The organism is Pseudomonas sp. GD03903 (assembly GCF_029840045.1).
Lineage (GTDB): Bacteria > Pseudomonadota > Gammaproteobacteria > Pseudomonadales > Pseudomonadaceae > Pseudomonas > Pseudomonas pseudonitroreducens.
Genome location: NZ_JAOCBT010000019.1, coordinates 57,672 through 114,920, shown reverse-complemented (window position 1 = coordinate 114,920; position 57,249 = coordinate 57,672). Strand labels below are relative to the sequence as shown.

The 57,249-nt window shown below is 65.3% G+C and carries 49 protein-coding genes (2 of these 49 running past the window's edge); 30 read left to right on the top strand and 19 right to left on the bottom strand.

The window, feature by feature from the left end; genetic code table 11:
• Together N5C91_RS24510 and N5C91_RS24505 are read right to left on the bottom strand one after the other, a co-directional pair.
• Window positions 1-643: the 5' portion of an AraC family transcriptional regulator gene (locus tag N5C91_RS24510; RefSeq protein WP_279832624.1), read on the bottom strand. It extends 392 nt beyond the left edge of the window; the window shows 643 of its 1,035 coding nt (coding positions 1-643); it begins with the start codon at window positions 641-643; its stop codon lies beyond the left edge, outside the window.
• Between the two features lie 97 nt (window positions 644-740).
• On the bottom strand, window positions 741-1,676 hold the full coding sequence (locus tag N5C91_RS24505) for a LysR family transcriptional regulator (RefSeq protein ID WP_279832623.1): 936 nt from the start codon (window positions 1,674-1,676) through the stop codon (window positions 741-743).
• Window positions 1,677-1,773: 97 nt separating this feature from the next.
• Between N5C91_RS24505 and N5C91_RS24500 the strand changes: the two genes are divergently transcribed.
• The 5 genes from N5C91_RS24500 to N5C91_RS24480 all read left to right on the top strand — a co-directional run bounded on the left by N5C91_RS24500 (window position 1,774) and on the right by N5C91_RS24480 (window position 8,861).
• Window positions 1,774-2,619, top strand: coding sequence for an AraC family transcriptional regulator (locus tag N5C91_RS24500; RefSeq protein ID WP_236173507.1), 846 nt, complete (start codon window positions 1,774-1,776; stop codon window positions 2,617-2,619).
• 84 nt (window positions 2,620-2,703) lie between these two features.
• On the top strand, window positions 2,704-4,533 hold the full coding sequence (locus N5C91_RS24495) for a DUF1302 domain-containing protein (protein ID WP_279832622.1): 1,830 nt from the start codon (window positions 2,704-2,706) through the stop codon (window positions 4,531-4,533).
• Between the two features lie 11 nt (window positions 4,534-4,544).
• The gene (locus tag N5C91_RS24490) at window positions 4,545-5,882 is read left to right on the top strand and encodes a DUF1329 domain-containing protein (protein WP_279832621.1); all 1,338 of its coding nucleotides are present in this window, start codon (window positions 4,545-4,547) and stop codon (window positions 5,880-5,882) included.
• Between the two features lie 225 nt (window positions 5,883-6,107).
• Entirely contained in the window at window positions 6,108-7,451 is a 1,344-nt protein-coding gene (locus N5C91_RS24485; protein WP_236173504.1) for a DUF1254 domain-containing protein, read from the top strand.
• 3 nt (window positions 7,452-7,454) lie between these two features.
• Entirely contained in the window at window positions 7,455-8,861 is a 1,407-nt protein-coding gene (locus N5C91_RS24480; RefSeq protein WP_279832619.1) for a DUF1254 domain-containing protein, read from the top strand.
• A 37-nt stretch (window positions 8,862-8,898) separates the two neighbouring features.
• On the opposite strand, the gene N5C91_RS24475 is transcribed toward N5C91_RS24480, so the two are convergent.
• The 3 genes from N5C91_RS24475 to N5C91_RS24465 form a co-directional block, all read right to left on the bottom strand.
• Window positions 8,899-9,441 (bottom strand): GNAT family N-acetyltransferase, encoded by a 543-nt coding sequence (locus tag N5C91_RS24475; RefSeq protein WP_279832617.1) that lies wholly within the window; start codon window positions 9,439-9,441, stop codon window positions 8,899-8,901.
• 93 nt (window positions 9,442-9,534) lie between these two features.
• On the bottom strand, window positions 9,535-10,821 hold the full coding sequence (locus tag N5C91_RS24470; RefSeq protein WP_279832616.1) for a glycosyltransferase: 1,287 nt from the start codon (window positions 10,819-10,821) through the stop codon (window positions 9,535-9,537).
• Between the two features lie 86 nt (window positions 10,822-10,907).
• Window positions 10,908-11,840 (bottom strand): GntR family transcriptional regulator, encoded by a 933-nt coding sequence (locus N5C91_RS24465; protein ID WP_236173500.1) that lies wholly within the window; start codon window positions 11,838-11,840, stop codon window positions 10,908-10,910.
• 212 nt (window positions 11,841-12,052) lie between these two features.
• Between N5C91_RS24465 and N5C91_RS24460 the strand changes: the two genes are divergently transcribed.
• From N5C91_RS24460 to N5C91_RS24420, 9 genes are all read left to right on the top strand, one after another.
• Window positions 12,053-13,102, top strand: a complete 1,050-nt coding sequence (locus N5C91_RS24460) for a spermidine/putrescine ABC transporter substrate-binding protein (RefSeq protein ID WP_279832614.1) — start codon at window positions 12,053-12,055, stop codon at window positions 13,100-13,102.
• A gap of 109 nt (window positions 13,103-13,211) precedes the next feature.
• Window positions 13,212-14,084: an ABC transporter permease gene (locus N5C91_RS24455; RefSeq protein WP_279832612.1), complete on the top strand. Its 873-nt coding sequence runs from the start codon at window positions 13,212-13,214 to the stop codon at window positions 14,082-14,084.
• Window positions 14,077-14,880: an ABC transporter permease gene (locus N5C91_RS24450; protein ID WP_279832611.1), complete on the top strand. Its 804-nt coding sequence runs from the start codon at window positions 14,077-14,079 to the stop codon at window positions 14,878-14,880. The genes N5C91_RS24455 and N5C91_RS24450 overlap by 8 nt, the downstream gene beginning before the upstream one ends.
• A complete protein-coding gene (locus N5C91_RS24445) occupies window positions 14,873-15,952 on the top strand; it encodes an ABC transporter ATP-binding protein (protein ID WP_279832609.1) in 1,080 nt (359 codons plus the stop codon). The genes N5C91_RS24450 and N5C91_RS24445 overlap by 8 nt, the downstream gene beginning before the upstream one ends.
• A 32-nt stretch (window positions 15,953-15,984) precedes the next feature.
• Window positions 15,985-17,289: a glycosyltransferase gene (locus N5C91_RS24440; RefSeq protein ID WP_279832607.1), complete on the top strand. Its 1,305-nt coding sequence runs from the start codon at window positions 15,985-15,987 to the stop codon at window positions 17,287-17,289.
• Window positions 17,282-17,662, top strand: a complete 381-nt coding sequence (locus tag N5C91_RS24435; RefSeq protein ID WP_279832605.1) for a cupin domain-containing protein — start codon at window positions 17,282-17,284, stop codon at window positions 17,660-17,662. The genes N5C91_RS24440 and N5C91_RS24435 overlap by 8 nt, the downstream gene beginning before the upstream one ends.
• 265 nt (window positions 17,663-17,927) lie before the next feature.
• Window positions 17,928-18,272, top strand: coding sequence for a cupin domain-containing protein (locus tag N5C91_RS24430; protein ID WP_017519228.1), 345 nt, complete (start codon window positions 17,928-17,930; stop codon window positions 18,270-18,272).
• A 4-nt stretch (window positions 18,273-18,276) separates the two neighbouring features.
• Window positions 18,277-19,329 (top strand): phosphotransferase, encoded by a 1,053-nt coding sequence (locus N5C91_RS24425; RefSeq protein ID WP_279832603.1) that lies wholly within the window; start codon window positions 18,277-18,279, stop codon window positions 19,327-19,329.
• Window positions 19,326-20,828: an aldehyde dehydrogenase family protein gene (locus tag N5C91_RS24420; protein ID WP_279832602.1), complete on the top strand. Its 1,503-nt coding sequence runs from the start codon at window positions 19,326-19,328 to the stop codon at window positions 20,826-20,828. Before N5C91_RS24425 ends, N5C91_RS24420 begins: the two co-directional genes overlap by 4 nt.
• A 4-nt stretch (window positions 20,829-20,832) precedes the next feature.
• Here the strand turns inward: N5C91_RS24420 and N5C91_RS24415 are convergent, their stop codons facing one another.
• Both N5C91_RS24415 and N5C91_RS24410 read right to left on the bottom strand, forming a co-directional pair.
• A complete protein-coding gene (locus tag N5C91_RS24415; RefSeq protein ID WP_279832600.1) occupies window positions 20,833-21,429 on the bottom strand; it encodes a GNAT family protein in 597 nt (198 codons plus the stop codon).
• A gap of 435 nt (window positions 21,430-21,864) precedes the next feature.
• Complete coding sequence (locus N5C91_RS24410) at window positions 21,865-23,187, bottom strand: CapA family protein (protein WP_279832598.1); 1,323 nt, start codon at window positions 23,185-23,187, stop codon at window positions 21,865-21,867.
• Between the two features lie 283 nt (window positions 23,188-23,470).
• Here N5C91_RS24410 and N5C91_RS24405 point away from each other — a divergent pair, with 283 nt between their 5' ends.
• From N5C91_RS24405 to N5C91_RS24380, 6 genes are all read left to right on the top strand, one after another.
• Window positions 23,471-25,324 carry a DUF1302 domain-containing protein gene (locus tag N5C91_RS24405; RefSeq protein ID WP_279832595.1) on the top strand — a complete coding sequence of 618 codons (1,854 nt, stop codon included), beginning with the start codon at window positions 23,471-23,473 and terminating at the stop codon, window positions 25,322-25,324.
• A 40-nt stretch (window positions 25,325-25,364) separates the two neighbouring features.
• Window positions 25,365-26,723 (top strand): DUF1329 domain-containing protein, encoded by a 1,359-nt coding sequence (locus N5C91_RS24400; protein ID WP_236200153.1) that lies wholly within the window; start codon window positions 25,365-25,367, stop codon window positions 26,721-26,723.
• Window positions 26,724-27,125: 402 nt separating this feature from the next.
• Complete coding sequence (locus N5C91_RS24395) at window positions 27,126-28,031, top strand: LysR substrate-binding domain-containing protein (RefSeq protein ID WP_236173488.1); 906 nt, start codon at window positions 27,126-27,128, stop codon at window positions 28,029-28,031.
• 106 nt (window positions 28,032-28,137) lie between these two features.
• A complete protein-coding gene (locus N5C91_RS24390; protein WP_279832592.1) occupies window positions 28,138-29,343 on the top strand; it encodes a M20 family metallopeptidase in 1,206 nt (401 codons plus the stop codon).
• Window positions 29,340-30,614 carry an MFS transporter gene (locus tag N5C91_RS24385; RefSeq protein WP_279832590.1) on the top strand — a complete coding sequence of 425 codons (1,275 nt, stop codon included), beginning with the start codon at window positions 29,340-29,342 and terminating at the stop codon, window positions 30,612-30,614. The genes N5C91_RS24390 and N5C91_RS24385 overlap by 4 nt, the downstream gene beginning before the upstream one ends.
• Window positions 30,615-30,681: 67 nt before the next feature.
• Window positions 30,682-31,791, top strand: a complete 1,110-nt coding sequence (locus N5C91_RS24380; protein WP_279832589.1) for a M14 family metallopeptidase — start codon at window positions 30,682-30,684, stop codon at window positions 31,789-31,791.
• Here N5C91_RS24380 and N5C91_RS24375 read toward each other — a convergent pair.
• From N5C91_RS24375 to N5C91_RS24355, 5 genes are all read right to left on the bottom strand, one after another.
• The gene (locus N5C91_RS24375; RefSeq protein ID WP_279832588.1) at window positions 31,761-32,276 is read right to left on the bottom strand and encodes a GNAT family N-acetyltransferase; all 516 of its coding nucleotides are present in this window, start codon (window positions 32,274-32,276) and stop codon (window positions 31,761-31,763) included. The two genes, N5C91_RS24380 and N5C91_RS24375, sit on opposite strands and share 31 nt — an antisense overlap.
• Window positions 32,277-32,383: 107 nt before the next feature.
• Window positions 32,384-32,563: a hypothetical protein gene (locus N5C91_RS24370; RefSeq protein ID WP_024762799.1), complete on the bottom strand. Its 180-nt coding sequence runs from the start codon at window positions 32,561-32,563 to the stop codon at window positions 32,384-32,386.
• A 165-nt stretch (window positions 32,564-32,728) separates the two neighbouring features.
• The gene (locus N5C91_RS24365; protein ID WP_236173483.1) at window positions 32,729-33,175 is read right to left on the bottom strand and encodes a hypothetical protein; all 447 of its coding nucleotides are present in this window, start codon (window positions 33,173-33,175) and stop codon (window positions 32,729-32,731) included.
• A 367-nt stretch (window positions 33,176-33,542) separates the two neighbouring features.
• Window positions 33,543-34,892: an OmpA family protein gene (locus N5C91_RS24360; protein WP_279832584.1), complete on the bottom strand. Its 1,350-nt coding sequence runs from the start codon at window positions 34,890-34,892 to the stop codon at window positions 33,543-33,545.
• A 203-nt stretch (window positions 34,893-35,095) separates the two neighbouring features.
• On the bottom strand, window positions 35,096-35,440 hold the full coding sequence (locus N5C91_RS24355) for a hypothetical protein (protein WP_236173481.1): 345 nt from the start codon (window positions 35,438-35,440) through the stop codon (window positions 35,096-35,098).
• A 120-nt stretch (window positions 35,441-35,560) separates the two neighbouring features.
• On the opposite strand from N5C91_RS24355, the gene N5C91_RS24350 reads away from it, so the two are divergent.
• Window positions 35,561-36,334: an ATP-binding cassette domain-containing protein gene (locus N5C91_RS24350; RefSeq protein WP_279832581.1), complete on the top strand. Its 774-nt coding sequence runs from the start codon at window positions 35,561-35,563 to the stop codon at window positions 36,332-36,334.
• 331 nt (window positions 36,335-36,665) lie between these two features.
• Here N5C91_RS24350 and N5C91_RS24345 read toward each other — a convergent pair whose 3' ends face one another.
• From N5C91_RS24345 to N5C91_RS24315, 7 genes are all read right to left on the bottom strand, one after another.
• Complete coding sequence (locus N5C91_RS24345) at window positions 36,666-38,291, bottom strand: hypothetical protein (RefSeq protein ID WP_279832579.1); 1,626 nt, start codon at window positions 38,289-38,291, stop codon at window positions 36,666-36,668.
• Window positions 38,288-39,484 (bottom strand): MFS transporter, encoded by a 1,197-nt coding sequence (locus N5C91_RS24340; protein ID WP_279832577.1) that lies wholly within the window; start codon window positions 39,482-39,484, stop codon window positions 38,288-38,290. Before N5C91_RS24340 ends, N5C91_RS24345 begins: the two co-directional genes overlap by 4 nt.
• Before the next feature lies 1 nt (window position 39,485).
• The gene (locus N5C91_RS24335; RefSeq protein WP_054909294.1) at window positions 39,486-39,677 is read right to left on the bottom strand and encodes a hypothetical protein; all 192 of its coding nucleotides are present in this window, start codon (window positions 39,675-39,677) and stop codon (window positions 39,486-39,488) included.
• Entirely contained in the window at window positions 39,674-40,825 is a 1,152-nt protein-coding gene (locus N5C91_RS24330; RefSeq protein ID WP_279832574.1) for a PepSY domain-containing protein, read from the bottom strand. Before N5C91_RS24330 ends, N5C91_RS24335 begins: the two co-directional genes overlap by 4 nt.
• 18 nt (window positions 40,826-40,843) lie before the next feature.
• On the bottom strand, window positions 40,844-43,252 hold the full coding sequence (locus N5C91_RS24325; RefSeq protein ID WP_279832573.1) for a TonB-dependent receptor: 2,409 nt from the start codon (window positions 43,250-43,252) through the stop codon (window positions 40,844-40,846).
• A 124-nt stretch (window positions 43,253-43,376) separates the two neighbouring features.
• Window positions 43,377-44,315 carry a FecR family protein gene (locus tag N5C91_RS24320; protein WP_279832572.1) on the bottom strand — a complete coding sequence of 313 codons (939 nt, stop codon included), beginning with the start codon at window positions 44,313-44,315 and terminating at the stop codon, window positions 43,377-43,379.
• A complete protein-coding gene (locus N5C91_RS24315; protein ID WP_236173474.1) occupies window positions 44,312-44,818 on the bottom strand; it encodes a sigma-70 family RNA polymerase sigma factor in 507 nt (168 codons plus the stop codon). Before N5C91_RS24315 ends, N5C91_RS24320 begins: the two co-directional genes overlap by 4 nt.
• 473 nt (window positions 44,819-45,291) lie before the next feature.
• On the opposite strand from N5C91_RS24315, the gene tssB reads away from it, so the two are divergent.
• The 9 genes from tssB to N5C91_RS24270 all read left to right on the top strand — a co-directional run.
• Window positions 45,292-45,792, top strand: a complete 501-nt coding sequence (gene tssB / locus N5C91_RS24310) for a type VI secretion system contractile sheath small subunit (RefSeq protein WP_236173473.1) — start codon at window positions 45,292-45,294, stop codon at window positions 45,790-45,792.
• Window positions 45,793-45,813: 21 nt separating this feature from the next.
• Window positions 45,814-47,358 (top strand): type VI secretion system contractile sheath large subunit, encoded by a 1,545-nt coding sequence (tssC, locus tag N5C91_RS24305; protein ID WP_236173472.1) that lies wholly within the window; start codon window positions 45,814-45,816, stop codon window positions 47,356-47,358.
• A 21-nt stretch (window positions 47,359-47,379) separates the two neighbouring features.
• Window positions 47,380-48,735, top strand: coding sequence for a type VI secretion system baseplate subunit TssK (gene tssK / locus N5C91_RS24300; protein WP_279832570.1), 1,356 nt, complete (start codon window positions 47,380-47,382; stop codon window positions 48,733-48,735).
• The gene (gene tssL, locus N5C91_RS24295) at window positions 48,732-49,403 is read left to right on the top strand and encodes a type VI secretion system protein TssL, short form (protein WP_279832568.1); all 672 of its coding nucleotides are present in this window, start codon (window positions 48,732-48,734) and stop codon (window positions 49,401-49,403) included. The genes tssK and tssL overlap by 4 nt, the downstream gene beginning before the upstream one ends.
• Before the next feature lie 2 nt (window positions 49,404-49,405).
• Entirely contained in the window at window positions 49,406-51,157 is a 1,752-nt protein-coding gene (locus N5C91_RS24290; RefSeq protein WP_279832567.1) for an OmpA family protein, read from the top strand.
• 12 nt (window positions 51,158-51,169) lie between these two features.
• The gene (locus tag N5C91_RS24285; RefSeq protein WP_152227532.1) at window positions 51,170-51,661 is read left to right on the top strand and encodes an Hcp family type VI secretion system effector; all 492 of its coding nucleotides are present in this window, start codon (window positions 51,170-51,172) and stop codon (window positions 51,659-51,661) included.
• A gap of 115 nt (window positions 51,662-51,776) precedes the next feature.
• Window positions 51,777-54,410 carry a type VI secretion system ATPase TssH gene (gene tssH / locus N5C91_RS24280; protein WP_279832562.1) on the top strand — a complete coding sequence of 878 codons (2,634 nt, stop codon included), beginning with the start codon at window positions 51,777-51,779 and terminating at the stop codon, window positions 54,408-54,410.
• Between the two features lie 2 nt (window positions 54,411-54,412).
• The gene (gene vgrG, locus N5C91_RS24275; RefSeq protein ID WP_279832561.1) at window positions 54,413-57,145 is read left to right on the top strand and encodes a type VI secretion system tip protein VgrG; all 2,733 of its coding nucleotides are present in this window, start codon (window positions 54,413-54,415) and stop codon (window positions 57,143-57,145) included.
• Window positions 57,096-57,249 carry the 5' portion of a hypothetical protein gene (locus tag N5C91_RS24270; protein WP_279832559.1) on the top strand. 503 nt of this gene lie beyond the right edge of the window, so only the first 154 of its 657 coding nucleotides appear in the window; it begins with the start codon at window positions 57,096-57,098; the stop codon falls past the right edge of the window. Before vgrG ends, N5C91_RS24270 begins: the two co-directional genes overlap by 50 nt.

Below are 57,249 nucleotides of genomic sequence, written 5' to 3'. Positions count from 1 at the left end.
GCTGGCGAAACAGCGCCGGTTGCAGGTGCAGCACGACCTCGGTGGTATCGCTGCGCCAGTGCAGGGGCGCGCGCAGGGCCTGTGCGTAGAGCTCGGCGTGTGCTGGCGCGTGGCCGGGCAACTGGATGCCGAGCAGCGCGTCCTGGGCAACGCCGCTGGCCAGCAGCTTGCGCCGCAGCAGGCTGCAGATGCCGACCACGGTGTACTCGCGGCTCTGCCGACCGGACAGCAGGGCACCGCACTCGGAGAGAACCAGGGCAACCTGCTCACCCTGGGCGCGCAGTTCGACGCGCAGTGATCCGTTGAAGTAGGGAAAGTACTCGGCGAAGTAGGTGCAGGCGGCTTCCAGGGTCGGTGCCACGTCGAACAGGTAGGTCAGGCCGTTGGTCAGGGTCGACACGAAGCGCTTGCCCGCCAGCAGGCCGATGGCGGTTTCGCCGCTGGCTCGCTCGGCGAGGTCCCAGAAGCGCCGGGAGAGGAACAGCGGCACGCGCACCAGCGGCGTGCGCAACTCCAGCAGGGGCCGGCGCATGCAGGCTTCCAGCTCCGCGGCGGCAATACCGCGCGCCAGCAGCTCTTCCACGGCCGGCAGTAGCGTCGGGGCGTAGAAGGCGTTGGACGGAGGGGCGGCAGCTGGGCTCATTGCGGACCATGACTCGGCGGGGCTGGCGGACGACCATACGCATTGCGCCTGGCAGCGACAAGGGAGGCGCGGCGAGTGTGCTCACGTACGCAGGTTGCTAGGGCGCAATGGCCCGTCCGAGCACGCGCGGCAGGCGCTCATCCGCCGCGAAGATGGCCTCGATCATGGCTTGCGCCGCTGGCGACAGGCCGAAGCCGGCACGGCTGACGATACCGTAGTGCAGGCGCAGCTCGGTGCGGTCCTGGGGAATGTCGGCGATCTGCAGCAAGGCGACTTCGCCGCGCTGCACCGGCGCGTGCAGCGCCTCCACCGCCGCGAGGCCGACCGCGTCGGAACGCGCGACGATATGCAGGATCGCCGCGAACTGTGCGCATTCGATGTTCATGTGGAAGTCGCGCTCGCCGATCACTTCGGCCAGCACCTTGCGCAGCGGTGGCGGAATGCGCGTACCCACGCGCGGGTAGTCGAGCAGGTCGGCCAGTTGCAGATGCTCAGCGGCCGCCAGCGGATGGCCGGAGCGGCAGAAGAAGCGCCCGGGGCGGAATTCCATCCAGCGCACCTGGTAATCAGGGTCGCCGGCGAATTCGCGGGCGTCGCCGACGAAGAATTCCACCTGTTCTTCCTTGAGCAACTGCGCCATCTGTTCCCAGTCGCCCATCAGGAAGCCGACATGGACAGCCGGGTGGGCGCGGATGAAGTCAGCCATGGCTTCGGGCACCAGCAGTTGCGCCGGATAAGGCCCGCAGCCAAAACGCAGCTCGCCGGCATCCAGGCCGTTGTACTGCTGCAGTTCGTTGCGCAGCGAACGGGTACCGGCGAGCAGGCGCCGCGCATGCTGCAGCACCAGTTCGCCCTGGCCGGTCAGGCGGAAGTCGCGGCTCTGGCGGTCCACCAGCAGGCAGTCGAGGTCGCGCTCCAGGGACTGGATGCTGCGGCTCAGCGCCGACTGGCTGAGACCTATGGCGTCGGCGGCGCGCTGGTAGTTCTGGAAGTCCGCGAGGGCGGCCAGGTGGCGGAGCTGTCTGAGTTCCATGATGCGTCCTACGCATAGAAGTGTTGAGTCGAATGAATTTGATGGATAGCAGAGGTGGCTGGTCTAGTAAACAGCCCGTCGAGCCGGAACCCGCACCATGTCGCCCTTGCTTTTCGCTTCCAGCGCCTTCGCCAGTACCATCCTCCTGCACGCCGCCCGCGTCGGGCTGTGCGCCGCAGAATTGCGCCTGCGCGCTGGCATTGCCGAAGCGCAACTGGCGGACCATCGGGCGCGCATCCCGGCGGAACAGGTGGAGCGCCTGTGGAGCGAGTGCGAGCGCGCCAGCGGCAATCCGCTGTTCGGCTGCGAGCTGCTCAACAGCATGGCGACCCATTGCCTGCAGGGCTTGAACATCCTGCTGGACTCCGCCCCGGACCTGGGCACCAGCCTGGCTGCGTTCTGCCAATACCTGCCGACGGTGACCAACTGCGTGCAAGCGCGCCTGGAGGAAGAGGGCGACGTCACACGCCTGACCCTGCAACTGGTCCGCGATGACCTGCATCACTTCGGCCTGGATGCCGCGGTGCTGACCCTGATCCGCAATATTGCCCGGCGCGTCGGGCTGCCGGCGGCGCTGGTGTGCCAGGAAGTCGGCATCGCTGCGCAACAACGCTGCACGACGACGCTGGGCGAGTGGGGCGTGCCCTGGCGGGTGGCGCCTTCGCCCTTCCTGCTGCTGCCCACGGCACTGCTGGCGACGCCGTTGGCGGGAGCCAACGAGTTCCTCTACCAGAGCCTGCGGCGCCAATGGGGTGATGCGGCGCAGACCGGCAATGGCGACGGCCTGAACCTGGCGCGCATCTGGCTGCGCTCTTCCGACCAGCCGATCGAACGCATCGCCGAGCGTATCGGCTACCGGCAGAGCGGCAACTTCATCCGCGCCTTCCGCAAGCGTTTTGGGGTCACGCCCAAGCAGTTCCGTCTCGGCCAATACTCGACATGATCGAAAATTGTCGGCCCCGGCTTGTGGTCGCCGTGCTCGTCCCCCTCATGGTTGAGCGGCGGTACCACCCATCCGGAGCCAATAATGACAAGAATCCATCTGGCCCCCGCTCCCCATACATACATGGGGCGGCGCCAGCACTGCATCGCCAGACCTCTCCTGCTTGCCCTCGCGGTCGCTGGCGCGTTCGACGCGCAGGCCACCACCTTTGAGCTGAACGACGACTGGAACCTGTCGACCAAGACCACCCTCAGCCTGGGGGCGAGCTGGTCGGCGCAGGACCCCGATCGCCATCTGATGACCCACGCCAACGCCCTCCAGGCGCAGCACATCGGCAATGCCGATGGCACCAGCGTGAGCGCCGACGACAACCGCCTGAACTTCAAGAAGGGCGATCCGATCTCGCAGATGTTCAAGGGCCTTACCGATTTCAGCCTGGAGGGCGACGGGCAGGGCGCCTTCGTTCGCTTCAAGTACTGGTACGACCACGCCTACGAGACCGGCGATGGCCGCTTCAAGGACTTCGACGACGACGGCTGGCCGACCCTGGCGCGCTTCCATGGCTTCGACACGCTCGATGCCTATGTGTGGAAGGACTTCGACGTCGCCGAACACCCGCTGAACCTGAAACTCGGCAAGCAGGTGATGTCCTGGGGCGAGGCGGTGCTGATCCAGAACGGCATCAACGTGATCAACCCGCTGGACTACAGCGCCTTCAACAAGCCCGGCGTGGACATCAAGGAAGGCCAGTTGCCGGTCGAAATGCTCTCGTTCAACCTCGGCCTGACCGACAAGGTGAACCTGGAGGGCTTCTACCAGTACAACTGGCGGCCCAGCGTGCTCGACGGCTGCGGCACCTTCTTCGCCACCAGCGACGCCATCCAGCCCGGTTGCGGCCCGCTGTACCTGAGCCAGGTGCAGACCGACGCGCAGATGCAGGCCAGCGGCCTGTATGCGTCCCACGGCGACGACCAGGACCCGTCCGACCAGGGCCAGTGGGGCGTTGCCCTGCGTACGCTGATCAGCTCGCTGAACGATGCCGAGGCGGCGTTCTACTACGTCAATTACCACGCGCGCCTGCCTTACCTGCAGCTCACCGCGCGCGACGCCAGCAAGCCCGGCAGCTTCCCCATCGGCCGCGTACAGGGGCCGGTTTACGCCGCTGCCTTCCCGGAGAACATCCACCTCTACGGCATGAGCATCAACGGTGCGCTGCCCGGCTGGGGCACCTCGCTGGCAGCGGAGCTGAGCTACCGGCCGAACATGCCGGTGGCCTACAACGGCCCCGACATGAACGTGGCGATGATCACCGGACCATCCGGCAGTTCGGCCATCGAGGGGATTCCGGCCAGCGCCACCACCACCGGCCAGACCCTGGACGGTTGGGTGCGCAAGCCGGTCTGGCAGATGACCGCCTCCGCCACCCAGATCGTCGACAACGTCCTCGGTGCCACCCGCCTGACCCTGCTCGGCGAGGCGGGCGTGGTGCACGTGGGCGATGTCGGCGACGAGCGCCTGGGGCGCAACTCCGCCTTCGGCCGCAGCGCGCCGCTCAACGGCACGCAGTGCAACACCGTGGCCAGCGGCGTGACCAACCGCTACTGCACCGATGACGGATTCACCACGCCCTGGTCCTGGGGCTATCGCCTGCGCGCCGGCCTGGAGTACAGCGATGTGCTGCCGGGTGTGAACATGCTGCCCAGCCTGAACTTCCGCCACGACGTCGAGGGTTACTCCTACGATCCGGGCGGCCCGTTCCAGGAGGGGCAGATGGCGGCCGGCCTGTCGCTGGCCTTCAACTACCTCAACGATTACAGCCTGGAGTTCGGCTACAACAGCTTCTTCGGCTCCAACAAGTACAGCACGCTCGACGACCGCGACTTCTACAGCGTCAGCGCCAAGGTCGACTTCTGAGGAACCGCACCATGCATTTCGTGAAATTTTCTGCCCTGGCGCTGGCCATGGGCCTGGCGTTCTGCGCCCATGCCACCACCCCGGCCGACCTCGGCAACAGCCTGACGCCGGTCGGTGCCGAGAAGGCCGGCAACGCCGACGGCAGCATTCCGGCCTGGACCGGCGGCCTCAAGCCCGACGCCGGGCAGGTTGACGCCAAGGGCGGTTATGCCGACCCCTACGCCGCCGAAAAGCCGTTGTTCACCGTCACTCCGGCCAACGCCGCGCAGTACAGCCAGTGGCTCAGCCCCGGTGAGCAGGCGATGCTCAAGCGCTATCCCAACACCTACAAGATCAACGTCTACCCAAGCCACCGCAGCGCCCGGCTGCCCGACGAGATCAACGCCGAGACCCGCAAAAACGTCGAGCAGAGCAAGCTCGCCGACGGCGGCAACGGCGTGCTGAATTACCATCGTGGCGTGCCATTCCCGCTGCCCAAGGCGGGCGTCGAGGCGATCTGGAACCACATCACGCGCTACCGTGGCGGCAGCCTGGAGCGCACGTTCAGTTCGGCCAACGTGAAGGAGAATGGCGTCTACAGCCTGGTCCGCTCGCAGACCGAGATGAACTACGCGGAGACCGTCGACGACCTGCCGAAGGACGCCAACCTGCTCTTCATGTTCAAGACCCGTGTGCTGGAGCCGGCCCGGCTTTCCGGCGAAGCGGTGCTGACCCACGAGCCGATGGACCAGGTTGCCGAGCCGCGCGCGGCCTGGCAGTACATCCCTGGCCAGCGCCGGGTACGCCGGGCGCCGCTGATTGCCTATGACAACAGTGCGCGCTACAGCGATGGCATGGTCACCGCCGACAGCCTCGATGGTTTCAATGGCGCACCGGACCGTTACGACTGGAAACTGGTGGGCAAGCAGGAGCTGCTCGTCCCCTACAACAGTTTCCGCCTCTACGATCGTTCGGTGAAATATGCCGACATCCTCAAGACCGGCCACCTCAATCCGGACCTGATGCGCTTCGAGAAGCATCGCGTCTGGGTCGTCGAGGCAACCCTCAAGCCCGGCGCGCGGCATGTCTACAGCAAGCGCCGCTACTACCTTGACGAGGACAGCTGGAACATCCTGCTCGGTGAGCTCTACGACAGCCGTGGCGAGCTTTGGCGCAACTACCAGTCCCACGCCATGCCCTACTACGACAAGCAGTTCACCTACGAGGCGCTGGCAGCGGCCTACGACCTGATCAGCGGGCGTTACTTCGTCAATGGCCTGATGAACGAAGAGAACAGCGCCCTGAAGACCGGGCAGCGCGCCAAGATGAGCGACTACACTCCATCCGACCTGCGTCGCTGGGCCAAGTAACCTTGCGCTCACCCCCCGGCCACTGTGGCCGGGGCTACAGCGCCATCCCGGCAAGGCCGGGGTGGCGTTGTCGTTTCTGCGCTGGCCGCCAGGCTCGGGGGCGCCCTGATCGCTTTTTGTCCGCTGGCGCTAACCAGCGCCAGCCGGAGATGTCGCACTCTGCTCCAGCACCCGCTGTCGGCGCCGCATGGCCGGGCGGTCCAACAAGAAGAACGAGGAACTCCCATGCGTCATTGGCTGCCTGCACTCGCCATCCTGCCGCTGTTCGCCGGTCATGCCTGGGCCGCCGCGCCCACTGCGCAAGACGCCCGCGAGCTGGCCGAGCAGGCCTACCTGTTTGCCTTCGCCACGGCCGAGCACGGCAAGACCCTGCAAGCCATCGCCGCCAAGCTGCCGGTCAATTACCTCTACAACAAGACCACGCTGCTCGGCCCGGAAGACCGCACCGTGGTCTCGCCGAACAACGACACGCTTTACTCCTACGCGCTGCTCGATCTGCGCGAGCACCCGGTGGTTCTCGACGTACCGGCGGTGCCGCAGCGTTACTACAGCTTCCAGCTGATCGACATGCGTACCAACAACCTCGACTACATCGGCACCCGCGCCACCGGGCGGGCGGCCGGCAGCTTCCTGATCGCCGGCCCCGACTGGGATGGCCAGGCGCCTGAGGGTTTCCACGGCAAGGTGATTCGCTCGCCCAGCCGTATCGTCTTCCTGCTCGGCCGCACCGCGGTTGACGGCGAAGCCGACCTCGACGCCGCCAAGGCCGTGATGGACGGCTACAAGCTGCGCAGCACCAAGCCCACGCTGCTGCCGCACAAGATCGAGGTGCCGGCGTATCTGCCAACCAAGGAAGGCCCGGCGGAGAACGCATTCATCGACTTCAACGGCCTCTCCGCCTGGCATGCCTGGAGTGCCGAGGAGCAGGAGCGCCTGAAACAGTTCGCGCAGATCGGCGTGGGCACCGGCAAGCCGTTCGATGCTCGGCAATTGCCGGCGGATATCGCCCAGGCGGTGGAGCAGGGCGCCGAGGCCGGGCGAGAGAAGATTCGCGCCGCCACCGAGCGTTTCGCTGCACCGGTCAATGGCTGGCAGAACTCGCCGATCAACATCGGCCACTACGGCAACGACGACCTGACGCGGGCGGCGGTCGCCTGGAAGTACATCTACGCCAACGATCCGGCGGAGGCGATGTACCCGCTCACGCGCGTCGATGCCAGCGGCCAGGCGCTCGATGGCAGCCGGTCCTACACCCTGCATTTCGCGCCCGGCGAGTTGCCGCCCGTGGATGCCTTCTGGTCGGTCACGCTCTACGACGGCAAGACCCAGATGCTTTCTGCCAATGAGCTGAACCGCTACGCCATCAACAGCGCGAGCAACCTGAAGAAGGATGCCGATGGTGGCCTGACCCTGAACATCCAGCATGCCCGGCCGAGCAGCAGCGACAACTGGCTGCCGGCGCCGCAGGGAGCGTTCAACCTGATCCTGCGCATGTACCTGCCGCAGGCAAAGGCCCTCAAGGGCGACTACCAGCCGCCGGCCGTTCAGCCCGTTTCCAGCCAGGAGTAAGCCATGTCCGCGACTCTCACCCGCCGCCGTTTCCTCGGCGCCAGCGGTGCGCTCGGCTTCGGCCTGGGCTGCGTGCCGAGCTGGTTGCTGGCCGCCCCCGTCGCGCTGGAAAGTGACCCCGTGGCGTTCCAGGATATCGTTCGCCAGGCATGGATCTATGCCTACCCGATGCTGATGCACTACCAGACGATGCAGAAGCAGGCGCTCGATTCCGCCTCGCCCGAGTACGTCGGCGGCTTCGGCGTATTCCGTCACTACAGCGAACTCTTCACCCCGAAGAACCGCGACGTGGTGACGCCCAACAACGACACGCCGTACTCCTGGGCCTGGCTCGACCTGCGCGCCGAGCCCTGGGTACTCAGCGTACCGGCGGTGGCCGAGGATCGTTACTACGTGCACCAGTTGGTGGACCAGTACACCTTCAACTTCGGCTATGTCGGCGTGCTCAGCACCGGCCGCGAGGCGGGCGACTACCTGATTGCCGGGCCCGACTGGAACGGCGCGACGCCCGCCGGCATCCGCCAGGTGCTGCGCAGTGAAACGCAGATCGCCATGCTCCTGGGCCGCACCGGACTGCGCAGCGCCGCCGACCTGCCGGCGGTGCGCGAACTCCAGCAACAGTACCGTCTGCGCCCGCTGCATGAGTTCGCTGGCGGCTCGGCGCCGGCTGCCGCGCCAGCGGTGCAATGGTTGCCCTGGGAGCTGCCGCGCGATCTCGGCGCGGGATTCATTGCGCACCTGAACCAGATCCTCGCGTTCTGCCCGACGGACCCGAGCGAGGTGGAGCTGCGCCAGCGTTTCGCTGGCGCCGGTATCGGTGCTGGGCTCATGTTCAACCCCGAGGCGCTGAGCCCGGCCCAGCGCCAGGCGCTGGCCGCCGGCATCCAGCAGGGCGTCGAGGAGCTGAAGGCCAAGGGCGCCACGCTGCGCTCATCCGCCGGCCTGTTCGGCACCCGCGCCGCGATGCACAACGACTACCTGAGCCGCGCCGCGGCGGCGGCCAGCGGCATCTATGGCAATAGCGTGGAAGAGGCGATCTACCTGGGCAGCCGCAAGGACAGCAGGCAACAGCCGTTGCAGGGCGGGCAGCGCTATCGCCTGCGTTTCGCTCCCGGCCAGTTGCCGCCAGCCAGGGAATTCTGGTCGCTGACCCTGTACGACCTGCCTGACCGACAACTGGTCGACAATCCGATCCAGCGTTACTGCCTGAGCAGCCGTGACCCGCTGGTGCGCGATGCCGACGGCGGGGTGACGCTGTACATCCAGGCCGATGCTCCGGCGACGGCAGAGCAGCCGAACTGGCTGCCGTCGACGCGGCAGGGGCCGTTCAACGTCATCCTGCGGATCTACGGGCCGGAGCAGCCGGTGGTGGCCGGGCAGTGGACGCTGCCGTCCATCGAGCGGGTCTGACCTCGGCCAACTGGGCGAGCCGGCTCCGCTGGCTCGCCTAGCTGGCCGCGACGCTTGCCCAGCGCTCGCGCGGCAGTGCGTAGCACAGCCATTGCGCGGGCGTGCCGGAGAGGTCCAGCGTGGCCTCGTAGGCCAGTACTGCCCCCAGCTTCGCAGTACCTTTCTGCGAGCGGATATTGCTCGGCGCGATGTGGAACCAGACGCGCTCGAAGTGCCCGAAGGCGTGGCCGAGCATCAGTGTCTTCAGCTCGCGGTTGGTCGCGCCGCCCCAGTAGCGGTGGTTGATGAAGGTGAAGCCGATGCCGATGTCGTCCGGCTGGTCCGGCACCGGGTAATAGCGCGAGCAGCCAATGGCCTTGCCGCTTGCCCGGTCGAGGATCAGCAGGCAGCCGCCAGCCTGCACCAGGAACTGGAAGTAGGGCTCGAAGACTTCGCGGCGATAGCGGTCCTTCGCAGGGTGGCCGGCCCAGGTTTCCGGCGAGCCGGCGGCGGCGAACAGTGCCTCGAAATCATCGGCGCGCAGTGGGCGCAATTGCAGGTTTTCGCCGAGCAGGCTCGGCTGGTCATCGAAGGCGGTCATGCCGGGCTCCAGGTTGCTGCAGCCCAGCTTACGGACGCGGCGGTGCCTTGCAGAGAGCCAATGCGCGGCGCTTCGAAGGTGCCATTGCCACCCTCAGTCGGCACAGACTGCCAGGATCGCCCGTGCGGCTGTCTCGGTGCCACGCGATGCCTGCATCTGTTCGCGCACGGCGGCCAGGCGTTGCTGCATGGCTGTGTCCGCAAGCAGTTCGGCGAGGGCAGTGGGCAGCGCCGCCAGCGGGTTCTCGAAGCGTGGCAGGTAGCGCGCCACGCCGACTTCCTCGGCACGCCGGGCGTTGTCGTGGCCGTCCCAGCAGTAGGGGATGATCACCGATGGCAAGCCGAAGTACAGCGCTTCGCAGAAGCTGTTGTTGCCGCCGTGGTGGATGAACAACTGGCACTCGCGGAGCACCGCCGGCTGTGGGTACCAGCTGTCGAGGTAGACGTTGTCCGGCACCGTGTCGTAATGCTCGCGGTAGGCGCCGACGTTGATCAGGAAGCGGTAGGGCAGTTGCGCCACGGCGTCGATCAAGCGGCGCATCATCGCCACGTCGGCAGCGCCCAGGCTGCCGAAGCTCACATAGATCAGCGGTGCGTCGTCATGCCGGGGGAACTGCGGCGCAATGTACGGTGCCTCGCTGCGTACGCAGCCATCGAGGTACAGGTAGCGCTCGGCCGGCAGGGGGGTCTTGCGCTCGTAGCGCACCGGCGTCGGCGACAGCAGCAGGTTCAGCCAGGGCGAGTCCTCGAGGAACTGGCCGGCGGGCAGGGCCGGGTGGCCGCATTCGGCGAGGAAGCGGGCAAAGCGCTCATGGGCTGGTCTGGTTGCCTGCAGGTAGTGTTCGCGGAAGCTCGTGCAGGCCTGCGCATCGCTGCTGCTGGCGCCGGACAGGTAGGGCGGCACGGCGGCGTCGGGCAGTTCGGTTTCCGCACAGGAGACCATGCGCACCCAGGGGCAGCCGGCGGCGGTGATAGCGGGGAAGGTGACCACGTTGTCCAGCACGATGGCGTCCGGCTTGAGCCGGGCAAGCAGCTGCTGCAGCGGCTTTTCCGACTCGATGGCGGTGTCGATGATGGCTTCCCAGGCCGGCGCCACGTAGCTGTCGATCTGCGCCAGGGGCGGTTGGTCGAAGTAGGGCACGTTGCGCTCGATGAAGCGCTCCCAGTAGTGCTGGTGATCGGCGGCGGAGAGTGGCGAGTCCAGTTGTAGCGGGTACTCGGCGAACCCGTACTCGGCAAAGATGCCCTGGAAGTGCGCATGGCAGATGAACACCGGGCGTGCGCCGAGTTCGCGCAGGGCCTGGGCGATGCCGATGCAGTTCAGCGCGGCGCCGAAGCTGGCCTCGGGGAAGAAGGCGATGGTTCTTGTTCTTTGCGTCATGGGCACATCCGGGTGTTGCTCACGGGCACTGGGTGAAACTGATACTGCATTTTTTCGTTAAAAAAAACACCGTGAGTGAAAAATACTTAGCGGCGCGTCCCGCCGAATGACTGTGGAATCCCGCGGTTGGCGGTCTGCGGACGCTGCGCGAAGGACAGCCGCAGGTGCAGGCGCATCAGGTCGGCGGCGACTTCCAGCTGGCCGCGCTCGATCTGCTCGATGATCCGCAGGTGCTCGCGCAGCGCTTCCTGCAGGCGGTGCACGCTGACCATCGGCAGCAGGTTGGGCAGGCGGCGCAGGCGCTGGTGCTGCAGCAGGGCATCAGCGACGAAGCGATTACTGCAGGCCTGGGCGATCAGCTCGTGGAAGCCGATGTCCAGTTCGCGGAACTGCGCCACGTCGAAGCGTTCGATGGGTGCGCCCAGCAGTTCCTCCATGGCGCCGCGCAGCAGGGCAAGGCGCGCCAGGTCCGGGTCGAAGCCTGGGGCCAGGAGGGCTTCGGGCTCGAGAATGAGGCGATAGCGCAGGCTGTCTTCCAGCGCCGCGAGGTTGTTCAGCAACGGGCGGAACGACCAGCTCTGCCCGGCGCCGCGCTCCAGTACCTGATCCTCGCTGAGCTGCGCGAGCACCTTCTGCGCAGCGGCGCGGCCGATGTCGTAGCGACGCATCAGCTCGCTGGCGCTGAGGCTGTTGCCGAGCCTTCCGGCCATGCGGTCACGCAGCACCGAGGCGGCCAGCGCCTGTTCCTCGGCCTGGGGCAGGGCGGGGCCAAGCACCTGGGCGGCGGGGTCGGCGGCGAGACGGTAGCCCTTGCCCGGCTCGTGGGCGACCAGTTGCTGCTCCAGCAACAGGTCCAGGCCGGCGCGGATCAGTGTGCGCGAGACGCCGAAGGTGCGCGCCAGTTGCTGCTCGGACAGCCCGTCGCCATCCCCGAGGCCGCTGTCCTGGGCGTGCTCGATGATCCGCCGGGCCAGCTCCAGGTGGTTGGTGCGGGGTTTTTTCTCGGTGTCCTTGTTCAAGCGGCTTCTCTCCGGCAGGCCCCGGCGGGCTGGTGGTCGCGGGGCGAACCCTTATGCCACAGCGAGGGTGGTCCAACAAGAATGTGGGAAATGGTTGTAGGAAATTGTTGACTTCGCCAGCGGTTCGGTTTTTATTTTGAAAAAAAGACATGTAGTACGCTTTTCGTTCCGCTGCCGTCGACACAACAACAACCAATCGTCAGGTGCGCAAGATGAAGCTGAAGACCATGCTCTACGCAGGGGCGACCCTCGCGCTCACGCTGTCCGCGACCACGGCCAGCGCCAAGGATCTGGTGATCTCCATCTGGGACGGCTACATGGCCCCGGATAACCTGGAGAAGTTCCAGAAGGCGACTGGCCTCGAAGCCGACAAGTCGCTCCACGCCACCAACGAAGAGATCATGGGCAAGCTCATGGCCTCCGGCGGCGAAGGCTACGACGTGGTGTTCGTCTCTTCTCCCTTCGCCGAGATCCTGCACAAGCAGGGCCTGCTCGCCGACATCGATCCGGCCAAGGTGCCGAACCTGAAGAATCTCTACCCCGAGGCGCAGAAGCTCGAATACGACCCGGGCAACCACTTCTCCGTGCCCTACACCTGGGGTACCACCGGTATCTGCTACCGCTCGGACAAGGTCAGCCCGGCGCCCTCCAGCTGGAGCGACCTGCTCAAGCCTTCCGACGCCCTCAAGGGCAAGACCACCATGCTCGCCACCGACCGCTGGCTGCTCGGCGCCGGCTTCCTGGCCAACGGCTGGTCGGTCAACGACGGCAACCCGGACCAGATCAACGCGGTGCGCGACCAGCTGATCGCCACCAAGAAGCGCCTGCTGTCCTTCGATGACACCACCTTCTACTCCAAGCTGGCTTCGGGCGAGGCGCTGATGGCCCACGCCTGGGACGGCTGGTGCAACTACGGTACCCAGGCCAACGACGCGATCAAGTTCGTCGTGCCCAAGGAAGGTTCCGACCTCTGGGTGGACACCATGGTCGTGCTGAAGAGCTCGAAGAACCCCGACGCCGCCTACCGCTTCATCAACTACATGCTGGAGCCGGCGAACCACGCCTGGGTTGCCGAGAACATCCTCTACAAGGTGCCCAACCAGGCGGCGATGGCGACCCTGAAGCCGGACCTGCTGGCCAAGTATCCCAACCTCACCACCACACCGGCCGAGCTGGTGAAGCAACAGCAGCTGCGTGACGTAGGCGGTTCGACGCAGAAGGCCTATACCCGCGCGGTAACGGAAATCATGGCTGCGCAATAAGTCGCGCCAACGGGGCGCTGCGATGGCGCCCCGGTGATTCAGCGAAGAATCGCACCGAAGACAACCACCCTGAAGCACCCCGCCTGGCGTGGGGTTGGGGGAACTACGCATGACCGCTTTATCCGCCGACCGCAAATTGTCGGCCTGGCTGCTCGCGCCCGGTCTGGGCTGGCTGGCCCTGTTCCTGTTGCTGCCGTGCCTGCTGGTGCTGGTCTACAGCTTCCTCGAGCGCGGTGCCTATGGTGGCATCGACTATGTGTTTACCTGGGAAAACTACCGCCGCGCGGTGGACCCGCTGTACCTCGATATCCTCCTGCGCTCGGCGAAGATCGCCGGCCTGGCCATGCTCTTCGCGGTGCTCATCGGTTACCCGGCGGCTTACGCCATTACCCGCACCACGCCGCGCCGGCAGGCGGTGTACCTGTTCCTGGTGATGCTGCCGTTCTGGAGCAACTACCTGATCCGCACCTATGCCTGGATCGTCCTGCTCAACCGCGAAGGCCTGCTCAATCGGCTGTTCAACCTGCTGGGCTACAGCGGTGAGCCGATCAACCTGTTGTACACCGACGCCACCGTGGTGCTCGGGCTGGTCTACAACTACATCCCCTTCGTCATCCTCGCCATCTACAGCTCGCTGTCGCGCATCGACAACGAACTCTGGGAGGCCTCGCGTGATCTCGGCGCCTCCGGCTGGACCACCTTCCGCCGGGTGATCCTGCCGCTGTCGGTGCCCGGCGTGGCCGCCGGCGCGGTGTTCGTCTTCGTCCTGTCGATCGGCAACTTCATCACCGCCGACCTGCTGGGCGGCAAGCAGGTGCAGATGGTCGGCAACCTGATCTACGCGCAGTTCCTCACCGCGCGGGACTGGCCGTTCGGCGCGGCGCTGAGCTTCTTCCTGATCGGCATCATGCTGCTGCTGTTATTCATCCAGGCCATGGTCTCGCGCCGGGCCCAGGGCGCGGAGGGCGAACGCCATGCGTAATCCGTCCGGCATCGCCCTCGGCACGCACCTGTGGCTGGTGTACGCCTTCCTCTATGTACCGATCCTGGTGCTGATCCTGCTGTCGTTCAACGCCAGCGGCCTGCCCACCGCGTGGGGCGGCGCATCGCTGAAGTGGTACGCCAAGCTGCTGGCCAACGCGTCGATCCAGCACGCGGCGCTGAACACCCTGATCGTCGCACTGACCTCCACCTTCATCGCCTGCGTGCTTGGCACCTTGCTCGCGCTGGGCGTGGAAATGCGCGCGCGCAGCGGCGGCAAGAAAGGCAGCAACATCGCCGACACCCTGCTGATGGCGCCAATGATCATCCCCGACATCGTCCTGGCTATTGCGCTGTTGAGCTTCTTCAACCTGCTGAAGATGAGCCTGGGGCTGCACTCGATCATCCTCAGCCATGTGGTGTTCAACATCGCCTTCGTCTGCGCGGTGGTGCGCACGCGCCTCAAGCACTTCGACTATTCGATCCTCGAAGCGTCCATCGACCTCGGTGCCGGCTGGTTCACCACCGCGCGCCGGGTGCTGCTGCCGGCGATCTTCCCCGGCGTGCTGGCCGGTGGATTGCTGGCGTTCACCCTGTCGGTGGACGAATTCATCATCGCCTTCTTCAACTCCGGCTCCGGCAGCGCCTCCACCACGCTGCCGATGCAGATCTACTCGATGATCCGCTTCGGCGTGACCCCGGAAATCAACGCCCTTGCCACCCTGGTGATGCTGGTCAGCTTCACCGCGCTGTTCGCCTCCCAACGTCTGAACAAGGTGCCCAAAGCCCATGACTAAGTCTTCCGACCTGCTGGTGCTGGACCAGGTCAGCAAATCCTATGGCGAGGGCCTGACGGCGGTGGACCAGGTATCCCTGGCGATCCGCGAGAATGAGTTCTTCGCGCTGCTCGGCCCCTCCGGTTGCGGCAAGACCACGCTGATGCGGATGATCGCCGGCTTCGAGACGCCCAGCTCCGGCGCCATCTACCTGGGCGGCCAGGACATCTCGCCGCTACCGCCGAACAAGCGCCCGCTGAACCTGATGTTCCAGTCCTACGCGCTATTCCCCAACATGACCGTGCGCAGCAACATCGCCTACGGCCTGGAGATGGAGAAGTTGCCCGCCGGCGAGATCCGCCAGCGCGTCGATGCAGTGCTGGAAACTGCGCAGCTCGGCGCACTGGCCAACCGTCGCCCGGACCAGCTTTCCGGCGGCCAGCGCCAGCGTGTCGCCCTGGCCCGCGCGCTGGTCAAGCGCCCGCGCGTGCTGCTGCTGGACGAACCGCTCGGCGCGCTGGACAAGAAGCTGCGCGAGAAGATGCAGCTGGAACTCAAGCGCCTGCAGCACGAGAGCGGCATCACTTTCATCATGGTCACCCACGACCAGGAAGAAGCCCTGGTGATGTCCGACCGCATGGCCGTGCTGCGTGACGGCAAGGTCTGCCAGTGCGGCAGCCCCAGCGAACTCTACGAGAACCCGGGCAGCCGTTTCGTCGCCGATTTCATTGGCGTCAGCAACCTGATCGAGGGTCGTCGCCTGGGCACCAATCGCCTGCAGGCGGGCGACCAGGTGCTGAACATCGAGACTACTGCCGAGTCCAGCCCCGAGAGCGTGACCCTGGCGCTGCGCCCGGAACGCCTGCGCGTGCTCACCGACGCCACGCCGGCCACCGACAACCAGATCCATGGCGAGGTGGCGGAGGTCGCCTACCACGGCCTGGACACCAACCTGCACGTGAACACGGCGCTGTCCAGCAAGCCGCTGATCGTCCGCGTGCCGTCCTCGGACTACGACTTCTTGCGCCTGGCCGCCGGCATGCCGGTGCGCCTGGGCTGGGATGCGCGGCATGGCCGCGTGCTGACTCACTGAACGGCTAAGAACAAGACTGACAGGAGAGCACCATGAGTAGTGAACGCAAGGTCATCGCCTTCTTCCCCGAGGCCGCCTACGGCCCGGCCCTGAACTCCGTGGGTATTGCCCAGGCCTGCGAGGCGCTGGGGCACAAGGCGGTGTTCCTCACCGATCCGGGGATGACCGGGGTGTACTCGGCCTACGGCTTCGAGGAGCACTACGTGAACATGTCCGAGCCGATGCCGGCGGAGGAGATGGCGCGCTACTGGACCGATTTCATCAACGGCCACATCCCGAACTTCCGCAAGGCGCCGATCGACCAGCTCGACAACTACGTGAAGGAGTGCTGGGAGGCCATCGTCTCCACCTCCAAGTGGGCGCAGAAGGAGCTGCCGGCGATCCTCGACAAGATCAAGCCGGACCTGATCTGCGTGGACAACGTGATCCTCTTCCCGGCCATCAAGCATTACGGCAAGCCGTGGGTGCGGATCATCTCCTGTTCGGAGAACGAAGTGCACGACCCGGACATCCCGCCGTACCTGTCGGGCATGAGCGTGGAAGACAAGGAGGGCCACGCGCGCTTCCAGAAACGCTTCGAGGAAGTGATCGCGCCGATTCACGCCGACTTCAACGACTTCCTCGCCGAGTGCGGCGAGCGGCCTTACCCGCTGGGCACCTTCTTCGAGGAGTCGCCCTACATGAACCTGCTGCTCTATCCGGACCCGGTGAAGTTCCAGCGCCGCCATGCGCTGCCGGCGCGGCAGTTCCACTACCTGCAGGGCTGCGTGCGCAGCGACAAGCCCTACGAGATTCCGCAGTTCAAGGCGCACAACGACAAGCCGCTGCTCTACGTCAGCTTCGGCAGCCTGGGCTCGGGCGACGTCGACCTGCTCAAGCGCCTGGTCACCACCATCGGCAAGTTGCCGTACCGCGCGCTGTTCAATGTCGGCGAGCACGTGGAGAAGTACACCGACCTGCCGGACAACGTGATCGTTTCCAACTGGTACCCGCAGCCCTCGGTGATCGCTCAGGTCGACGGGGTGATCCACCACGGCGGCAACAACAGCTTCACCGAGTGCCTGTTCTTCGGCAAACCGGCGATCGTCATGCCCTACGTCTGGGACGGCCACGACAATGCCATGCGTGCCCAGGAAAGTGGTCATGGCCTGCGCATGGACCGCTACGACTGGAGCGAGGAAGACCTGGCGCGCAACATCGCTCAACTGTTGGGCGACGAGTTGATGCAGGGGCGACTGGCGCGTACCAGCGACTACATGCGCTCGCGCAAGGGGCCGGAAGATGCCGCACGGATTCTCGACCAGCTCGTCCAGGGCAAGGCGGTGAACCATGCCTGAGTTCAAGGGCCCCTTCTTCAATGGTGCGGCCAGTGCGCCGCACATCCGCGGCGCACGTGACTACGACGACCTGGTGGACTGGGGCGTGCAGTCCGACGCCCTCGAAGGTGTCTCGCACTCCAGCGGCCGCCTGCTGTTCAAGGGTCCGAACAACAGCCCCGAGACCGGCCTGTGGGTCTGCACCCCCGGCCGCTGGCGGCTGTCGATCCCGCGCGACGAGCTCTGCCACTTCGTTGCTGGGCGCGCCACCTACCGCTCGGACGAAGGCGAGGTGATCGAGGTCGAGCCCGACACCCTGGTGCTGTTCCCCGCCGGCTGGACTGGCGAGTGCACCGTGCACACCACGCTTCGCAACCTCTACATGCTGGCCTGAACCCGTAGGGCGCATAACGCCCCAAGCGTTATCTGCCCTCGAGATTTGCGCCGAACCCATCGGCGGATAACCGCAAGCGGCTATTCGCCCTACGCCATAGCCGGCCGCCTGTGCAGGCGGCCACCGCAGTTCGTAGGGCGCATAACGCCTCAAGCGTTATCCGCCATCGACCTTGCGCCGAACCTGTCGGCGGATAACCGCAAACGGTTATTCGCCCTACGCCTTAACCGGCCGCCCGAGAGGGTGGCCATTGTTGGAGAAAGACATGAAGACCCCCGTTATCCATCGCCCACTGCAAGTCACCGAACTCAAGGACTGGGGCGTGATCCCGACCATGCTCGAGGGCGAGTCCCACGTCAGTGGCGTGGTCCTGCACAAGGGCCCCGAAGGCCAGTCCGAATGCGGCATCTGGCACTGCACGCCGGGCAAGTGGTTCTGCCATGTGACCAGCGACGAGTTCTGCCACTTCCTCGAAGGCCGCTGCACCTACGTGCACGAGTCCGGCGAGGTAATCGAGATCGAGCCGGACACCGCGGCCTTCTTCCCCAAGGACTGGAAGGGCGTGTGCACCGTGCACGAGACCATCAAGAAGGTCTACATGATCCGGTGATGCCATGAACCTGCCTTGCGAAACCACCCGCGCCGCCGCCCGCGAGACCTTCCTCGCCGGTAGCGGCCTGGCCGCCGCGCCAATCACGGCGCTGCCGGCGGATGCCTCGGCGCGACGCTATTTCCGCGTCGACGGCAAGGGCCTGCTGCTGATGGATTCGCCGCCCGGCGCCGAGCCGCTGGCGCCGTACCTGCGGGTGGCGCAGTTGCTGCGCGACTGCGGGCTTTCGGCGCCGAATGTGCTGGCTGCCGACCGCGAGCTGGGTCTGGCGCTGATCGAGGACTTCGGCGACGCCACCTACACCCGGTTGTTGGCCGCCGGCCACGACGAGGTAGCGCTGTATCGCCTCGCCGTGGAAGCCCTGGTGCGCCTGCACCGCGCCGGCCCCCAGGGCGCGGAAGGCGTGCCGGCGTATGACGGGCAGAAGCTGGCGGACGAGGCCGCCCTGTTCATCGACTGGTATGCACCGCTGCTGGTGGGCGAGACGTCCGCTGCGCAGATACGCGAGCGTTATCTGGCGGAATTCGCCGCACTCTGGCGCGCTGTGTCCCTGCGCCGGGAGGTGCTGGTTCTGCGCGACTACCACGTCGACAACCTGATGCTGCTGGAGGGCAGGGCGGGTGTCGCGGCATGTGGACTGCTGGATTTCCAGGACGCCCTGTTCGGTGCACCGGCCTACGACCTCATGTCCCTGCTCGAAGACGCGCGCCGCGACATTCCCGAAACACTGCGCGTGACTCTGCTCAGTCATTACCTCAGCCAGCGCCCGGAAGTGGACGGCCGGCGCTTCATGGCTGATTTCCAGGTGCTCGCCGCGCAGCGCCACGCCAAGGTGCTGGGCATTTTCGTGCGCCTGGCGAAGCGTGATGGCAAGCACGGCTACCTCAAGCACCTGCCACGCGTCCTGCGGCTGTTCCAGCGCGCGCTCGACAGCGAGCAATTGCGCCCGCTGGCAGCGCTGCTCGACGCCCATCTGCCGAATTGGCGCCAGCCGCTGGAGAGCGACGTGATCGCCCAGCGCTTGGCTTCTTCCGAATCCCTGCGGAGCATTCCATGACCGACTTCCACAGCGACGTGCCCCTGCGTTTCATCGGCCCTCACTACCAAAGCGTGACCACGCAGCGCCGACGCGACATCTTCAACCCCGCCGACCTCACGCCCGTGGGCCAGATTGCCCTGTGCGATGCGGAGGACGTGGACGCCGCCATCGATGCCGCCAACGCCGCCCAGCGCGAGTGGAAGCGCGTCGACGCGAAATCCCGCGCGGCGATCCTGCACCAGTTGGCCAATGCCATCGAGACCGACCAGGCGACCCAGCGCGAAGTGGCGCGGCTGATGACGCTGGAGATGGGCAAGCCGTTCCCCGAGGCCATGGGCGAGCTGGCCAACTGCGCGCCGATCTTCCGCTACTACGCCGAGATGGCCCGCGATGAAGCGGGCAAGGTGGCCGGCACCACCCAGCTCGGCTCGTTCCAGCATGTGCGCTACGAGCCCTATGGCGTCAGCGTGCACATCATGCCGTTCAACTTCCCGATCCTGCTGATGTGCTGGACGCTGGCCGCTTCGCTGGCCGCCGGCAACGCCTGCATCGTCAAGCCGGCGGAAAGCACCACGCTGTGCACGCTGAAATTCATGGAGCACTTCAAGGTGCTGCCAGCCGGGATGGTCAGTTGCGTACCGGGTGATGCCGGCACCGCACAACGCCTGGTGCAGTCCGAACGCACCCACGCCGTGGCCTTTACCGGTAGCGTCGCCGCCGGCAAGGCCGTGGCCGTGGCCTGCGCCGAACGGATGAAACCGGCGGTGATCGAGGCAGGCGGCAGCGACCCGATGATCATCTCCCGCCATGCGCCACTGGAAGTCGCGGCGGCCGGCGCAGTGACCGCAGCCTTCCACCTGAGCGGGCAGATCTGCACCTCGGCCGAGCGCTTCTATGTGGTCGACGAAGTGCATGATGAGTTCGTCGCGCGTTTCGCCGAACGCACCCGTGCGCTGCGTATAGGCCATGGCCTGGAGCGCTCCGAGATCGGCCCGATGGTCAGCGAGGCGGCGCGCGCCAAGGTCATCCGCCTGGTGGACGACGCCATCGCCAAGGGTGCCACGCTGGTCTGCGGCGGGCGCATCCCGGCGCAATTCCCGGTGGGCTGGTACTACGAGCCGACCATCCTCACCGACGTCACTCCGGCCATGGCGATCTTCCATGAGGAATGCTTCGGCCCGGTGGCGGCGATCTGCAAGGTGAAGGACTTTGACGAGGCCGTGCGCCTGGCCAACGACTCGCCCTTCGGCCTGGGCGCCTCGCTGTTCTCCACTGACCTGGCGGAAGCCATGGAGGCGGCGGACCGCCTGGAAGCGGGCATGGTCTGGGTGAATAACCCGCTGATCGACAACGATGCGCTGCCGTTCGGCGGCTGGAAAATGTCCGGCATGGGCCGCGAGCTGGGCCGCCAGGGGCTGGATGCGTTCCGCCGCTCGAAGATGGTGATCATCGACCACCAGCCGCAGATTCATTCCTGGTGGTACCCCTACAGCGACGAGGTGTTCTACCAGGGCTGATCCTTCAAGCCGAGGCGCGGCCCAGCCTGTGCAGCAGCCGCGCCTTCACCTCGGGCCACTCGCTGTCGATGATGCTGAAGCGCACCGAGTTGCGCTTGCGGCCGTCGGGCATGATGCGTTCGTGGCGGACGATGCCTTCCTGCACGGCGCCCAGGCGCAGGATGGCGGCGCGGGACTTCTCGTTCAGCTCGTCGGTGGTGAACTGCACGCGCACGCAGTCGAGTTGCTCGAAGGCGTAGCTGAGCAGCAGGAGCTTGGCCTCGGTGTTGATCGGCGTGCGCTGCGCCGACAGGGCGAGCCAGGTGTGGCCGATTTCCAGCTTGCGGTTGGCGCGGTCGACCTTCCAGAAACGGGTGCTGCCGACGATCTGGTCGGTGCGCCGGTCGAGGATGGCGAAGGGCAGGACGGTGCCTTCCTCCAGGCCCTTTTCGGCCTTGGCGAGGTAACTGTCCACGGTGTCCGGGCCGGGCACGACCGTGACCTTGAGGTTCCACAGTTCGCCGTCGGTGGCTGCATTGAGCAGTGCGTCGCGGTGTTCCGCGCGCAGGGGAATGAGTTCGACGTGCTGGCCGATGAGGTGGGGGCAGGTGAGGGCGGGCATTTTCCTGGGCTCTGCGTGGAACGAGCCCAAAGCGTACCGGATGCGGGAGGCTTTTCGTAGGAGCGAAGTTTCGCCGCGAAGCTTTTGGGTTTTCGTGTTTCTGCGCCGCTTCGGTGCGTGCGGATGTATTGGGTTTCGCCCCCTCGGGCGAGTCACTTCTTCCAAACGCCGAAGAAGTAACCAAGAAGGCTTGCCCCTCCATCCGGCTTTTCGCTAAGGCGAAAAATTCCCTCGTTGAAAGGGGCGGTCCGGAGCGTGCGGACGTTTCTCTGGAAGTCCAAATAGCCAGAGCCAGAGCCGGGATTGCGATGGAGAACGTCGTAGCTATTGCTGGAGTAGGAGCGAGCTTGCTCGCGAACCGCACGGCAGAGACTCATCGGCGAAGAGCTGTTCGCGAGCAAGCTCGCTCCTACAAGTGGAAGTGCGCGACGGCGATCAGAGCGCCACGCGAGCGACGTTCCCCTCCAGCACCAGGCGCGTACCGTAGGGCTCCGACAGCGCGGCGAAGCGCTGCAGGATCGCCTGGGCGTGCTCGCCTTCGGCCAGGCGCGGGCGGCCACGGCGGTGGACCGCTTCGCCCAGGCCCAGGCTCACCGGATGCAGCTCGATGCCGGTGAGACGGCGGCCATCGAACTGGCAGACCGGCACCAGGCTTTCCCAGAAACGCGCATCGGAGGGGAAGCTGCGGGTGTCGTTCTGCGTGCGTTGCAGGAAGACCTTCGACGGCGTCTGGTTGCGCTCCACGCGGAACTGCTCGTAGCTGTCCGCCGGCAGGCGCTCCACCAGTTCGTTCTGGCCGATGAAGTTGCCCAGGCTGTAGAAGATCGGTTTGCCGTTGTAGATCTCCATGCCGCGCAGCAGATGCGGGCCGTGGCCGACCACGATGTCGACGCCGGCGTCGATCATCCGCCGCGCCACCGGCTGGATGAACTCGGCGGCGGCTTCCAGGTTCCACTCGCCGGTGGCGTCGTGGCCCAGTTCGTGGGCGTGGATGCTCAGTACCACGATGTCGGACAGCGTGCGTGCCTCCTCGACCCAGCGCAGGATGTCGTCCATATCCTTCTTGCGCGGCAGGGTGCGCAGGCGCGAGCTCTCGCCCTGGCGGAACAGCAGCGGGGTGAAGGGACCGAAAACCGCCAGCGACGGATCGGGAATTGGATGGGCGAAGCCCAGGTCGACCGCGCCCTGGTAGAGGCGGTCCAGGCCCAGGCTGGCGATGATCCCGCGCATGGCTTCCATCTGCGTGCCGTCCAGCTGGTGCACGGTGTCGTAGCGCAGCGGGTTCAGACCGGGGCGGCCGGGCATGTCGCGGGTCTGCTCGCTGGCTTCCTGGCCCTTGCCGAAGGTGGAGGTACAGGCCAGCAGCGAGACGGTGCCGGCAGGCTTGGTGCAGTACACCGGGCGGCGCGCTTCCTCGAGGTTGCGGCCGGTGCCGGCGAACAGCAGTTCGCGTTTCTCCAGCTGCGCGTGGGCGGCGTGCAGGCCGGCAATGCCGTAGTCCAGGCTGTGGTTGTTGGCGGTGGAGAACAGGTCGAAGCCTCCGTCCACCAGCTCATCGAGAATCCACGACGGCGCGCCGAAGTGCGAGCCGCCGCTTTCCAGCACGGCATCGCCCTGGAAGTCGTTGGGCAGTACTTCCAGGTTGGTGAAGCTGACATCGGCGCCGCGCAGCAGGTCGAACAGCGGGCGCAGGGTTTCGTCGTCACGGCTGTTCAGGCGGCGCTGCAGGATGCTGTCGCCGGTCAACGCAATCTTCATGGTCCACCTCAGGGTTGGGGAGTCGCTGATGGCGGCGGACTTTAGGCCAATGCGCAGGCGCGGTCGGCTGAATCCTGGGTATCGCGATAGCTGCCGGTTATCACCCGCGAAACCTCACGGGCTGCTGGTCGCAGGCGTTTCGATTCTGGCTATGGGCATCACTTTTTTTCAGCAGTCAGCTTTGTGACAGCGCTCTTACCATGCGACCGCCTCCCGGCTTGAGAGCCGGGACGCAGGAGTGGCACGGCTTGCCGTGACCAGCACGTTCCAGGCGGAGAGCAGCATGAAAAAAACAATAACCGGCGCCGCAGGCTTCAGGCCGCACGCGCTGGCGCTGGCAACCAGCATGGCCCTTGGCGGGGCATCTTCGGCTCAGGCAGTGAGCTTCAACGTGGGGGAAATCGAGGGGCGCTTCGACTCGACCCTGTCCATCGGCGCGAGCTGGGCAATGGACAGCCCGGACAAGAAGTTCATCGGCTCGCGCAACGGCGGTACGGCCTCCAGCCAGACCTCCGATGATGGCCGGCTGAACTTCAAGAAGGGCGAAACCTTCTCCAAGATCTTCAAGGGCCTGCACGACCTGGAGCTGAAGTACGGCGACAGCGGCCTGTTCCTGCGCGGCAAGTACTGGTACGACTTCGAACTGAAGGATGAGCACCGCCCGCTCTACGACATCGACGACAACGGCCGCGACATGGCGGCGCGTTCCTCCGGTGCGCAGCTGCTCGATGCCTTCATCTACCACAATTACGACTTCCGCGACCTGCCCGGCACCGTGCGCCTGGGCCGCCAGGTGGTGAGCTGGGGCGAGAGCACCTTCATCCAGAACGGCATCAACTCGATCAACCCGGTGGACGTCGCCGCGCTGCGCCGGCCGGGTTCCGAGGTGAAGGAAGCGCTGATCCCGGTGAGCATGCTGTATTTCAACCAGGGGCTGACCGATACCCTGTCCATGGAAGCCTTCTACCAGCTCGAATGGGAGAAGACCGTGCCGGACAACTGCGGCACCTTCTTCGGCAGCGACGTGGCCGCCAAGGGCTGCGACATCAACATGGCGGTGAACGGCAGCGACTTCGACCGCGATATCGATGGCACCGGCATCAAGGGCGGCTACGGCTACGTGCCGCGCACCGGCGACCACGATGCTCGCGATGGCGGTCAGTTCGGCGTGGCGCTGCGCTGGATGGTCAACGACACCGAGTTCTCCGCCTACGCGATGAACTACCACAGCCGCACGCCGACCAGTAACTGGGTGGTGGGCAAGGGCGCGCTGGCCGACCCGGTGGGCGGCCTGATCGGCCAGGGCGGGCGCAGCACCGCCAGCTGGTACCTGGACTATCCCGAGGATATCCGGCTCTACGGCCTGGGCTTCAACACCACCTGGGGCAGCACTGCGGTTCAGGGCGAGATCAGCTACCGGCCGAACATGCCCATGGGCATCAACTCCAGCGACGTTTCCGGCGCCGCAACGCTGGGTTCGGCTTCCACCAGCGCCATGGTCAACGCCGGTTTGCCGATCTTCGCCAGCGGCTGGGCGGATTCGAGCTACGGCTCGCTGATCCAGGGTTACAAGCGCATGCCCTATACCCAGGCGCAGATGACCTTCACCAACACCTTCGACCAGATCCCGGTGATCGCTGCCGAGCGCCTGACCCTGGTCGGCGAGATCGGCTTCGGCCATATCGGCGACCTGGGTTCCACCGATGGTTCCGACCTGCGCTTCGGCCGCAGCAGCGTGTACGGCAACGGCGAACTGGCCAGCGCCGGCAGCTCGTCGCTGCTGGGCCTGTCGGGCAACGCGCTGTGCGAGAAAGTGGTGAATACCGCCAACCCTGGGCAGTGCAACGACAAGGGCTTCTACACCCAGAACTCCTGGGGTTATCGCCTGCGCGCGGGCCTGGAATACAACGACCTGATCGGCGGCATCTCGCTGCGCCCGAACCTGGCCTTCTCCCACGACGTGGAGGGCTACGGGCCGACCTTCAACGAGGGCGACAAGTCGGTGAGCGTCGGCGTCGATGCCGAGTACCTTAGCCGCTACACCGCGAGCATCAGTTACACCGACTACTTCGGCGGCGATTACAACGTCAACACCGACCGCGACTTCCTCGCCGTCAGCCTGGGCGTCAGCTTCTGACGCCCGTCAGTCTCTTCGATACAGAGCCAGAGGTATCAGCATGAACAACAAGCAATGGTTGCAGGCCGGCTGCCTGACCCTGGGCCTGCTTGCCGGGCCAGTGATGGCCGCGGTGGGCGCCGACCAGGCCGCGCGCCTGGGCAATCAACTCACCCCCATCGGTGCGGAGAAATCCGCCAATGCCGATGGCAGCATCCCGGCCTGGACCGGCGGCCTGGCGCCGAACGCCGGCAAGGTCGATGCCGGCGGTTTCCTCGCCGACCCTTACGCCGCCGACCAGCCGCTGTTCACCATCACCGCGCAGACCGCCAGCCAGTACAAGGAGAAGCTGACGCCTGGCCAACTGGCGATGTTCCAGCGCTTCCCCGAGACCTATCGCATCCCGGTCTACCCGAGCCACCGCAGCGCGAGCTATCCGCAAACGGTGCTTGATGCGGCGAAGAAGAACGCCACTGCAACCTCGCTGGCCGAGGGCGGCAACGGGCTGAACAACTTCACCATGACCATCCCGTTCCCGATCCCGCAGAACGGCCTGGAGGTGATCTGGAACCACGTCACCCGCTACCGCAGCAACGCCATGCTGCGCACCACCGCGCAGATGAACCCGCAGACCAATGGCGACTACACCATCAGCTACATGAAGGAACAGTTCGCCTTCCCGTTCGGGCTCAAGGACTACGACCCGGCGAAGATGGACAACATCCTCTACTACTTCCGCCAGGAAATCCTCTCGCCGCCGCGCCGTGCGGGCAGCGTGATGCTGGTGCTGGAGACCATCGACCAGGTCAGGGAACCGCGCATGGCCTGGATGTACAACGCCGGCCAGCGCCGCGTGCGTCGCGCTCCGCAAGTGGGCTACGACAGCCCCGGCGCGGAAGGCATGCGTACCTACGACGACTTCGACATGTTCAATGGCGCGCCGGATCGCTATGACTGGAAGCTGGTGGGCAAGCAGGAGCTGTACATCCCCTACAACAGCTTCAAGCTCGACTCGCCGGCGCTGAAGTATGACGACATCGTCAAGCCCGGCCACCTGAACCCGGACCACACCCGCTACGAGCTGCACCGCGTCTGGCACGTGGTGGCGACCCTGAAACCGGGCCAGCGCCACATCTACAGCAAGCGCGACCTGTACATCGACGAGGACAGCTGGCAGATCGCCGAGGCCGATGCCTATGACGGTCGCGGCAATCTCTGGCGTGTCTCCGAAGGCCATGCACGGCCGTTCTACGACCAGCAGTTCACCTGGCTGACGGCGGAAACCCACTATGACGTGCTGTCCGGCCGCTACACGGTGTCCGGCCTGCGCAACGAGGAGAAGAGCAGCTACGACTTCGCGGTGAAGTCCAGCAGCAACGACTTCACCCCCAACGCCTTGCGCGCTACCGGCATCCGCTGACGGCGGGCTGTACTGGCGCTCACCGGCGCTCCTTGTGTTGACTCAGCGGCCTTCGGGCCGCTTTTTTTCGTTCGCCATTATCCCGGGCAGACTCGTAGGGCGAATAACCTGGAACAGGTTATCCGCCACTCCCCAATGGCGGATAACGCTGGCGCGTTATGCGCCCTACGAACTGCGCGCAGCGAGGCGGCAGGAAACCTCGATGTAGGATGGGTGGAGCGCAGCGATACCCATGCTGCCGGCGCAACGGATCGATGGGTATCGCTGCGCTCCACGCCATCCTACGAAAAGCACGCTACGCGACCCGTCGGTCTGCGTCCGTTTACCAACCGTTACTCACGCCGGCCTCGATTTTGCTTTATGTTCCGACCTGTTACCGATCTGCGAGCCGTCGTCCACGCCATGAAGTTGCATCAACTCCGCGCCATCGTCGCCATCTGCGAGAGCGGCAGTATCCAGGAAGCTTCGCGCCTGCTGCACATCTCCCAGCCAGCCCTGTCCAAGAGCATCAAGGAGCTGGAGGCCGAGCTGGGCGTACCGTTGCTGGTGCGTTCCAACCGCGGTATCACCGCTACCGAGTACGGCGAACGCCTGGTGCGCCGCGCTCGTCTGGTGGTGGAGGAAGTACGCCGCGCGCGGGACGAAATCGAGACGCTGAAGGGCGCCATGGACGGCCGCGTGGCGATCGGCGTGTCACCGGTGACCCCGAGCCAGCAATTCGCTGCCAGCCTGCTGCGTTACCGCAAGCGCTACCCCAAGGTGCAACTGCAGATCAACGAGCTGCGCCCGGCCAAGCTGCTCGAAGGCCTGCGCGAAGGCCAGCTGGACCTGGTGCTGACCTCGCAGCCGTCTTCGCGCAACGTCGACGGCTTCCACTGGCAGGAGCTCTACGCCCAGCCCACCACGCTGGCGGTGCGCAAGGGGCATCCGCTGCGTAACGCGCGCTCATTGCATGAACTGCTCGACGAGGAGTGGCTGGTGCCCGATTCGCTCGACGTTTCCCTCGCCGGGCAGATGTTCGAGCAGTATCAGGTGCGCCATCCCGAGCGCGTCATCGAGTGTGCCTCGGTGGTGCTCTATGCGGAACTGGCGGCAAATACCGATGCGGTGAGTTTCTGGTCGCGGCGGGTGTTCGATCTGCCCATCGTGTCCAGCACGCTGGAAGCGCTGGACATCGCCGAAACCGTGCCGGGCACCGACATCTCCCTGGTCTGCCGGCCGCCCGAGCTGATGACCCGCGAGGCACAGACGCTGGTGGACGAACTGGTCTATGCCTTCAAGGGCCCGCACCTGCGCAAGGGTGAATGACGGCCATCGATAACCAGCTTCGATAAGCATGCGCGAAGGTCATTATTCAGCGTCGCGCCTGTGGGGCATCCTGCCGGCCACAGCAGAACAATGAGCAGGATGCGGCATGAGTCAGCACCCCACGATAGAAAGGCTTGCGGCAAGCACCGAGGATTTTGCGCGGATTCGCCGGGACCTTCACCAGCACCCCGAACTGGGCTTCGAAGAGGCGCGCACCAGCGCCATCGTCGCCGGCTACCTGCGCGAATGGGGCTATGAAGTCCACGAGGGCGTCGGCGGCACCGGCGTGGTCGGTGTGCTGCGCCAGGGCAGCAGCGCCCGCAGTATCGGCATTCGTGCCGACATGGATGCACTGCCCATCGATGAGGCCAGTGGCGTTCCCTACGCCAGCCAGCACGCCGGGCGCATGCATGCCTGCGGCCACGACGGGCATACCGCGATCCTGCTCTGTGCCGCCCGTGAACTGGCTGCATCGCGCAATTTCGACGGCACCCTCAACCTGATCTTCCAGCCCGCCGAGGAAACCCTGGGCGGCGCCGTGGCGATGATGGATGACGGCCTGTTCGAGCGCTTCCCCTGCGATGCGGTCTACGCGCTGCACAATGCGCCGGGCCTGCCGGTGGGCTGCTTCCTGACCCGCGAGGGCGCGCTCACCGCATCGTCCGATCGGGTGTCGATCCGCCTGGTCGGCGTCGGCGGGCACGGCGCCATGCCGCACCTGACCAAAGACCCGATCGTTGCCGCCGCCGAACTGGTGCTGGCGCTGCAGAGCATCGTCGCGCGCAACGTGCCGTCCACCGAAGTCGCCGTGGTGAGCGTGGGCATGCTCAAGGCGGGGGAGGCGGCCAACGTGATTCCCGAGCATGCCGACCTGCGCCTGAGCGTGCGTGCCACCAGGCCTGAAGTACGCGAGCTGCTGAAGCGGCGCATCGGCGAGATCACCCGTGGCGTTGCCGCCGTGCACGGCATGGAGCTGCAGTACGAATACGAGGAGCTGGTGCCGGTACTGGTCAACACGCCGGAAGAAACTCGCCTTGCACGCCAGGTGCTGACCGAGCTGGTCGGCCCGCAACGCCTGTTGTCGGAAGTGCCTTCGGGTTTCCTCGGCAGCGAGGATTTCGCCTGGATGCTGGAGCGCCGTCCCGGCTGCTATATCGCCCTGGGCAATGGCGACAGCGGTCCCAGTGGCTGCATGGTGCACAACCCCGGTTATGACTTCAACGACGCAGCCATTCCCTTCGGCGCGGCCCTCTGGGTGCAGCTTGTGGAAGCGAGCCTGTGCACGTCCCCCCGCAGTGGAGTCCCGGCATGAATCGTCGCAACGCCGTGCTCCTGCTGCTGATGCTGGTGATGGTCATCAGCGTGCTGGACAAGACCATCTTCGCCTTTGCCGGTGCGCAGATCATCGACGAGCTGAAGCTCTCGCCGACTGAGTTTGGCTTCATCGGCAGTGCCTTCTTCTTTCTCTATTCCATTTCCGGCGTACTGGTGGGCTTTCTCGCCAACCGCTTCCCGGCGCGCTGGATTCTCGCCGGCATGTCCGTGGTGTGGATGGCCTCGCAACTGCTGGTGGCGCTGTCCAGCGGATTTGCCGCACTGGTTGCCGGGCGCCTGCTGCTGGGTGCCGGCACCGGGCCGGGCACTGCGGTCACCCAGCACGCCTGCTTCAAATGGTTCGGCCCGAAGGAGCGCGTGCTGCCTTCGGCGCTGATCCAGGTGTCGATCATGCTCGGCGCCGTGCTCGGCGCGCTGAGCCTGCCGCTGGCGATCCAGCACTTCGGCTGGCGCACCGCGTATTTCCTGCTGGCGCTGCTCGGGCTGGTCTGGCTGGTGGTCTGGCTGATCTTCGGCCGCGAAGGGCAGCAGACCGAGGAAGAGGGGCCGGGATCGACGCTGCGCCTGCCCTACAGCCGGCTGCTGTTCAACCGCAGTTTCGTCTGGATCACCCTGATGGGCTTTCTCAGCTACCTGCCCACTGCGCTGGTGTACAGCTGGGTACCGGTGTACCTGCAGAAGGGGCAGGGCATGACGCCCATGCAGTCGGGCTATACGGTCATGGTGGTGACGGTCGGGGTGATCCTCGCCAACCTGCTGCTCTCAACGCTGTCGCAGCGGGCAATGCAGCGCGGCGCTTCGGTGCAGCGCGCCATGGTGCTGCCACCGATGGCCTGCGCGGCGGTCGCGGGTGTCGCCTTCTGCGCACTGACCCTGCTGCATGGTGATCGCCTGGTGATCCTGGTGCTCTACGCACTGGGCGCGATCCTGGTGAATGTCCTGCCGACCTTCTGCAACACCCTGGTCGCGTATATCGCGCCGAGTGCGCAGCGTGGTTCGATGCTGGCCATCCATATCGGTGGAATGACCAGCGCCGGCATGCTCGCGCCGTGGATCGTCGGCCAACTGGTCGAACTGCGCGGTGGCGACATCGCCCATGGCTTCGAGACGGCGCTGGGCCTGTTCGGTGTGCTCACCGTGGTCTGCGCCATCCTCGGCTGCCGGATCATCGCCCCCGAGCGCACCCGCCAGTCCCTGCAGGGCGAGCACAGCGAAGCCCCGCTGCCGGGCGCCGTCAGCCACGCCTGAGTTTCCACGGCGGGCCCGTGCGTCGGGCCCGTTTCCCCTGACTTGAATGCGATCATCCGGAGCGGTGATGACCCCGTCTGCCTGCTTTTCCCAGAGCTACGCCGAAGCGCGTGGCAAGTTCCTTGCGGCCTGCCTGTCGGCTGGCCTGGTCGTCGAATCCCACCGGCATCCGCTGCCCGGCCGCGATGGTGAGCCCCTGGCACTGGATGTGGCACGCAGCGGCCCTGCCGATGCGCAGAACCTGCTGATCATCAGCAGCGGCTGCCACGGGGTGGAGGGCTTCTGCGGCTCGGCAGTGCAGATCGCGCTGCTCAACGACCCTGACTGGCTCGAGCTCTGCGCCAAGGCCGATTGCGCGGTGCTCTACCTGCATGCGGCCAATCCCTATGGCTTCTCCTGGTGGCGCCGCTGGACCCACGAGAACGTTGACCTCAACCGCAACTTCCTCGACTTTTCCCAGCCGCGCCAGCGCAACCAGGCCTATGCGGCGCTTGACGCGATCCTGGTACCCCGTCGCTGGCCATCCATCGGCAGTCACCTGCGTCTGTTGCGCTATGCCATGCGCCATGGCCGCAAGCAGTTGCAGGCGGCCATCGCCAGTGGCCAGGACAGCCACCCGCGGGGCTTGTTCTACATGGGCGATCAACCGACCTGGAGCAACCTGGCGGTGCGCCAGGTGCTGCGCCGGCACGCGCGGGAATGCGCGCGGATCGGCTGGATCGATCTGCACACCGGGCTTGGCCCCAAGGGCCATGGCGAGCGCATCCATGTGGGCGAGAACACCGGCGAGTCGCTGGAGCGCGCCCGACGCTGGTGGGGGGCGCAGGTGACGTCTTCGCAGAAGGGCGATTCGGTGTCGGTGCCGCTCAAGGGGCAGATGATGCTGGCCGCCGCCAGCGAATGCCCGCAGGCGGAGCTGACCGCGATCACCCTGGAGTACGGCACGCTGCCGGGCATCCAGGTGCTCAAGGCGCTGCGGGCGGAGCAGTGGTTGAACAACAACCCCGCTGCGCCGGCGCAACAGGCGCAGCGCATCCGCAGGCAGTTGCGCGATGCTTTCTACGTGGATGAGGACAGCTGGAAGCGCCAGGTGCTGACGCAGGCCGGCGAAGCGGCGCGCCAAGCCCTGGCAGCGTTGGCTAAGGTTCAGACGGAGGCTGCGCGGGCATCCAGGTAGCAGATCGTCGTGCGCCGCGAACCATTGGGGCGGCGCTGCGGGTCGTCGAAGGTGGCCAGTTCGCGGAAACCGGCCTTGCGCATCATGCCGGCGGAACCGGGATTTTCTTCGTGGCGCTCGCAGTAGATGTCCGGCAGGCCGCGGGCGCTCAGGTCGGCGATGGCGGCGCGCAGCAGGCGCGTACCGAGGCCGCGCCCGGCTTCGCCCCGATGCACCGTGGCCTCGGCGATGTAGGCGTGGCGGCCGCCGCCATCGGGCTGGAAGCGGCTGAACGCTGCGCTTTCATGGTAGGTGACCAGCCCGCGCAAGTCCTCGCCAGCGACGGCGACCAGGGCCTGGATTTCCCCCCTGGCGATAGCCTCGAAGTGCTCACGCACCGGCCCCGCGGGCAGGAAGTTCCAGTCATTGGGGCCGTGCTCGAAAATCAGTGTCAGCATGGCCGGTACGTCTTCGGCGCTGGCGGGGCGAATCTGCAGGTCGGCCATGGCGTATTCCTGTAAGTCGGCACGAAATCGGGACGAACGACTCTAGCCACGGCTGGCCGCGCGAGGCAGGCACAGTGGCGCAGGAAAACTGTACGGGTGCCGGCGGATCAGCGGCCGGGCAGCATCGGCGTCAGGTGCAGGATGTTCAGCAGGTGCGGAACACGCAGCGGGTAGCAGGCCTGCAGGCGCACACGCGCCTCGGAAAGGGTCATCTGACGGGAAAACGAACGCAGCACGGTCTTGCCCAGGCAGTGACCGTCCTGAAAATGCACGAGGAATTCATTCATGGCGAAGCGACGACGAGGAAACACGCACGAGGTGGCGCACAGGGCGCGAATAATAGCGACTTCGGCGCGTTCATCGTTGCCATAAATCATCCTTCGCAGGAACTGTCCGACGGAACGCTCGGTCCGCCACCGGCCGAACCGACGACCGGTGGTGTCGGATAAGGCCTAAAGCCCGGAAACATGCTCGTAAGAGTAGTCCAGGCGCAGGACGTTGTAGTCCAGGCGCATGCCGAAGGCATGCATGAAGAAGGCCTCCAGTTGCAGTTCCAGCGAGCGCGAGGTTAGCGTCGACAAGCGTGCGCCCTGGCGGCGCGTGCGTCGGTTAACCGCGGTGAACTCCTCATGCACGACGCCTTGCGACGCCGGATCGGCGATCAGACGGTAGCAACTGTCCGGCAAGTCGTTGCGCTGGGTGGCCGACAGGCTGAGTTCGGGGTGCCCCTCGGCATTGGTGATCAGTTCCACGCTGCAGCGCAGACCTCGGTCGCGGGCGAAGCGCGAGGCCTCTTCGAAGGCCGGCAGGGCCTTCTGCAGAACCTGGATCTCGAAGGCAAGGAAGAATTGCTCGTCGAATTCAACGTCCTGGGTATCGCGGGGTGCCTGGTTCAACATCGCCGGCATCTCCTGTGTCGATGAAACCATGAAACGTCCGGAAGCGACCGTCGGGATCGCCGAAGTTTCGTCATCGCGGCATTGCAGACACAACGCACACACAGTCAGTCGGCAATGCCATTTGCCTGAACGAAAGGCCATCTCACTGAAGCCCTATCAGGCTGTCAATGATCATTCCGGCATAACGGCAATGGATTTCAATAGCCAGGCAAGCATTTCGCTGTTGCCGGCAGGCGCGGGACTGATGGTGCGCCGGGGTTGCCGGTGTAACGAATGTTTTACGAAATGGGCGGCTGGCGAGCGCTTTCAGATGAGCGGTGTGAGGCGCCTTCGGGCCTCAGCCGAGGCCCGATGGCGCCGGTGACGCTTACTGCGTCAGCACGGTGAACTCGATACGGCGGTTCTTCGCCCGGCCTTCCTCGGTACTGTTGTCCGCCACCGGGCGCGATTGCCCGTAACCCTTGGCGATCAACGAATCGGCCGCCACACCCAGCTGCGCCAGCCTGGCCGCTACCGCGTCGGCGCGCTTCTGGCTCATGGTGAGATTGGCCTCATCGGTGCCCACGCTGTCGCTGTGGCCGCCCACCTCGATGCGCATTCCCGGCGCAGCGGCCTGGATAGCGTCTGCCGCACGCTCGAGGATGTCCTGGCTGTCGGCGGAGATGCGATCGGAGTTGCTCTCGAAGTGGACCTGCATCAGGTTCAGGGCGTTGACCAGGTCCTGCGCACCGAAGCCCTGCTTCAGGCCGGCCAGGGCGGCAGTGGCGCGCTCCCACAGGCCGCTGATGGAATAGCCGCTGAACAGCTCGCGCAGTTTCTGGCTGAGATCGAAGCGCTGATCTTCCGGCAGTGCCGAGGTATCGATGTTGAGCTTGTCGCCGTCGAAGCCGATCTTCAGGCCGTTGACGCCAAGTTCCGGCAGCGCTGCGATCAGCTTGTCCAGCCAGCCGGCCGGGAGAGTCTGCGGATCGATCTGGATGTCGCCGCTGACCTTGTCTGCGCCGAAGTGGGCTTGCAGGGCATCGATCAGCCGCTGCTTCTCGCCTTCGTCACCCAGGCGACCGCTGATGGCCACCTGGCCGTCGGTGTTCTGCAGTTCCAGTTCGGCGGGCAGGTGCGCCACGGGTTCCTGGACGGCGGCCTGCTCGACCGGCGCGGGTACTTCGGCGGGGGCGGGCGTGGGTTGCGGCGCAGCCGGTGTTGGCAGCGGTGCGGCGACCTGCTTGGGCTGTGGCTGGCAGTTGCTCACGGCGAGGATGAACAGCCCGAGCAGGCCGGCGAGCAGCAGCCAGAACAGCCAGCCCAGGCCTTTGCGCTGTTTGACCGGCGCGTTGTGCAGCAGGGCGGAGAAAGCCGGCGGGAGGGTGACGGGGGTTCTTTGCTCGCGGGTCAGCAGGCCGATCACCTTGGGCAGTGCCTCGGCGCCGGCCATGTTCACCGCGCCGACCGGGACGTCGAGCAGTCGAGCGATGCGGTTGCACTCGTCACTGCCCAGACCGGCATTGAACTGGTCCGGCTGCAGCACGTTGTCGGCAGGTTTGATGCCGATCCATTGCTGCAGCAGGTCGGCCAGGCCAGCCGCCTCGAAGCGATTGCGGAATCCAGCGAAGCCACCGGTGCGCGTGTTGACGATGGATTCGGCCAACAGACCGATGAAACGCCCCGCCTTGTGGTGCATGCCGCGCTCGGCGGCCTGCTGGATGATTGCTTCTAACATCTGAGTCTCCAATCGATGGAAAATTCGACCCGGCGTGGCCGTTTGGGCCTTGGCGCGCGCAGGGGCGGAACGGCTCCGGCAGCCAGTGCCAGGAGTGCGGCGATTGTCGAGAGGAGGGCGAGACGAAACAGTCGGTATTTTCCCAAAGACCCGCCTGTTATTACCTCTGCGGACCAGATGCAGGGGCTGGGCCCGCGGACGGTTCAGGCAGGCGTGGGCGCGGAGGTCATCATCCAGGTGATGAACCCGGCATTGACGGCAGTGAACACCAGCGCTGCCAGAAAGGTAGCGTCTGCGACCCGCATCATCCGCCAGCCGCGCAGGGTGCGGTGGGTACGTAGGCTCCAGTAGGAGCAGAAGGCCGCGACCAGGTAGAACATCATGTTGACGGCCACCAGGTCATCGATGATCAGGTCTTCCCGGCGCAGCGTGAGGATCACCCGGATGATGCCGATCACCGTCAGGCACACGCCAACCATGGTGGCCGAGACGGAGAAGATATGGACGCAGATATCGTCATCGAGGCTGGGCGGTTCCTGTTCACTCATCGCGGCGCGCTCGTGGCTGGGAAATGTGGAAAGCGTAGTTGCGATTCGATGAAGGCTTGAGTAGGAAGCCCAAGGCGCCTAATGTCAGCGGCTGCCCCAGGCCCGGACATGAATTGCCCAATGATCGATTTCAACAATGTCACCGTCTACCAGCAGCAGACCTGCGTGCTGGATGGATTTTCCCTGCATATCGGCGAAGGCGAGAAGGTCGCCATCCTTGGCCCCAATGGCGCCGGCAAGAGCACGCTGCTCAAGCTGATCAGCCGCGAACTCTATCCGGTGGATCGCCCGGACAGCTCGCTGAACCTGTTCGGTCTGCACAACGTCACCCTGTGGGACCTGCGCAGCCGCATCGGCTTCGTCTCCCAGGATCTGCAGGAGGACTACACGCCGTTCACCCAGGCGCTGGATGTGGTGATCTCCGGCTTCTTCGGCGCCATTGGCAGCCACGGACACCTGCAACCGACGCCGGAGCAGGTCGCGAAGGCCCATGAACTGCTCGCCACGGTGGAGATGGATGGCTATGCCGAGCGCATGTTCCAGCGCCTGTCCACCGGCCAGAAGCGCCGTCTGCTGCTGGCCCGTGCGTTGATCCACGGGCCTCGCGCGCTGATCCTCGATGAGCCGGCCAACGGCCTGGACATGGGCGCCAGCCTGCAGATGCTCACGCTGCTCAGACGCTTCTGCGGCCCGCAGCACGCCATGATCATCACCACCCATCACCTCGACGAGATCATTCCGGAAATCGAACGGGTGGTGCTGATTGCCAATGGCAAGGTGGTGGCCGACGGGCCGAAGGCGGAGATTCTGACCAGTGAAAACCTGTCGGCGCTGTACCAGGCTCCGCTGAAAGTGACCGAGCAGGATGGCTGGTATCGCTGCTGGTATGCGTGATTCGCTGCTGGCTTTCTGAGCCAGACTCGCCCAATCGCGGACGGAGTCCGCTCCTACGCTCATGGAGGCTCGTGTAGGAGCAACTGTCTTTTCCTGGGGAGTCCGTACCAATGCATCCCCTTCACCCCAGCCCTGGCTGCGCGCCCCGCTCCTCAGGGAGAGGGGGCAGCCCTATCCGGCTGGCACTGAGGTTTCATCCTGCACCTGACGGTTCCCTCTCCCCCTGAGCGGGGCGCGCAGTCAGGGTGAGGGCCGAGCCGAGCGCAGAACTTTCACGTAGGAGCGGACTTCGTCCGCGATGGGGGGCCTTACGTGCCGATCCGTGATCGGACTATTGGTCCAGCGCCTGCCGCTGCGCCTGCATAGCGCGAATGCGCTCCTGCCATTGTTCCCGTTCGGCTTCCGGCAGGCCCACCCACCATTGGCTCACTGCGCGATTGCTGTAGGGCGTCAGCCAGGCGGCATAGGGCGCCATTTGCGCCTGCGGGAAGCCGTTGTCGCTACCGCGCAGGTAGTGGTCGAAGAAGCCCAGCACCAGCGCCGCGGGCGCCTCGATCAGCACATCGGTGGGCGCGCTGCCGATCAGCCTGTCGCGCAGTGGCCGGCGTATGTACAGCGCATTGTCGGTGAGGCCAGCATGCAACGCATCGCGCATGACCAGACGATGGATGCGCGGATTCTGCCCGGCGTGCTCGATACGTTCGTAAGAGAAGTCGTTGAAGCTGCGAGGTTGCGCCGGTGGCGCAAGACCCAGCATGCGGTAGAACAGCGCCAGGTCCGAATGCAGCATCAGCAGCGGCACCGGCAGGTCGGCATCGAATGGCGTGAAATCGAAGTCACCGCCGTCGAGGTTGACCGCCGCGGCGCAGCGCTTGTCGACCATGCACACGGCGCCGGTAGTCGAGCCGCCGAAGGACATGCCCATCTCGCCGACGTGGCTGAAATCGCTGGCGGCCACCAGGTCAGCCACATTCGGCGGCACTTCACCGGCCTGCAGGCGATCGTGGACGAACAATCGGTCGGCCAGCCAGATCGGCGCGCTGAGGTGGATGGCACGGTCCGCCGGCGGCTTGAGTTCGGTGGCGAAGCGCAACTGGCCGTCGAGGCGACGGGCCAGGTCGTCCTCGCCGTAGCCTTGCAGCAGGAGCGGCGAGAAGCCGTGTTCAAAGGCATCACGCAGGTGGTCGTAGAGCGCCGGGTCGGTGGGCGCCACTTCGCCGTTGGGGAACAGCGTGGGCGAGGCATCGCCGGTGTGCTGCACGGAGTAGACCGCATAACCGTGGCTGGCGAGTTCCTCCATGATCCGTCCGTTCATGCCGGCAAAGGAGCCATAGCCATGGCTGTAGAACACGACCGGCAGGCGCCCTGGGTCGGGGCGCAGCGGGGCATTCTCATAGGAATTGGTGCGCAGGTGGCGGAGGTGCGTGAGCAACGGTGGGAAATGCAACAGCTCGCCGAAACCACGTGCGGTGCTGCGGCTTTCGGCTTCGCTGAAGTAGTTGCGGGGCTGTGCGCCCACGGCCGGCCTCGCGGGATACCAGACGCGCACCAGGAGCCGGCGCGCCTTGCCGGCGGGGGCGCCGAGCAGGCCGGTGCGACTGGGGTCGATCAGCTCGAAGTCACGCACGCCCACCGGATAGGGCCCGCTGGGCTTGGGCATTGGCGACAGCGGGAAGAAATACAGGGCGGCGACGGCCACACCCACCAGCAGGGTGAAGAATATCCCTGACCAGACCGGTACCCGAACCGGGCGCTTTCTCCGCAACAGCAGCCCGAGAACCAGCAGCAGGGCGGTGGTGGCTGCCATGCCGGCTTGCCAGCGATCATCCCAGACGTCGTAGAGCGCCAGAAGCAGCGCCAGCACGCCAGAGCCGAGCGCCAGCGGGCGGCGGCGCAGCCACCAGCCCAGCAGGGCGACGGCGAGCAGCACCAGCAGCAGGCCGTCGGCGATCGTCATGCAACGGCGCCCTTGCGCGGCAGCACGGTCCAGGCCACGCCCAGAACCAGCAGCACGGCAATCAGCAGGTAAGGCGCGCGGCTGTCGACCTGGTGCAGCAGGGTACCCAGCAGCGGGCCGGTGATCATGCCCAGGCCATGCACGGCGACCAGGCTGCCGGCGGCGGCGCCCTGTTCGTCGGCCTCCACGGCGTTGGCGTTGAGCGCCGAGACGGCGGGGAAGACCCAGCCCATGCCGGCAGCGGCGACGAAGCACGACGCGTAGAGCATCCACGGTGCAATGGCGAAGCACACCGAGGCGAAGCCTAGTGCCGAGACTACGCCGCCCACGCCGATGAGCCGCAGCGGTGCCCAGTTCAGCTTGCGCACCAGCATCTGCGCGCAGATCAGCGCCACCCCCACCGAGGTCAGGGCGATGCCGGCGACGCGGGCGGCATCAGCGGGCGGCAGTTGCAGGCGGTCGAGGGCGAAGAAGCCGACGGTCATCTGCGCGACGGTGACGCAGACCATGGCAATGAAGCCCAGGGTCAGCGAACGACGCAGGCGCCGGTCGCTGATCGCCAGGGCCGGGCCCTTGCGTTCGCTGAGGCGCTGACTGTCGGGCAACCACTTCCACAGCACCCCCAGGGCCAGCAGCGGCAGCAGGCAGGTCAGCAGCAGCGGCAGGGCCAGGCCGAGCATGGCCAGCAGGCCGGCGAAGCTCGGCCCGACCACCATGCCCACGGCGCTGGCTGCACCGAGCCCGGCCATGGCCGAGGCGCGCTTGTCAGCGCTCACATGGTCGGCCACCAGCGCCGCCGAGCAGGCCGGCACGGCGGCATAGAAGCCGCCTGCCAGGCCGCGCAGCGCAACGATGCCGATGAATGCCGGCAGCGGTGACATCGAGGTGTTCAGTGCCAGGGCCATGAAGGCGCAGAGCAGGGCGTAGGTCAGCGCAAAGCCGGCCAGGCCGCTGAGCAGTACGCGGCGGCGGCCCAGGCGGTCGCTGGCGATGCCCCAGACGCGGGCCATGAGCATCCAGGCGATGCCGCCGACGGTCACCGTCATCCCCGCCTGCCAGGGCGCTAGGCCCAGGGTGCGCGCCACCGGGCCGATCAGCGCGACGAAGGACATTACCGCCACCGTGCAGACGAAGGTTTCGAACATCAGCGGACGCAGGTTGAGGGTCGGCGCCTGGGGTGGCATGGCGGTCATTTCAGCGGGGCTCCTTGGGTCGGCGGGGCATTCTCATCCCTACAAAGACGATCAGCAGCAGCGGAACACCAAGGGAAATCCACGACAGCACATCGAAAACCCCGTCGCCAAGCAGTGCCGAGAGCAGCCCGAAGGTACTCAACACGGCCAGCGCGATGGGCCAGCGGAAGATCATCCAGAGTCCGCGTCTCATGCCTTGCCCTCCGTTGCCAGGCCGCCGGAATCCAGTTCCGCCAGGCGTTTCTCGATGGGCGTGCGGCGCCGGCCAAGCCACAGGTACAGGCCGCTGGCGAGGATGACGATGCTGACGATGTCCAGTAGCGCCCAGACGATCTTCAGCGGCATGCCGCCGTAGTCGCCGAAGTGCAGCGGCTGGGACAGCAGCAAGGTCTTCACGTACAGCGGCATCTCGCGCATGTCGGTCAGCTCGCCGGTTTCGGCATCCACCAGCGCCGGCTTGAGCAGGCGCTCGGTCAGCGGCGTGTTACCGCGCATGAATACGGCGTAATGGTGCTTGCTGCTGAACTGCGTGCCGGGGAAGCCGACGAAGCTGACCTCCATATCCGGCGCAGCTTTACGCGCGGTATCGATGGCTTTATGCACTGAACCGAGCCGCTCCGGCGGTGGTGCGTCCTTGTACGGCGCGGTCATTTCCGCCAGCTGGCCGCCTTGCCAGAGCATCAGGATCGGCAGCGCCAGGGTGTTGATCACGCCAGTGACGCCAACCACCAGCACCCAGGCGAGGGTGACGATGCCCAGCACGTTGTGCAGGTCCAGCCATTTCAGCCGCGAGCTGCGCTGGGAGCGCACGGTAGCGAAGTCCAGCTTGCGCATGAACGGTGTGTAGACCACCACGCCGGAGACCAGCGAGGCTACCAGCAGCAAGCCCATGACACCGAGGAACAGGTACCCGGGCAGGCCCATGAACAGGTCGGTGTGCAGCTTGAGCATGACGTACATGAAGCCGCCCGGCGGCGGCAGGGCGTCGAAGAATTCCCCGGTGCGCGCGTCGAACGGCTGCACGTGCCCATCGTCCGGCGGCGGCACCAGGGTTGGCGCGGTGATGACCGCTCCGAGCGGGTCGTCCTGCTCCCAGAACACGAAGCGCACCACCTCGCCGGGGCGCGCGGCCAGTGCGCGGGCCACTACGTCGTCGTAGTCGATCTGCGGCGACTGCTCGGTGAGCGGCTTGAGCTCCGGGTGTGGCTCGAAGGTGTGCTCGATCTCTTCGTGGAAGATCAGCGGCAGGCCCGTGAGGCAGAGCATCAGCAGGAATACCGTGGAGATCAGGCTGGTCCACTTGTGCACCAGGTACCAGGTGCGGAGGGCTTTGGCGGTCATCGTCAGGCTCTTTCTTCGTTAGAAGTCCACGCTCGCGGACAACTGCAGGGTGCGCCCTTCGCCCAGGTACAGGTACCCGGCGGTGGAGCTGCCCCAGTAGTCCTTGTCGAACACGTTGTCGAGGTTGGCGCGCAGTACCACGGGCTTGCCGAGGGTGTCGAAGCGGTAGCGTGCGCCCAGGTCCAGGCGCCACCAGTCGGGGATGCTCAGGTTGTTGGCCTGGTCCACGTACTGCTCGTCGGTGTAGACAGTGCGGGCGGTGACGGTCAGGCCCGGCACCTGGGTGATGTCGTACTCGCCGCCGAGGTTCAGCTGCCGGCGCGGCACGCCGATGCCGTTGTTGCCGTCGTACTGGCCGTCCTGGGTTCTGGTCAGCTTGGCCTGGGTATAGGACGCGCCGCCGAGCAGGCGTACACCCTCGCTCACTTCACCGAACAGGCTCAGCTCCAGGCCACGGTTGCGCTGTTCACCGCCACGGGTGAAGCGGCCGTTGTCGTTGACGCTGCTCGGGCGCTTGATCTCGAACGCCGCCAGGGTCGCGCCGAAACCGTCCCACTCGCCCTTGACGCCGACTTCCTTCTGCTTGGAAACGTAGGGCGTGAGCATCTCGCCGGCGTTTACGCTGCCGACGGGCGCGGTTTCCCCCGGGCTCAGGCCCTCGATGTAGTTGGCGTAGAGCGAGATGTTCTGCCACGGCTTGACCACGATGCCGCCCATCGGCGTGGTCTTTTCCTCGTCGTAGCCGTCGCCCGCCGGAGTGCCGACGTTCATCTCGTAGTTCTGTGATTCGACACGCTGCTTGCGGGCGCCGAGGGTCACTTCGACGCGCCCGTCGAGGATCGACAGGGTGTCGGCCAGGGCATAGCTGGTGAGGGTTTGGGCGGTGTACTTCTGCACATTCTTCGGGTAGCCGTCGGTGCTCGGCGTGCCTTCGTAGACCGGGTGGTAGATATTCGACGCACGCGACGGGAAGGCGGTGTAGAGGAAGAAGATGTCCGAGTTCTGCACCACGCGGGTCGCGCCGAAATTCAGCCTGTGTTGCACCGGGCCGGTGTCGAAGGTGCTGCGCAGGCCGGCTTCGGCGGAGTGCGAGCCAACGTCGTAGACCTGCCAGGCCGGGCTGGAAACGAAGTCGCCGTGGTTGCCCGTCAGCACCGGGTTGCCGGCCAGCGCATCCATCTCGCTGCGGCGGTCGCCATAGCCGGCGTAGCCGGTAAGCCAGTCGGCAATGTCGTATTCGCCACGGAACACCAGGGTGCGGTCGGTCATCTCCGAATCGCCGTAGCCGGGATAGTTCAGGTCGTTGTCCGGGGCATGCGGGATCTTCGTCACACCGGGGCCGGCGGTGAACTGGCGGACCACGTTGGTGAGGTCCTCGCGCTGCCAGATGTAATCGGCGGAAAGGCGCAGACGCTCGCCGGCGTAGTCCAGGCCAAGGGAGCCAAGGCCGTCTTCCAGTTCCTGCTTGTCGATGGCGGTATCGCCATTGCGGTACACGCCGTTGAAGCGCACGCCGAACTCCTTGCCTTCGCCGAAGCGGCGGCCGGCGTCGACATGGGTGCCGAATACCGAATCCGACAGGTAGTCCATGGTCACGCGGGTCAGCGGCTCGTCGCCGGCACGCTTGGTCACCAGGTTCACCGCGCCGCCGACGTTGCCGCTGGGCGGCATGCCGTTGAGCATGGTGCTCGGGCCCTTGACCACTTCCACGCGCTCGGCCATTTCCACCGGAACGCGGAAGAATGGCGCCAGGCCGTACATGCCGTTGAGGGCGACGTCGGCGCTGACCACCGGGAAGCCGCGCAGGGAGAAGTCTTCGTTGAGGTTGGTGCGCGCACTGCCGATCTGCGCCGAGGGCTCATTGCGCAGTACATCGGCGACGCTGCGCGCCTGCTGGTCCTGGATGGTCTTCTCGGTGTAGCTGGTGATGCTGAAGGGGGCATCCATCAGATCGGTGTTGCCCAGCAGACCCAGGCGTCCGCCGCGTGCCACCTGGCCGCCGGCGTACTCCGCCGGCAGGTCTTCCGGCCCTGCGGCCTGGCCGGTAATCAGCGACGGTTGCATCTGCAAGGTATCGGGGCTGGGCGAACGGATCAGGGTGAAGGTGCCGTCACCGCGCTGCTCCAGCTCCAGGCCACTGCCTTGCAGCAAGCGCTCGAGGGCGCTGCGAGTGGAAAAATCGCCCATCAGGCCAGGGCTCTGCAGCCCATCGGTCAGCGCCGGGTCGAAGGACAGGCGCACGCCGGTTTCGGCGGCGAACGAGGCCAGTGCACGGCCTAGCGGGCCGGGAGCAATACTGTAGCTGCGCACTTCGCCGGCGGCCGGCGCGGCCATCACCGGGGCCGCGACGACCACCGCCAGGGAGAACAGGGCGGTGCGCACGGCGAGGGACAATGACGAGGGTTGGGCGTTTCTGCTGCTGGACATGGACGGGGTACCTTCGGGCCTCTGCGGGCTTGGTGTCGGGAGATGTTCCCCTGTTGCCAGCTGAAGTGAGAAAAAGTCTCAGTTCTTTTTGTGATTATTTTCCATCAAAACTTCGCGACAGCTCTCAGGCCGCCGTGAGGGTGATCCAGAAGTCTGTTACCCGGCGGATTCGCAACGGGTAGGTGGACTGCAGCATCGCTAGCGCGAGGTTGCTCTCCAGCAGCGGGAAGGCCCCGGATACCGCCAGTTGCGCCACCGCCGGATCGCAGCGCAGCACGCCACGCCGATAACGGCTCAGCTCGCCCAGCAGTGCCTGCAGAGGCATGCGGTCGGCCATCAGCATGCCGTGGGTCCAGGCATCCGGATTTGGCACGGGCGCTGTTGCGCTGATGGATTGGGCGGAAAGCAGCACTGATTCCCCGGCCCCCAGCCATTGGCCGATACCGCGCACCGGCGAGACCTGCACGCGCCCGTGCTGTACCGCAACACTGGTGGCGTCGTCGCCCTGGCGCACGTTGAAGCGTGCTTCGGCGGCCTGCATCCGGCCTTCGCGGGTGGTAACCAGGAAAGGCCGGCGATCCGCGCGAGTGTCGAGGAAGATTTCGCCGCGCAGCAAGCGCACCAGGCGCTGCGCCGGGGTGAAGGCGATGTCCACGGCAGTGTCGGTATTGAGCGTGAGCAGACTGCCGTCGGGCAACGGCAGCTTGCGTTGCTCACCCACGGCGGTGTGCTGGTCGGCCAGCCAATCCTGCCAGGGCTGCGCGCGCCAGGCGGTCAGGCCGACCGGGGCGATGGCCAATAGCACGGCAAGCTGCTTGAGCGCGCGGCGGCGGTCGAGTTGTCGTTCACGCCCCAGGGTCGGCAAGGCCAGTGCCGGCGGCAGGCTGCCGAGATGCCCCATCAGGCGCTCGGCGCGATCCCAGGCGCGGGCGTGCTGCGGGCTCTGGCGTTGCCAGTCGGCGCAGGCGCGGCGGGTTTCCTCGCTGGCGTCCTGGTGCAGGCGCACCAGCCAGTCCGCCGCCTCATCGAGGATGCGCGGGGCAATGGGCTCCGCGGCGCTCACTCCATCAACTCCAGGCAGTGGCGGAAGGCCTGCTGCATGTAGCGTTTCACTGAGCCAAGGGAAACGCCCAGGCGCTCGGCGATGGCCTCGTACTTCAGCCCCTCGATCTGCGCCAGCAGGAAGGCCTGGCGCACCGGGTCCGGCAGGCGGGCGAGCAGGGCGTCGATCTCATGCAGGGTCTCCAGCACCAGGTAGCGCTGCTCCGGGGAGGGCGCAAGTGCCTCCGGCAGGCCGGCGAGGGCTTCGAGATAGGCGCGCTCCAGCGACTGGCGCTGGAACCAGTTGATCATCAGCCCCTTGGCCACCGTGGTGAGGTAGGCCCGCGGCTCGCGGGCCTCCAGCACCCGGCGCGAGCCGAGCAGACGGGTGAAGGTGTCCTGGGCCAGATCCGCTGCCTGTTCGTGACAGCCCAGGCGCCGGCGCAGCCAGCCTTGCAGCCAGCCGTGATGGTGCTGATAGAGCTCACTGACGGCGGCGTGTAGCGGAGCGTCGAGCGGGTGCATGGCGGAATATTTATCATTTGAGAATGCTTCTCATGATAGTGGTTGCCCAGCTCGGCTCACAAGCCCTGCAGCGAGACAATTTGCACGAGGTGAATCTCGCCGTCGGGGGCTTGGGGAGATGACGCGTTTCCCGAATTTTTATTGAAGATATGGGAATGAATAAATCTGAATTTTCAGACGAACAATTTCTTCCCGGTATTTTAAAAATCTTATTTCTTGAAGAGATTTTCGAATTAGACCTGTAAGGCGATTCCCAAAGTCCTCCAAGGTTAATGGCCACGGTTGAATTAGTCTCGGATCGTGGCAGTCTCCAACAGCACTTCGAGAATGGCCGCCCGCAGGCATGTAACGGGTGAGCGGGGCATTAACCTGGAGTGGCTTGAAGTACTGATTCGTCGCGCGCGTTGGCTGTTTAGAAACTGCAGTTGGTTGGCGTGCTTGCATTAACAAAGGGATTGTAAGGCAGAGTGATCATGGCATCTGATAGTTTCCAGAATGAAGTTCCCAAGGCACGGGTCAATATAAAGCTCGACCTGCACACAGGCGGGGCGCAAAAGAAAGTCGAGCTGCCGCTGAAACTCATGGTCATGGGTGATTACAGCAATGGCAAGGAGCAGCGCCCGCTGTCCGAGCGAAGCAAACTCGATATCAACAAGAACAACTTCAACAGTGTGCTGGCCGAGTTTCATCCCAGCGTCAAACTGGCCGTGCCCAATACATTGGCAGACGATGGTTCAGATACCGCCGTTGAGCTGTCCTTCCGCAACATGAAGGACTTCGAGCCGGAACATGTGGCTCGTCAGATCCCCGAACTGCGCGCGATGCTCGCCATGCGCAACCTGCTGCGCGACCTCAAGTCCAACCTGCTCGACAACGCCACCTTCCGCCGGGAGCTGGAGCGCATCCTCAAGGATGACGCCCTGAGCGACGAGCTGCGCGCCGAGCTGGCCCAGCTGGCACCCCAAGACCGCTAATCAACTATCAAGGAGCGACTCATGTCTGCGTCTGCGGAAGGAACGGTTGCGCACGCTGGAAGCGCCAGCGTCGTAACTCATGAAGGCCACGGCGTTTATGCCAGCCTGTTCGACAAGATCAATCTAAACCCTGTATCGCAACTGTCGAATATCGAGGTCTACCAGAATAGCGATGCACTTTCCGAAGCGTCCGCGGATGAACGCGTGACTGCCGCCGTCAGTGTTTTCCTTGATCTGCTGAAACAGTCCTCGCAGAAAGTCGAACGCCTCGACAAGACGTTGCTGGACGAACACATCGCATCCCTGGACGCGCAGATCAGCCGCCAGTTGGACGCCGTGATGCACCACGAGGACTTCCAGCGCGTCGAATCGACCTGGCGCGGGGTCAAGTCGTTGATCGACCAGACCGATTTCCGCCGCAACGTGCGCATCGAACTGCTGGATATCAGCAAGGACCACCTGGTGCAGGACTTCGAGGACGCACCGGAGATCGCCCAGAGCGGCCTCTACGTCCAGACCTATACCCAGGAATACGACACGCCCGGCGGCGAACCGATCGCCGCGGCCATTTCGAACTATGAGTTCGGTCGCGGCCCGCAGGATATCGCCCTGCTGCGCAATATCTCCAAGGTCGCAGCGGCGGCCCACATGCCTTTCATTGGCTCCGTCGGTCCGGCCTTCTTCGGCAAGGAGTCGATGGAGGAGGTGGCGGCCATCAAGGATATCGGCAACTACTTCGATCGCGCGGAATACCTGAAGTGGAAGTCGTTCCGTGACAGCGACGATTCGCGCTACATCGGCCTGATCATGCCCCGTGTACTCGGTCGTCTGCCGTATGGTCCGGATACCGTCCCGGTGCGCAGCTTCAACTACATCGAGAGCGTGAAGGGCCCGGATCACAAGAAGTACCTGTGGACCAACGCCTCGTTCGCCTTCGCTGCCAACATGGTGAAGAGCTTCATCAACAACGGCTGGTGCGTGCAGATTCGCGGACCTCAGGCCGGCGGTGCAGTGACCGACCTGCCGATTCACCTCTATGACCTGGGCACCGGCAATCAGGTGAAGATCCCTTCCGAGGTGATGATTCCGGAAACCCGCGAGTTCGAATTCGCCAACCTCGGTTTCATCCCGTTGTCGTACTACAAGAACCGCGATTACGCGTGTTTCTTCTCCGCCAACAGCGCGCAGAAACCGGCGCTCTACGAAACCGCGGACGCGACGGCCAACAGCCGGATCAACGCCCGCCTGCCGTACATCTTCCTGCTGTCGCGCATTGCCCACTACCTGAAGCTGATCCAGCGCGAAAACATCGGTACCACCAAGGACCGCCGTGTCCTCGAACTCGAGCTGAACAACTGGATTCGTGGGCTGGTGACCGAGATGACCGACCCCAGTGATGACCTGCAGGCCTCGCACCCGCTGCGCGACGCCAAAGTCACGGTGGAAGACATCGAGGACAACCCGGGCTTCTTCCGCGTGAAGCTCTATGCCGTTCCCCATTTCCAGGTGGAAGGCATGGACGTGAACCTGTCGCTGGTCTCGCAGATGCCCAAGGCCAAGGCCTAAGCACTCACACGGAAGTCAATCATGAAGATCGACCGCCCCTTGTGGGGTGCGGGGGCCTTGTTGTCCCCGCAGCAATTCCAGCAGCAGGCCCGATGGGAAGCCTGGACCAACGAATGCCTGGCCCACCTGTCGCGCGCCAACCCCTGGGGCGTCCAGGTCGCGACCTTCGACCTGGATGCACTCAGGCTGGGCAAGCTCAAGGCCACGCGCCTGCGTGTGCGGATGCCCGACGGTACGCTGATCGACAGCGACGCCTCCGATCGGTTGCCGCCAGGGGTAGAGCTTGGCCGGTTGGCCGAGGAGGGCGCTTCCACCGTTACCCTGCTGCTGGCATTGCCGCTCGAACACGCCAATGGCGACAACTGCCTGCTCGATGGCGGCAACTCCCCCCGGCCGACGCGCTATCGACGCGACTGGCGCGAGGTACAGGACCTCTATGGCGATGAGGCGCAATCCATCGCAGTACTGGAGCACGTCCTGACACTGCGCCTGGACAGCGATGTAAACGCCGAGTACCTCACCTGCCCAGTGGCGCGGGTGGTTCGTGACGTACAGGGTACCTGGACGCTGGACCCGCAATTCGTCCCGCCACTACTCAGCTTCGATGCCCAGCCTGAACTGCTCAACCAGTTGGACAACCTGATGACCCAACTGGCCGCCAAGCGCAGCCGCCTGATGGGCATGCGGCGCGAAAGCAACCAGCGTATGGCCGACTTCGCGGTGGCCGATGTCTCGCTGTTCTGGTTGCTCAATGCGCTGAACAGCTACCACCCCGTGCTTGCCGATCTGCTGGCTCATCCGGCACGGCACCCCGAAGGGGTCTACCTGGAACTCGTCAAGCTGGCGGGTAGCCTGCTGACCTTCTCCCTGGAGCACGATATCGGCGCCATACCGGGCTACCGGCATGAACAGCTGGAAACGGTCTTCCCACCGTTGTTCGCGCTGATTTCAACCTTGCTGGAAGCCAGCCTGCCGTCGCGCGTCATTTCGCTGGACCTCGATCACCCCAACGCGCAGCGCTGGCAGGTGGCCTTGCACGATGGCCGGCTGCGCGATGCCGAAGGGGTCGACTTCTACCTGTCGGTGCGCTCCAGCCTGCCCGCCGCACAGATCCAGAGCCAGTTCCCGCGGTTGTGCAAGGTCGGAGCTCCGGACGATGTCGATCATCTCGTCAACGTCGCCCTCGACGGTGTCCCTCTGGTCCCGCTCGGCCATGTGCCGGCAGCGATTCCGGTGCGCCTGGGCAACCTGTACTTCGCCTTTGACCTGAGCCATCCCAAGGCCAGGGACATGCTGGCCTCCGGCATCTGCTCTCTCTACGTTCCCGGCACGCTCGGGGATGTCCAGCTGGATCTGTTCGCGGTGCTGCGCTCATGAGCAAGGTCTTTGGAAAATCGCCAGCGGTGGATATCGATGCCCTGCTGCAGGACAGCTACCTGTTGGTGGTGGAGTTGCAGAACAAGGCCGCGGCACAGGATGGCGAAGAACTGTGGAAGCTCTGTGTGGCCCAGGTCGAGCAGTGCCGCAACAGCCTGATCGACGCTGACGTCAGCCAGCGCTCGGTCAACCAGATCTGCTATGCGCAATGCGCGCTGCTCGATGAGACCGTGCTGCGCAATGCCCTGGACAAGGCGCATGCGGTGTGGGCGGCAAAGCCGCTCCAGGCGCATTTCTTCAGTCGCCACCAGGCCGGCGAGCAGCTCTACGAGGACATGCGCGAGGCCTTGGCGGAGCCTGCGCCCGACCTGCGCGTCCTGACCTGTTACCACCGCGTTCTGCTGCTGGGTTTCCTCGGGCGCTACCGCACCGAGGCAGCGCCGGAGCGCGAGCAACTGCTGGCCGCCCTTGGCGAGCATGTCGAGCCGTTCTCCGCCGCTGCGGCCACTCCGTTGCTGGTCAGTTCCGGCAGGGGTAGCTGGCGCCGCTGGCTCAGCCAGCCCTGGCTGCACGTGGCAGTTGCTGCAGTGCTGCTGGTTGGCCTCTGGCTGGTATTGCGCCAAGTACTTGCGGATACCGTCATGTCGCTCTTGTCTGGCCGGGTGTAAAGATGGCCACGCAGCTCAGAGGAACACGTGGCCTTTGGCTTTGGGCGGGCTTGCTGGGCCTCGCGCTGACCCTGGCAATCCTGCCATTGTCCATGCGCGCACAAGTGTCATGGACACTTGCCATCGTTTGCCTGGTTGCCCTGGGCTGGTTCTTCAGTGGCAGAGCCGCTGCTCGCCAGCGCCGGTCCCTGGTGCTGACCGGTGAACATGCGCTGCCGGCGGACGCGTTCCGCAAGCCGGTAGTGGCGGTCTGTGGTGATGGGCTGTACTCGCTCTTCGGCGCCGCGCCTGAGAACCAGCTGGCACTGCGCGTTACTGAACAGGGATGCTACCTGCGGGTGCCGAGCCCGGATCGGCTGCCGATGATCATCGACTACGTACTGGCAAACCGTCCGCATTGGGCCGGCCAACTCGCAGTCCTCTACATCGCCAACCCGGCCGAGCAGACCGACAGTGCCCAGCTCGCTGGTGCCATCCAGACGTTCCGCCACCAGGTTGCCCGAATCCGCAGGAGTGGCGTGGCCTTGCCCATCCTGCTGGGCAGCTACCTGCCGTCGCAGCGGGATGACGGGCGCTGGTTCGCCTGGGAGGCAGGGCAGCCGGGGCTGTCCGTGCGAGAAGGGGCGAGTCACCTGTCGGTGGCGCAGTGGCAACAGCGGGCGGTGGATCTGCTCGACAGCGCTGCACGACTGAGAACCTGCGTGCAGATCGAAAGCCTGGGCCGCTGGCTGACCACATCGGTCCTGCCGCACCTGGTATCCCGGGACTCCCGGGATGCGCCGTGCCCGGCGACTGCTTGTGCCATGACCCTGGCGCCAGGCTCCACGCTCATTGCATCTGGCAATTTGTGGTCGCAGTGGCTGCACGACAGAACCGCTCTGGAAATGGCCGCGCCGGCAGCCGGATCGGCGCAGTTGCCGTTCCCCGATCCACTCCTGTCGCTGCTGCCCCGGCAAGCGAGCCTCACACCGGCCCGTCGTGCGGCAGTGCGCGGGCTCTGGTTGTTCGTCCTAGCTGCGGCTATCGCGCTGTGCAGTTCGGCCTGGCAGAACCGCCTGCTGTTACGCCAGGTGAGTGACGACCTGCAGCGCTACCGGGCGATACCCGAGCCCGCCACGCTTGAGCAGCCTGAGCATGTGTTGCGCGAGCAGGCGGTCAGCGTGCTCCGGGAGGATGCCGCAAAGCTGGACCGTTACTACCGCGAAGGCGAACCCCTGGCGCTGGGGCTCGGTCTGTACAGCGCCGAGCGAATCCGTCCGCCGATTCTGGCCGCGCTCGCGGCGCATCGGGTGCCGATGCCGAAGCCGCTACCGGCGAAGATTCCCGACCCCGTCCGGCTGGACAGCCTGTCGCTATTCGCCAGCGGCAGCGCCGAACTCAAGCCTGGCTCGACCAAGGTACTCATCAATGCCCTGGTGGACATCAAGGCCCAGCCTGGCTGGCTGATCGTGATTGCCGGGCACACCGATGCCACCGGCGATTCCCAACGCAACCTGCTGTTGTCGAGAGCCCGTGCCGGCGCCGTACGCGACTGGATGCAGCGCATGGGCGACATCCCCGACAGCTGTTTCGCCGTTCAGGGCTTCGGCTCCGACCAACCACTCGACAGCAACGACACACCGGAGGGGCGAGCAGCCAACCGCCGGGTCGACATCCGCCTGGTACCGGAGTCGGGAGCCTGCGCGCTCCCCACCCAGGTATCGGGCGGCCAACCCCAGCCGCGGCAAAAGCCTGCGGCACATTTGTCTCTGTAGAAGGAACCTCAAATGGCAATCCCAGTTTACCTGTGGCTCAAAGACGACGGCGGTGCGGACATCAAAGGTTCGGTCGACGTCCAGAAGCGCGAAGGCAGCGTTGAAGTGGTGGCACAGGATCACAGCCTGTACATCCCCACCGACAACAACACCGGCAAGCTGACCGGCACCCGCATCCACACACCGTTCGTGTTCACCAAGGAAATCGATGCCTCCAGCCCGTACCTGTACAAGGCCGTGAGCTCGGGCCAGACCCTGAAGAGTGCTGAATTCAAGTGGTACCGCATCGATGATGCAGGCCAGGAAGTCGAGTACTTCAACACCCTTCTGGAGAACGTCAAGGTCGTGAAAGTCGCGCCGAAAATGCACGACGTGAAAGACCCGAGCAAGGAGAAGCACAACCACCTGGAACTGGTTGAGCTGCGCTACGAGAAGATCACCTGGACCTACAAGGACGGCAACATCATCCACTCCGACGCCTGGAACGAGCGCCAGAGCGCGTAATCGCGGCGCATCGACCGGCGGGATGACCGCCGGTCGATGTTCGCGCTGACCTATTCCTCGCCTTGCCACCGGCCATGCACCGGAGCAAGGAGAACGCCTCAGCAAGGATCGCCCCATGGCCCAGTCCACCCATCTGCTTCGTCGCCTCAATCCCTATTGCGCCCAGGCGCTGAGCGCTGCTGCGTCGTTGTGCCAGACCCGTGCTCACGCCGAGATAACCGTGGAGCACTGGCTGCTCAAGTTGCTCGAGCAGGGGGAGGGCGACCTGACCCTGATTGCCCGTCGCTACGAATGGGATCTGGACGCGCTCTGGCAGGGCCTGCTGGAGCACCTCGACAGCTTGCCGCGCAGCGTGCGCGACAAACCTCGGCTGTCGTCCAGGCTGGAAAAGCTGATCAAGGACGCCTGGCTGATGGCTTCGCTGCAGGGTGATATCGATACCCTGCGCTCGGCTCACCTGCTCAGTGCCCTGCGTGAAACGCCCGAACTGCTCGAGTGCGATGCCGCCTGGCCGCTGCTCAGTGTCGGCGACACCCAGATCGAGCGCCTGCTGCCCCTGCTGGATGAGCAATCCCAGGAGCGCCGGGCCATTCAGCAAGAGGCCGCCCTGGCTGAACTGCCCCGTCCGTCAACGGTGAGGCCCGCCGCGAAGGCCGAAGCGAATACCGCGATCCTCGACAAGTTCACCCAGGACGTTACTGCCAAGGCCCAGGCGGGAGGCATCGACCCGGTCTTCGGTCGTGACAATGAAATCCGCCAGGTCATCGACATCCTTGGCCGCCGGCGCAAGAACAACCCCATCCTCGTGGGTGAGCCGGGCGTCGGCAAGACCGCGCTGGTGGAAGGACTGGCCCTGCGCATTGTCGACGGCAATGTGCCGGACAGCCTCAGGCAGGTGTCTGTGCGCACACTTGATCTGGGCCTGCTGCAAGCCGGTGCCGGCGTGAAGGGCGAATTCGAACAGCGCCTGAAGAACGTCATCGACGCCGTTCAGCAATCACCCACGCCGATCCTGCTGTTCATCGACGAAGCCCACACCCTGATCGGCGCCGGCAACCAGGCCGGCGGCGCGGATGCTGCCAACCTGCTCAAGCCGGCGTTGGCGCGCGGCGAGCTGCGTACCATCGCCGCCACCACCTGGTCCGAATACAAGCAGTACTTCGAGCGCGATGCCGCCCTGGAGCGGCGCTTCCAGATGGTCAAGGTCGACGAACCCGACGACGCCAATGCCTGCCTCATGCTGCGCGGCCTCAAGGCGCGTTATGCCAGCCACCATGGCGTGCACATCCAGGACGCCGCCGTACAGGCAGCGGTCAGCCTGTCGCGCCGCTACCTGACCGGCCGCCAGTTGCCGGACAAGGCCGTCGACCTGCTCGATACGGCCAGCGCCCGTGTCCGCATGAGCCTGGATTGCGAACCGCAAGCGCTGGTGCAGCTCAAGGCGGAACAGCAGGCACTGTTGCTCGAACGCCACGCCCTCGAAGAAGACGCCCAGCTCGGCGGAGCCCTGGCCACGGAGCGCCTGACAGCCATCGCCTCCCGTGAGCTCGAGTTGCAGGACTGCCTCCTGCAACAACAGCATCAATACCAACAGGAACTTGCCCTGACGCGTGAGTTGCTGGAGGCGCGCAGGAGTGCGCCGCTGGCGTGCACTGACCTGCAGAAACAGTTGAAAGCCCTGCAGAGCGACCGCCCGCTGCTATCGCTGGATGTCGACGCCCGCTGCGTCGCCGAAGTGATTGCCGATTGGACTGGCGTCCCCCTGGGCAGCCTGCTCAAGGACGAACAGACCAACCTGCTCGAGCTCGAACAGCAGCTCGGTAAACGCGTCATCGGCCAGGACAGTGCCCTTGCCGACATGGCGCGCCGGCTGCGTGCCGCGAAGACCGGCCTCACTTCCGAGAATGCGCCGCTGGGCGTCTTCCTGCTGGTAGGCAGCAGTGGCGTGGGCAAGACCGAAACCGCCCTGGCACTCGCCGACAGCCTGTTCGGCGGTGAGAAGTCCCTGGTCACCATCAACCTCTCCGAGTACCAGGAAGCCCACACCGTCAGCCAGCTCAAAGGCTCGCCACCGGGCTACGTCGGTTACGGGCAGGGCGGCGTGCTGACCGAGGCGGTCCGCCAGCGCCCCTACAGCGTCGTGCTGCTGGACGAGGTAGAAAAGGCCCACCGCGACGTACTCGACCTGTTCTACCAGGTGTTCGACCGCGGCTTCATGCGCGACGGCGAAGGGCGCGAAATCGACTTCCGCAACACCGTCATCCTGATGACCTCCAACCTTGGCGGTGACCGTCTGCAGGACCTGCTCGAGGAGCGCCCCGAAGCCACCGACAGCGACCTGCAGGAGCTGCTGCGCCCGGTTCTGCGCGACCACTTCCAGCCGGCGCTGCTCGCACGCTTCCAGACGCTGATCTACCGGCCGCTGGATGCCATGGCCCTGGGGCGCATCGTCGCCATCAAGCTGGAGCAGGTGGCCAGCCGCCTGCGGCGTCACTACGGCATTGCCTGCCATATCGACGACGGCCTCAACCAGGCCCTGGTCGACGCCTGCCTGCTGCCCGACAGCGGCGCGCGCAACATCGACAGCCTGCTCAACCAGCAAATCCTGCCAGTGCTCAGCCAGCAACTGCTGCAGCGGCAAGCCAGCCAGCGCAAGGCGACCAGCGTCACCCTGGGCTACAGCGCTGAAGACGGCATCGCCCTGGAATTCAGCGAAGAGCCTTCGGCTCTCGCAAGCGCGGAGATCTGACCATGCTCACCGAGTTACGCAATTTCTTCGACCACAGCCGGCACACCGTCACCGTGGATGGCCAGGGCGCGCTGCTGGACGTGCTGGCCTTCTCCGGCACCGAAGCGCTCAGCGAAACCTTCTGCTACGCCATCGAAGTCACCAGCCCCAACCTCGACATCGCCGCTGAAACGATGCTCGGCAAGGACGCCAGCTTCAGCCTGCACGCCGCACCGCCCTCGCTGAGCATTCGCGGCTTCAGCCCGCCGGCGCTGGCGCCGCTGCGCACCCTGCACGGCGTGGTCACGCGCTTCCGGCGCTTGTCCGCCTCCCGCGACGAGGCGCGCTATGAACTTACCCTCGAGCCGCACCTGGCCCTGCTCGACAAGGGCCAACAGTTCCACATCTACCAGAACCAGAGCGTGCCCGAAGTGGTGGAAAGCATCCTCCGCCGCCACGGCCTGCGCGGGCAGGACTTCCTCATCGACCTCGGCAGGACGTACAAGCAGCACGAGCAACTGCTGCAGTACGGCGAGTCGGACCTTGCCTACATCAAGCGCCTATGCGCCGAACGCGGCATCTGGTTCAGCTTCAGCATGGACGCGCGCCTGAAGATCGATGTAGTCGAATTCCACGACTCGCCCATGCACTACCAACGCGACCTGAGCTTGCCGCTGCGCCCGCTGAGCGGCCTGGAAAGCAGCGGCCAGGATGCCGTCTGGGAGCTGCAGGCCAGCCACCAGGTCGTCCAGCAACTGGTCAGCTCCCGCGCCTACTACTCACGCGACGCCGGCGCCAACCTCGACGGCCAGGCCGACCTGACCCGCGGCGCCAGCACCACCTACGGCGAGGCCTACCATTACGCCGACGAGCCCTACCAGACCCTCGGCGATCCCCTGGCGCGCGGCGATGAAGAAGGCCATGCCGAAAGCGGCATCTTCTTCGCGCAATTGGCCCACGAGCGCTACCTCAACGACCAGCTTCGCCTGAGTGGTGCCAGCAGCAGCGCCGCCCTGGCGCCCGGCCAGGTACTCAAGGTCGAAGGTGGCGCACCGGCCGCCTTCAACGAAGGCGCGCTGATTGTCCTCACCCACTGCACCGCCGCCCGTGACCGCAGCTTCGAAGTGCGCTTCGAAGCCATCCCCGACGGCAACATCGCCTTCCGCCCGCCAGTGCCGGCCAAACCACGCATCGCCGGCACCGTACCCGCGCGCGTCACCAGCCCGCAGCAGAACGACCCCTACAGCCACATCGATGGCGAAGGGCGCTACCGCGTCAACTTCCTCTTCGACCGCGACACCTGGCCCGCCGGCCGCGAAAGCATGTGGCTGCGCCTGGCGCGGCCCTACGCCGGCGACACCCACGGCCTGCACCTGCCACTGCTGGCCGGCACCGAAGTGGCCGTGGCCTTCGAGCAGGGTGACCCGGACCGACCCTTCATCGCCCACGCCCTGCACACCAACCTCGAACCCGACCACGTCACCATCCACAACCACAAGCGCAACGTCCTGCGCACGCCAGCGAACAACAAGATTCGCCTGGACGACACCCGTGGCCAGGAACACATCAAGGTCAGCACCGAATACTCCGGCAAGAGCCAGCTCAACCTCGGCCACCTGGTGGATGCGCAGCGTGAGCAGCGCGGTGAAGGCTTTGAGCTGAGAACCGATGATTGGGGGTCTCTACGGGCGGGTAAGGGCGTGTTCATCAGTGCAGATGAGCAGCATAAGGCTGAGGGCGTGGTACTGCAGATGGATGCTGCCATCGAGCAGTTAGACAGTGCTCTTTCTCTGGCGCGCTCCATGCGCGCGGCTGCCTTAGGCGCCCAAGTGAAACCAGGCGACCTCGACAGCCAGATTCGGCTGAATAAGGCCCTAAATACCCTGGCCAAACCCGGCGTGCTGGTACATGCCCCTGAGGGCGTAGGCATCCTCAGCCCCGAAACTATCTGCATCTCATCCGGTGGCGAAAGTGTGGGAATCATGGCTGGCCGGAACCTCGACCTAAGTTCCGGTCGGGACTTCACAGCCGTTGCCGAGGATTCTGTCAGCGTCTTGGCGCAATCATCAGGCATGCAACTCAAAGCAGCCCACGGCAAGGTCGAGCTGCATGCCCAAGATGGTGACCTGCATGCGCTGGCCAGCAACGAGGTCAAGGTCGAAAGCACAGGCGGTCGAGTAGAGATAACAGCCCCGGAAGAGGTAGTGCTGCACTGTGCCGGCGCCTATATCCGCATCAAGGGCGGAGATATCGAGCTCGGCGCTCCCGGCAATATTTATCTCAAAGCTGCCAATGTGCAGAAGCTCGGCAGCACAAACCTGAATATCCCGCCAACGCCTTTGCCGGGCGGTTATAGCGCACGTTATGTGCTGAAGGATGATGCTCAGGCGCCGATGACGTTCACCAGATATCGGGTAAAGACCGCGGCTGGAGAAGTATTTAATGGCGTCACGGACAGAGAGGGCAGGACTATGCCTCTTCATACTCTGACACCGGACAATTTGAGTATTGAGTTTCCGGAGGAAGCTAAATATGACATTCAGTTCTTGCTGCAAGACCCTAAAACTGGGCGGACCAAGGCGAACGTGCCTTATAAGGTGACTCTTGATACTGGTGAAATAGTCATGGGCGTATCTGATGATCAAGGATTAACGAAAAAACTCTCGTCTACATCACCCATATTCGCAACTATCGAGGCCCCGTATCATGACTCAACAGAATACTCCGGCAGTTGCTCAGACACCTGCCAATGCTAACTCGGGCGTGCAACAGTATCAGTTAACTCCTGTAGCAGATACCGCTCCTGTTGTTGTTAATGTTGAAAAGGAGTTGAGTGGAGCTCAATGGGTCGAACGATTCC

Excerpts from the sequence above, each read along its gene's own strand:
- N5C91_RS24375 (WP_279832588.1), bottom strand. The coding sequence starts at position 32,276 with ATGGCCGACCTGCAGATTCGCCCCGCCAGCGCCGAAGACGTACCGGCC.
- N5C91_RS24475 (WP_279832617.1), bottom strand. The coding sequence starts at position 9,441 with ATGACCGCCTTCGATGACCAGCCGAGCCTGCTCGGCGAAAACCTGCAA.
- N5C91_RS24345 (WP_279832579.1), bottom strand. The coding sequence starts at position 38,291 with ATGACGATCGCCGACGGCCTGCTGCTGGTGCTGCTCGCCGTCGCCCTG.
- N5C91_RS24450 (WP_279832611.1), top strand. The coding sequence starts at position 14,077 with ATGCGTAATCCGTCCGGCATCGCCCTCGGCACGCACCTGTGGCTGGTG.
- N5C91_RS24445 (WP_279832609.1), top strand. The coding sequence starts at position 14,873 with ATGACTAAGTCTTCCGACCTGCTGGTGCTGGACCAGGTCAGCAAATCC.
- tssC (WP_236173472.1), top strand. The coding sequence starts at position 45,814 with ATGTCTGCGTCTGCGGAAGGAACGGTTGCGCACGCTGGAAGCGCCAGC.
- N5C91_RS24435 (WP_279832605.1), top strand. The coding sequence starts at position 17,282 with ATGCCTGAGTTCAAGGGCCCCTTCTTCAATGGTGCGGCCAGTGCGCCG.
- N5C91_RS24370 (WP_024762799.1), bottom strand. The coding sequence starts at position 32,563 with ATGAATGAATTCCTCGTGCATTTTCAGGACGGTCACTGCCTGGGCAAG.
- N5C91_RS24460 (WP_279832614.1), top strand. The coding sequence starts at position 12,053 with ATGAAGCTGAAGACCATGCTCTACGCAGGGGCGACCCTCGCGCTCACG.
- N5C91_RS24360 (WP_279832584.1), bottom strand. The coding sequence starts at position 34,892 with ATGTTAGAAGCAATCATCCAGCAGGCCGCCGAGCGCGGCATGCACCAC.
- N5C91_RS24325 (WP_279832573.1), bottom strand. The coding sequence starts at position 43,252 with ATGTCCAGCAGCAGAAACGCCCAACCCTCGTCATTGTCCCTCGCCGTG.
- N5C91_RS24500 (WP_236173507.1), top strand. The coding sequence starts at position 1,774 with ATGTCGCCCTTGCTTTTCGCTTCCAGCGCCTTCGCCAGTACCATCCTC.
- N5C91_RS24400 (WP_236200153.1), top strand. The coding sequence starts at position 25,365 with ATGAACAACAAGCAATGGTTGCAGGCCGGCTGCCTGACCCTGGGCCTG.
- N5C91_RS24405 (WP_279832595.1), top strand. The coding sequence starts at position 23,471 with ATGAAAAAAACAATAACCGGCGCCGCAGGCTTCAGGCCGCACGCGCTG.
- N5C91_RS24410 (WP_279832598.1), bottom strand. The coding sequence starts at position 23,187 with ATGAAGATTGCGTTGACCGGCGACAGCATCCTGCAGCGCCGCCTGAAC.
- N5C91_RS24455 (WP_279832612.1), top strand. The coding sequence starts at position 13,212 with ATGACCGCTTTATCCGCCGACCGCAAATTGTCGGCCTGGCTGCTCGCG.
- N5C91_RS24315 (WP_236173474.1), bottom strand. The coding sequence starts at position 44,818 with ATGCACCCGCTCGACGCTCCGCTACACGCCGCCGTCAGTGAGCTCTAT.
- N5C91_RS24505 (WP_279832623.1), bottom strand. The coding sequence starts at position 1,676 with ATGGAACTCAGACAGCTCCGCCACCTGGCCGCCCTCGCGGACTTCCAG.
- N5C91_RS24350 (WP_279832581.1), top strand. The coding sequence starts at position 35,561 with ATGATCGATTTCAACAATGTCACCGTCTACCAGCAGCAGACCTGCGTG.
- N5C91_RS24415 (WP_279832600.1), bottom strand. The coding sequence starts at position 21,429 with ATGCCCGCCCTCACCTGCCCCCACCTCATCGGCCAGCACGTCGAACTC.
- N5C91_RS24495 (WP_279832622.1), top strand. The coding sequence starts at position 2,704 with ATGACAAGAATCCATCTGGCCCCCGCTCCCCATACATACATGGGGCGG.
- N5C91_RS24340 (WP_279832577.1), bottom strand. The coding sequence starts at position 39,484 with ATGACCGCCATGCCACCCCAGGCGCCGACCCTCAACCTGCGTCCGCTG.
- N5C91_RS24380 (WP_279832589.1), top strand. The coding sequence starts at position 30,682 with ATGACCCCGTCTGCCTGCTTTTCCCAGAGCTACGCCGAAGCGCGTGGC.
- N5C91_RS24285 (WP_152227532.1), top strand. The coding sequence starts at position 51,170 with ATGGCAATCCCAGTTTACCTGTGGCTCAAAGACGACGGCGGTGCGGAC.
- tssK (WP_279832570.1), top strand. The coding sequence starts at position 47,380 with ATGAAGATCGACCGCCCCTTGTGGGGTGCGGGGGCCTTGTTGTCCCCG.
- tssB (WP_236173473.1), top strand. The coding sequence starts at position 45,292 with ATGGCATCTGATAGTTTCCAGAATGAAGTTCCCAAGGCACGGGTCAAT.
- N5C91_RS24365 (WP_236173483.1), bottom strand. The coding sequence starts at position 33,175 with ATGTTGAACCAGGCACCCCGCGATACCCAGGACGTTGAATTCGACGAG.
- vgrG (WP_279832561.1), top strand. The coding sequence starts at position 54,413 with ATGCTCACCGAGTTACGCAATTTCTTCGACCACAGCCGGCACACCGTC.
- N5C91_RS24480 (WP_279832619.1), top strand. The coding sequence starts at position 7,455 with ATGTCCGCGACTCTCACCCGCCGCCGTTTCCTCGGCGCCAGCGGTGCG.
- N5C91_RS24330 (WP_279832574.1), bottom strand. The coding sequence starts at position 40,825 with ATGACCGCCAAAGCCCTCCGCACCTGGTACCTGGTGCACAAGTGGACC.
- N5C91_RS24395 (WP_236173488.1), top strand. The coding sequence starts at position 27,126 with ATGAAGTTGCATCAACTCCGCGCCATCGTCGCCATCTGCGAGAGCGGC.
- N5C91_RS24490 (WP_279832621.1), top strand. The coding sequence starts at position 4,545 with ATGCATTTCGTGAAATTTTCTGCCCTGGCGCTGGCCATGGGCCTGGCG.
- N5C91_RS24420 (WP_279832602.1), top strand. The coding sequence starts at position 19,326 with ATGACCGACTTCCACAGCGACGTGCCCCTGCGTTTCATCGGCCCTCAC.
- tssH (WP_279832562.1), top strand. The coding sequence starts at position 51,777 with ATGGCCCAGTCCACCCATCTGCTTCGTCGCCTCAATCCCTATTGCGCC.
- N5C91_RS24335 (WP_054909294.1), bottom strand. The coding sequence starts at position 39,677 with ATGAGACGCGGACTCTGGATGATCTTCCGCTGGCCCATCGCGCTGGCC.
- N5C91_RS24440 (WP_279832607.1), top strand. The coding sequence starts at position 15,985 with ATGAGTAGTGAACGCAAGGTCATCGCCTTCTTCCCCGAGGCCGCCTAC.
- N5C91_RS24385 (WP_279832590.1), top strand. The coding sequence starts at position 29,340 with ATGAATCGTCGCAACGCCGTGCTCCTGCTGCTGATGCTGGTGATGGTC.
- tssL (WP_279832568.1), top strand. The coding sequence starts at position 48,732 with ATGAGCAAGGTCTTTGGAAAATCGCCAGCGGTGGATATCGATGCCCTG.
- N5C91_RS24290 (WP_279832567.1), top strand. The coding sequence starts at position 49,406 with ATGGCCACGCAGCTCAGAGGAACACGTGGCCTTTGGCTTTGGGCGGGC.
- N5C91_RS24485 (WP_236173504.1), top strand. The coding sequence starts at position 6,108 with ATGCGTCATTGGCTGCCTGCACTCGCCATCCTGCCGCTGTTCGCCGGT.
- N5C91_RS24430 (WP_017519228.1), top strand. The coding sequence starts at position 17,928 with ATGAAGACCCCCGTTATCCATCGCCCACTGCAAGTCACCGAACTCAAG.
- N5C91_RS24390 (WP_279832592.1), top strand. The coding sequence starts at position 28,138 with ATGAGTCAGCACCCCACGATAGAAAGGCTTGCGGCAAGCACCGAGGAT.
- N5C91_RS24470 (WP_279832616.1), bottom strand. The coding sequence starts at position 10,821 with ATGACGCAAAGAACAAGAACCATCGCCTTCTTCCCCGAGGCCAGCTTC.
- N5C91_RS24425 (WP_279832603.1), top strand. The coding sequence starts at position 18,277 with ATGAACCTGCCTTGCGAAACCACCCGCGCCGCCGCCCGCGAGACCTTC.
- N5C91_RS24355 (WP_236173481.1), bottom strand. The coding sequence starts at position 35,440 with ATGAGTGAACAGGAACCGCCCAGCCTCGATGACGATATCTGCGTCCAT.